Below are 55735 nucleotides of genomic sequence, written 5' to 3' on the forward strand. Positions count from 1 at the left end.
CGAGTATTTGGGGGATTACCTTTATCTCTAACCAGGTCTTCAACATTATCTTTGGCTGGATGGGCGATAAAATTGGTTTTCGCCGAACCATCCAGATTTTTGGCAGCATCCTGACCGGTGTCGCTACGCTGATTGTTTACTGGGTGCCGATGATATGGGGGCATAACTATGTCGCCTTTATGCTGGCGATGTGTTTGTGGGGAGCCGGGCTGGCTGGCTTTGTGCCAATGACGCCGCTGGTGCCGATGATGGCGCCGGATAAGAAGGGGGCGGCGAACTCGGCCGTGAACTTTGGCTCCGGCTTGGGAAATTTTGTTGGGCCAGCGCTGGTCTCTGTTCTGGCAGGGTTCGGCACCGGCGTGGTGATGTATACTATGGCGGGGCTCTATTTATTCAGCGGCATCCTGGTGCAGTTTCTTAAAGTGCCTGGCGAAAAATAGCTTCAAATATTCTTCAAAAATCCCTTATAGCCTGTGATGTTCATCACTAAATTAAACCGGTTTTTATCAAGATTGATAAAGCCGGTTTTTTCACCCTACGTTAAATTGTACTAACGGATTACGGTTATTTACCCACTCATATACGTTCAGGGAGAAAATAATGAATATCGAGAAAACACGGTTTTGTATTAACCGGAAAATTGCACCGGGTCTAAGCATAGAAGCATTCTTTCGACTGGTTAAACGTCTTGAGTTTAATAAAGTGGAATTGCGTAATGATATGCTAAGCGGCAGCGTTACTGATGACTTGAATTATAATCAGGTGCGTAACCTGGCAGAAAAGTATGGACTTGAAATTGTCACAATTAATGCGGTCTATCCCTTCAACCAACTGACCGAGGAGGTCGTAAAAAAAACGGAAGGATTATTACGAGACGCGCAGGGAGTCGGCGCGCGGGCATTAGTTCTTTGTCCGCTGAATGACGGAACGATTGTGCCGCCGGAGGTTACGGTTGAGGCAATAAAACGACTGAGCGATCTCTTTGCCCGGTATGATATTCAGGGGCTGGTTGAACCTTTGGGATTCCGCGTAAGTTCGCTGCGTTCTGCCGTCTGGGCTCAGCAACTGATCCGGGAAGCAGGTTCCCCCTTTAAGGTTTTGCTGGATACCTTCCATCATCATCTGTACGAAGAGGCCGAAAAGGAGTTTGCGTCGCGCATTGATATTTCTGCTATCGGGTTGGTGCATTTGTCCGGTGTGGAAGACACCCGACCAACGGAAGCATTGGCTGATGAGCAGCGTATTATGCTGAGTGAAAAGGATGTAATGCAGAATTACCAGCAGGTGCAGCGTCTGGAAAATATGGGATATCGCGGTATTTACGCTTTTGAACCTTTTTCTTCCCAGTTGGCTTCCTGGAGTGAGGCGGAAATAGAGGAACAAATTAATCGCAGCGTGTCATTGCTGTTGCAATGATACAGCTAATTTCCAGGTGACCGTTTTCAGTTTCCGCAGCGTGGTATTTACAATGAAAATTGCTTTTGATGTCGATGTTATTAAACATTTACCCATTACCCAAATGGTACGGCAGGTTTCCGAGTGGGGGTATAAATATATTGAGCAGTCGCCGCACCCGCGTATTAATCCGTTTTATAAACACCCTAAAGCTGGTCGCGATACCATGCAGGAGTATAAACGCGCCTTGCAGAACTACGGTGTGGAAATCTCGTCATTTATTGTGGTTTATCGTTGGTCCGGCCCCGATGAAGAGCGTCGGCGCGCCGCGGTAACCAACTGGAAGCGGATGATTGAGATTGCCGTTGATATGGGCGTACAGGTGATTAATACCGAGCTTTCCGGGACGCCGGATGAGCCGGAGATTTGTGAAGAGATGTGGTATCGCTCCATGGAGGAACTGCTGCCGATCGTGGAACGAGAGGGAATTCGAATCGAAATTCAGTCTCACCCCTGGGATTTCTGTGAACTGAACGATGAGACGGTCGACATGGTGCAGTCTTTGCGTAGTGATAACGTGACCTATCTATACAGCGCACCGCATGGCTTCTTTTACGATAAAGGGCAGGGCGACGTCGCAAGGATGCTGAACTATGCCGGGGCCGATCTTTCGCATGTTCTGCTGGCCGATACGCACAACCACACGCTTCCCTGCCGCTATATCATGAACCCGCCTGGCGTGAATGCGACGATTCATCAGCACATCGGGCTGGGAGAAGGTGAGGTCGATTTTGACGCGCTATTCCAGGCGCTGCGTGAAATGGATTTTGCAAACCGCACGTTTAAGGTGGGCGGTGAGGCAATTATCACCACGTCGCTGTTTGGTTATCCTGAAAAAATGAGTGTTCAGGCGGTGGAAACGCGCGAGCGGATCGAGCGGGAGCTACTCGGACGTTAAAAACGGGTGAATTTGCCTGTACCGCGCCACAGGCTGGCGCGGTCATTTGCGGCAATTACCCTTCGTTTTCCGCCAGCTCGCGCAGATACTGGAAAATCTGACGCGCTGATTTCGGCGGTTTGTTGCCTTCTTTCTCTTTCTTCGCATTGCGGATCAATGAACGAAGCTGTTGACGATCGGCGTGCGGCCACAGGGTCAGTACTTCGGCTACCGCGTCATCGCCTTCGACGATCAGACGATCGCGCAGATGCTCAAGCTTGTGAAACAGCACCACCTGCTGATTATGGCGGTTCTTCAGCTTGTCCAGCGCCTGGCGAATAGGTTCAACGTCGCGTTGGCGCAGCATTTTTCCGATAAGCTGCAACTGGCGGCGGCGTCCTTCCATTTTGATACGCTGGGCCAGTTCAATGGCGTCGCGCAGATCGGCGTCCAGCGGGATCTTATCCAGCGCGTTTTTCCCCAGATCCACCAGTTCCGCGCCCAGGCGTTTTAATTCCTCGGCATCGCGTTTAATTTCACTTTTACTGACCCAGATAATTTCATCGTCTTCGTCTTCGATGTCATCACCGGGAACGTCGTCGAGCCAGTCTTCGGGCTGCTTTGTCATGTCAGGCTCCTTAAAAAAAGAGGCTAATGTTACCAGTTAAGATGCGCACTGAAAAACGGTTCTCTGTTAGACTTCAGAGAAACTCTCTCTACATTATGGCATTTGCAATGAAAGTAATCTCACAAGTTGAAGCGCAGCGTAAGATTCTGGAAGAAGCAGTTTCGACAGCGCTGGAGTTAGCCTCAGGCAAATCGGATGGGGCGGAAGTCGCCGTCAGCAAGACCACCGGCATTAGCGTCAGCACCCGTTATGGTGAAGTAGAGAATGTCGAATTTAATAGCGACGGCGCGCTGGGCATTACGGTGTATCACCAGAACCGCAAAGGCAGCGCCTCTTCGACGGATTTAAGCCCGCAGGCGATTGCCCGTACCGTGCAGGCCGCGCTGGATATCGCGCGTTACACGTCGCCGGACCCGTGCGCAGGCGTGGCGGACAAAGAACTGCTGGCGTTTGACGCGCCGGATCTGGACTTGTTCCACCCGGCAGAGGTTACGCCAGACGAAGCCATTGAACTGGCCGCGCGTGCGGAACAGGCTTCTCTAAAGGCGGATAAACGCATCACCAATACCGAAGGCGGGAGCTTTAACAGCCATTACGGCATTAAAGTGTTCGGCAACAGTCACGGCATGTTGCAGGGATATTGCTCCACGCGCCATTCGCTCTCAAGCTGCGTCATCGCTGAAGAGAACGGCGACATGGAGCGTGATTACGCTTACACCATCGGTCGGGCAATGGCGGATCTGCAAGCGCCGGAATGGGTCGGGGCCGAGTGCGCGCGCCGCACCTTATCCCGCCTGTCGCCGCGCAAGCTCTCCACCATGAAAGCGCCGGTCATTTTCGCCAATGAAGTGGCGACAGGGCTATTTGGTCATCTGGTCGGGGCGATTGCCGGCGGCGCGGTATACCGTAAATCCACTTTTCTGCTCGACTCGCTGGGCAAACAAATTCTGCCGGAATGGTTAACCATCGAAGAACACCCGCATCTGCTAAAAGGGCTGGCGTCTTCGCCGTTCGACAGCGAAGGCGTGCGTACAGAGCGCCGGGACATTGTGAAGGATGGCGTACTGACGCAATGGTTGCTGACCAACTATTCCGCCCGCAAACTGGGGCTGAAAAGTACCGGTCATGCCGGCGGCATTCATAACTGGCGTATCGCCGGGCAGGGGCTGAACTTTGAGCAGTTGCTAAAAGAGATGGGCACCGGCCTGGTGGTGACGGAACTGATGGGCCAGGGCGTCAGCGGTATTACCGGCGACTACTCCCGCGGCGCTGCGGGATTCTGGGTTGAAAATGGTGAAATCCAGTACCCGGTAAGTGAAATTACCATTGCCGGTAATTTAAAAGAGATGTGGCGTAATATTGTCACCGTGGGTGATGATATTGAAACGCGCAGTAATATACAGTGTGGTTCGGTATTGTTACCGGAGATGAAAATCGCCGGACAATAATACCCGTCATACTTCAGGCTGCAGGCGCATTGGCTGCCTGCAACTCGAATTATTCAGGGTATTACACTTATCGTTAATAATAAAAAAGGAAGTGAGCAATGCGTAAAAGCCTGTTAGCTATTCTTGCTGTGTCATCGCTGGTATTCGGTTCGGCTGTTTTTGCTGCCGATCTTGAAGATAATATGGATATTCTCAATGATAACCTGAAAGTTGTTGAGAAAACGGATAGTGCCCCTGAACTGAAAGCGGCATTAACCAAAATGCGCGCGGCCGCGCTGGATGCTCAAAAAGCTACGCCGCCAAAGCTGGAAGATAAAGCGCCGGATAGCCCGGAAATGAAGGATTTTCGTCACGGTTTTGACATTCTGGTCGGCCAAATTGATGGCGCGCTGAAGCTGGCGAACGAAGGTAACGTTAAAGAAGCGAAAGCGGCGGCGGAAGCGCTAAAAACCACCCGCAATACGTATCATAAAAAGTATCGTTAATTTTTGTGGGATGGCGGCTTCGCTTTATCCGTAGGTCGCCATCCGGCAAAATGTAATACCCATCACACTTTCTCACTTTATACGACAACGTCATTGTTTCGCCATTTCCTCTTTATGCCGCGATAGATCTCACACTTTCCCGGCGATAATTCATTAATGCCGCCTTTTCTGTGGCGCAGATCACCTATCCCACTCGCGTTTCCACTTCGAGGTGGAAAATAACTCGCTACAAACTTTTAACCCTTGCCGCTAGTTTTATCTCATTGCCATTAACGGGGTGAGACGCGTGGATAACGGAGCAGTAAAACACGATGCCGGTGAGCGAATTAACGAACTGGCTGAACAGGTGTTAACGCAGGTGGATGGCCTGCTGGGGCGACATCACATTGTCCCCAATGCGGTACAGACGCAAATGCTGACCTCGCACGTTCGCGCGATGGCGCACCGGTCAATTACCGGCGAGCCTTTACCGGAAGTCGATGCCAGCTTGTTTGATGAAATCTCAGCCGAATCAATGGCGCTCGCCCGCGAAATCGTGGCGGCGTTTGGCAACCTTCCTGACGAAGAAGCCTGGCTATTATCGGTACATTTTGAAGTCGCGAAAGACAACCTCTAAGGAGCAAAAAATGGAACAGATTACCGTCGTGATTGGCGATCGCCTGGGTAAAGGCCAGAAAGTGGCGGCAGGCGTGGAAAAAGCGGGCGGTCGCGCGGTCGTCGTACCGGGCGTCGCGGCAGACATGAAGCTGGGCGATGTGATGAAAGCGGAAAACGCCACCTTCGGCATTTCATTTTGCGGCAGCGGCGGCGCGGGCGCTATCACCGCGCAAAACAAGCATGGCTACAAAGCCAAATATGGCATGCGGTCAGTGGATGAAGGCGTCACCGCTATTAATGAAGGCTGCAACGTGTTGGGTTTCGGCTTTATGGATAAAGAAGAGCTCGGCGAGCGCCTGGTGCAGGCGTGGCAAAAGAAATACGGCGCCTGATGATGAAAGAGCAATTCACCACCACGGTGAGAGTAAAAGGCAAGGGCGACGCCAAAGCACGCGCCTTTGCCGATGCGCTGAACCATGTTCAGTCGGCGGTGATGAGAGAGTCGCCGTATATCTTACTGCGTATTGAGCCACAGGATGTGCGGATTGTTCAGGCGCATGAGTCGGTGCGTAAAGAGGCCTTTCTGTTTTTCTTTTTGCGCCGGGAACGACGCACTTACAGCGTGGAGCTGGATGTGACCGTCAACGTGACCGCCATCAATCTCGACAGGGTGGATTTCGTCGCGAAACGCTGATTTTTATTAAAAAGGCATAGTTATGTTCCTGATAATACTAATTAAATCGCTCATTATCGGCGCGCTGGTCGGCGTAGGGGTGGGCGCTGGGGCTGCACGCATGTTTCACGCGCCAACCACGCAGGGGATGGGCGCGTTCCGTACGTTGGGCGAACTCAACTCTTGTGAAGGCGACCCGGCATCTCACTTCTCCTTTGGGCTGGGGTTCTTCTTTAACGCCTGGGCCTCGTCTGTGGCGGCCGGATCGTTCACCCAGGATGTCGATCACCGCATCATCCCTAACTGGGGCGCGGCGGCGCTAATGATCAAAAACCGTAACGTCGGCGAGACGCTGCACGACCCGAAAAAAATGGCGATCGCCTGCGCCGTCATCGGCATGATCGTCGTGACGTTCCTTAACCTGACTGCCTCATCCGTGCCAGAAGCGCTACAGGTGACGGCGGTTAAGGTGCTGGTACCGGCGGCAAACCTGCTGGTCAACATCGTCATGCCTGTGATCTTCTGGTTAGCGGCGATCGACGCTGGTAAAAAATCGGGCTTCTGGGCCACCGTTTTCGGCGGCGCGGCGCAGCTCATCATGGGGAACGCCGTACCGGGGCTGGTGCTGGGTATTTTGATCGGTAAAGGCGTAGAAGAGAGCGGCTGGAACCATGTCACCAAAGTGATGATGGTCGCCATCGTTTTGCTGTTTGTGTTGAGCGGCTTCTTCCGCGGCTTCGACATGAAAATGATCGAGTCTTTCAACATGACGGTACCGAACTGGCTTGAACTGATCCACAACTCGCTCAGCGGCAAATAACGGAGGCCACAATGGAAGAGAATAAAGGTTTTTGGTATGCCGACTGGTCGTTCCCGATCTTTGTTGGCCTGCTCTCCTCCGGCGTTTTCGCCGGGACGCATATGTACTATCTGTACGGTATCGGCGCATTTAACGAAGTCGCTTTTGTGGCGATGTTGAAAGCGGGGATGGATACCGGCGTCTACGGCGCGGTCGCCGCTTTCGGCGCCAGCTTTTTATTTGCCCGCATTATCGAAGGTTCGCTGGTCGGAATTCTGGATATCGGTGGGGCAATTCAGACCGGCGTGGGCTTAGGGGTTCCGGCGTTATTGCTGGGGGCTGGCTTTGTCTTCCCGGTGGCGAACTTTATCGCTTCGCTGATAACCGGTCTGGTGATTGGCCTGGCGATTGGCTACATCATTATTCTGGCGCGTAAGTTCACCATCAATCAGAGCGACTCTACGTACGGGGCGGACGTCATGATGGGGGCCGGTAACACTTCAGGCCGTTTTCTGGGGCCGTTGATTATCCTCAGCGCCATGACGGCATCGATTCCCATTGGTCTGGGCTCTCTGGTGGGCGCGCTGCTGTTTTATATCTGGCAGAAGCCGATTACCGGCGGCGCGATTTTAGGCGCGATGATCCTCGGTTCCATCTTCCCGATTGCGATTAGCTAACTGTTGATTTGTAGGCCGGATAAGGCGGTTGCGCCGCCATCCGGCAAAGGAGAGAGCGATGTTTGATTTACTCCTGCGCCATGCGCGTCTGGTCGATGACACGCTGACTAATATTGCCCTGCAAGATGGCAAAATCGCGGCGTTGGGTGACGTTGATGGTCCGGCGGTGAAAACCATTGACCTGCGCGGCGAGTGTTACGTTAGTGCGGGTTGGATTGATTCGCACGTTCACTGCTACCCGACATCGCCGATTTACCACGACGAACCGGACAGCGTGGGTATTGCCACTGGCGTTACCACAGTGGTGGATGCCGGTAGCACTGGCGCAGATGATATTGATGATTTCTATGCTCTGACGCGTCAGGCGACCACCGACGTTTATGCGCTGCTGAATGTTTCACGCGTCGGGCTTATTGCCCAAAACGAGCTGGCTAACATGGCCAATATTGACGCCGATGCGGTCCGGCAGGCGGTAAAACGCCATCCGGATTTTATCGTCGGCCTCAAGGCGCGGATGAGCAGCAGCGTGGTAGGCGTTAACGGCATCACGCCGCTGGAACGCGCTAAAGCCATGCAGCAAGAAAACGGCAACCTGCCGCTGATGGTGCATATTGGCAATAACCCGCCGGATCTGGACGAAATCGCGGAGCGTCTGACGGCGGGCGATATCATTACCCACTGTTACAACGGTAAGCCGAACCGTATTCTGACGCCGGAAGGCGAGCTGCGCGCCTCGGTGACACGAGCGCTGGCGCGCGGCGTGCGTCTGGACGTCGGACATGGTACCGCCAGCCTGAGCTTTGCAGTGGCGAAACGCGCTATTAGCCTGGGGATTTTACCGCATACCATCAGTTCCGATATCTACTGCCGTAACCGCATCAATGGCCCGGTGCATTCGCTGGCTAATGTGATGTCGAAATTCCTCGCCATCGGCATGTCGCTGCCGCAGGTCATTGCGTGCGTGACGGCCAATGCCGCCGATAGCCTGAATCTGAAAACCAAAGGTCGTCTTCAGCCAGGTCTGGATGCCGACCTGACCCTCTTTACGCTTAAACGCCAGCCCACCGTGTTGGTAGACGCGGAAAACGACAGTTTACAGGCTGAAGAATTGCTGACGCCGCTTGCCGCGATACGCGCAGGCAAGGGCTATATGACCGAACAAGGGAGCGCGGAACATGCCTTCGATTTTTGAGAAGTATCAATTAAAACAGGTGATTAACGCCTCCGGACGTATGACGGCGCTCGGCGTCTCTACGCCGCGCCCGGAAGTGATAGACGCAGCGATGGCCGGAATGAATCAGTATTTCGAGATGAAAGATCTGGTGAATAAAACCGGCGAGTACATTGCGAAATTGTTGGAGGTGGAAGGGGCGACGGTAGTCTCCTGCGCCAGTGCGGGTCTTGCCCAGTCGGTTGCCGCGGTACTGGTTCAGGACAGCGACTGGCTGCTGGAAAACCTGCACGTTACACCGATTGAAAATAACGAAATCGTCCTGCCAAAGGGCCACAACGTCAACTTTGGCGCGCCGGTGGGAACGATGGTGGCGCTGGGCGGCGGCAAACTGGTGGAAGCCGGTTACGCCAACGAATGTTCCGCCGCGCAGTTGGCGGCGGCCATTACGCCGCGCACGGCGGCTATTCTCTATATCAAATCTCACCACTGCGTGCAGAAAAGTATGCTCAGCGTGGAGCAGGCTGCGGTGGTGGCGCGCACGCATAATCTCCCGCTGATTGTGGACGCGGCGGCGGAAGAAGATTTGCAGTGCTACTACCGCGTGGGCGCAGATCTCGTTATCTATAGCGGCGCGAAAGCGATTGAAGGGCCGACCAGCGGGCTGGTGATTGGTAAAACGCAGTATGTTGAGTGGGTAAAACGTCAGTCAGCGGGCATTGGCCGGGCGATGAAGGTCGGCAAAGAAGGAATTATTGGCCTGACCTGCGCCATTGAATTGTACCTGCGGGCGCAAAAAGAGAGCGGCGCGGAGATGGTAGAAAAAATGGCGCCCTTTATCGACACGTTGAACACGTTTAACGGCGTCAGCGCCCGCGTGGTGTGGGACAGCGCCGGACGCGACATCGCGCGCACGGAAATTAAGTTTGATGAAGCCGTTACTGGCATCGCCACAGGCGAACTGGTCGACGCGCTGAAGCAAGGGGAATACGCGATTTACTTTCGCGGATACAAAGCCAACGAAGGGATTATTGAAGCGGATGTCCGCAGCGTCGATCGCGCGCAGTTAGCGATTGTGGCGCGTCGTATTGGCGAGGTGATTAATCAGGAGAAAAAAGCATGAAACTGACCCCTAACTTTTACCGCGATCGCGTTTGCCTGAACGTACTGGCCGGTTCGAAAGATAACGCCCGGGAAATCTACGCGGCGGCGGAAGGTCATGTGCTGGTTGGCGTGCTCTCCAAAAACTATCCGGATGTGGCAAGCGCAGTCGCGGATATGCGTGAATATGCGGCGCTTATCGACAATGCGCTCTCCGTCGGACTGGGGGCAGGCGATCCTAACCAGTCGGCGATGGTGAGCGAAATCTCGCGTCAGGTACAGCCGCAGCATGTCAACCAGGTGTTTACCGGCGTAGGGGCCAGCCGGGCGCTGCTGGGGCAAAACGAGACGGTGGTGAACGGTCTTGTCTCGCCGACCGGCACGCCGGGGCTGGTGAAAATTTCCACCGGCCCGCTAAGCAGCCGCGCGCCGGACGGCATCGTACCCATAGAAACGGCGATTGCGCTACTCAAAGACATGGGCGGCAGCTCCGTTAAATACTTTCCGATGGGAGGACTCACCTGTCGCGACGAGTATAAAGCGGTGGCTGACGCCTGCGCCCGCCATGATTTCTGGCTGGAACCGACGGGCGGTATCGATCTGGAAAACTTCGCCGAGATTCTGTACATCGCCCTTGATGCAGGTGTAAGCAAAATCATTCCTCACATTTATAGTTCGATTATTGATAAGGTGAGCGGCAACACCCGTGCGGACGATGTGCGTCAGTTACTCGCTATCGTCCGGTCGCGTGTCGGCTAATCATGAGGAGAGAGACGTGCGATTCCCCAACCAACGTTTAGCGCAGCTATTTGCGATGCTGCAAAACGAGACGCTGCCGCAGGACGAGCTGGCGCAGCGGTTGTCGGTCTCCACGCGTACTGTTCGGGCGGATATCGCCGCGCTGAACATGTTGCTGACGCCGCATGGCGCGCAATTTACTCTCAGCCGCGGCAACGGGTATCAGCTCAAAATTGATGATCCGGCACGTTATCAATCCCTGCAAACGCAGCAATCTCCCGCCCTGGCGCGCGGTCCGCGCACCAGCCAGGAGCGGATACACTATTTGCTGGCGCGTTTTTTAACCTCCGCCTTCTCGCTGAAGCTGGAGGATTTAGCAGATGAATGGTTTGTCAGCCGTGCGACGCTGCAGAACGACATGGCGGACGTGCGCGAGCATTTGCAGCGTTATCATCTGACGCTGGAAACGCGTCCGCGTCATGGCATGAAATTGTTTGGCGGAGAGATGGCGATTCGCGCCTGTCTGACCGATCTTTTATGGACGCTGGCGCAGCAGGAGCCCTCCCATCCGTTAATTGTTAGTACCACGCTGAACACCGAGGTGTCTCAACGGCTGCAGTCTCTTTTGCCGGATATTTTCTCTCATTGTCAAATCCGCCTGACCGATGAGAGCGAGCTGTTTCTGCGTTTGTACTGCGCGGTGGCGGTACGGCGTATTCGCGAGGGGTATCCGTTATCGGAATGCGTGGCAGAGGAGGTCGATGAAAAGGTGCGCCATGCGGCGCATGAGATTGCGGAGCTACTACAACAGCTGGCCGACAAGCCGCTGTCGGAGCCGGAAGTAAGCTGGCTGAAGGTGCATATTGCCGCCCGCCAGGTACAGGAAATTGCCCCCAGCGCCATTAATGCCGATGATGAAGAGGCGCTGGTGCGCTATATCCTCAATTTTATTAATACCCAGTACAACTATAACCTGTTGAATGATAAACAGCTTCACGCGGACTTGCTGACCCACATCAAAACGATGATCACCCGCGTGCGCTACCAGATCATGATCCCCAACCCACTACTGGAAAATATTAAGCAGCACTATCCGATGGCATGGGATATGACGTTGGCGGCGATATCGAGTTGGGGAAAATACACGCCGTATACCATTAGCGAAAACGAAATCGGTTTTCTGGTGCTGCATATTGGCGTTGGGCTGGAACGTAGTTACAACATTGGCTACCAGCGGCAGCCGCAGGTACTGCTGGTGTGCGATGCTGGTAATGCGATGGTGCGGATGATTGAAGCGGTACTGGCGCGGAAATATCCGCAGATTGAGATTGCCCGCACTCTGACGCTACGCGACTATGAGGCGCGGGACAGTATTGTGGAGGATTTTGTGATTTCCACAGCGCGGATCGGCGAAAAAGATAAGCCGGTCATCATGATCGCGCCCTTTCCTACCGACTATCAATTGGAGCAGATCGGTAAGCTGGTGCTGGTGGACAGAACCCGTCCGTGGATGCTGGATAAATATTTCGATGCCTCGCATTTTCGCATTGTGGAAGGGGAAATAGATCAACAGACTCTGTTTAAAACGCTGTGCGATCAGTTGCATGAGGAAGGCTTTGTTGATGCGGCGTTTCTCGATTCGGTTATTGAACGTGAAGCTATCGTCAGTACGTTATTAGGCGACGGGATTGCCTTGCCACACGCGCTGGGGCTGCTGGCGAAGAAAACGGTGGTTTATACGGTGCTCGCGCCACAGGGGATTGTCTGGGGTGACGAAACGGCGCACGTTATTTTTTTACTCGCCATCAGCAAAAGTGAATATGAAGAGGCGATGGCCATCTACGATATTTTCGTCACTTTCCTGCGCGAACGCGCCATGACGCGCCTCTGCGCATGTCAGAATTTTACGCAATTTAAAACGGTCGCGATGGAGTGCGTGAGTCGTTTTTGAGAGGCGTTATCCAGAATTCGATGTAATGCGAATGTAATGCTAAACTGCATTACACATTCGATTTTCCTGGAGGCATAATGGCCACGCTGAACGTCCGTCTGGATGACAAACTCAAAAATGAGGCTTATGCCGTGCTGGAAAAACTGAACATTACTCCAACGGAAGCCGTGCGATTACTGTTCCAGTACGTCGCGGAAACGGGGCGCATGCCAGTGAAAACCGTCACTCTTAGCGACAGTGAAGATGCATTGATTCAGACAGTTCGGGAGAGGCTGTCTAGTCCGCAAAAGGGAATCAAGGTTAGTCTGGATGACTTATGAACTGGAATTCGACCCGAGGGCCTTAAAAGAGTGGCATAAGCTGGGCGATACGGTGAAGGCTCAACTTAAGAAAAAGTTGGCTGATGTGCTATTGAACCCCAGAATCGACTCTGCCCGTTTAAACGGTCTTCCTGACTGCTATAAAATTAAGCTTAAATCGTCCGGTTATCGTCTGGTGTACCAGGTTCGGGATGACGTTGTGATTGTGTTTGTTGTTGCGGTCGGCAAGCGAGAACATTCAGCCGTCTATCACGATGCAAACAAACGGCTTTAGCGATCAACGCAAATGATGCACTACCTGGTTGCTGCTACCGCGCCAGATAAGCGCCGGGTCTTTCAGATCCTGCACAAATTTGCCATCGACCAGCACGTTGATGAGATCGACTACCTGCATTTGCGCGGCGTTGAGTTCATCGAGCTTGTAGCCGGTCCACACCCAGATATCTTTCCCCGGGCACTCCGCGTGGATGCGTTGTACCAGTGCCAGGATATCCGGTACGTTTTGCGGATGCAGCGGATCGCCGCCCGACAGCGAGATCCCCTGACGGTGAATGCGCGTGTCGTTCAGATCGGCAATGATCTTATCTTCCATTTCTTTGGTAAACGGCTGGCCGGAATTGAGCCGCCAGGTGCTTTTGTTGTAGCAGCCAGGGCATTCATGCACGCACCCTGACACAAACAGGGTGCAGCGGGTACCGGGGCCGTTAACGATGTCGACGGGATAGTATTGGTGAAAGTTCATGTTTCCTCGTTGCATTTGGCGCTGTAGCGGCGTTGGCCGCTCTCACTTACCCAGGTCACTTACTTATGTAAGCTCCCTGGGATTCGTTCGTTTGCCGCCTTGCTACAACACCAACTGCTTAGAGGAAACTCATGAAATTGGAACTATAGCCAGCGGTTGTAGGCCGGATAAGGTGTTTACACCGCCATCCGGCATTTACGCATTGCAAACGGAGGATTAACCGATCTGCCCATTGCCTAAATGCTTCACGCGGCGCTTCACTTCTTCTTGTTTGCCGGCGTTAAACGGACGTGCGTCCGGGCTGCCTAAATAACCGCACACGCGGCGGGTGACCGAGACGCGCGCGGCATCGTGGTTGCCGCATTTCGGGCAGGTGAAACCTTTACTGGTACATTCGAACTCGCCGGTAAAGCCGCACTCGTAGCATTCATCGATCGGCGTGTTGGTGCCGTAATAGGGTACATGCTGATAGCTGTAATCCCAGACATCTTCCAGCGCTTTCAGGTTGTGCTGAATGTTCGGGTATTCGCCGTAGCAAATGAAACCCCCGTTCGCCAGCGGCGGATACGGCGCTTCGAAATCGATTTTGTCGTACGGGTTGACCTTCTTCTCCACGTCGAGGTGGAAGCTGTTGGTGTAGTAACCTTTATCGGTTACGCCCGGCACCACGCCGAACTCGGCGGTATCCAGACGGCAGAAGCGGTCACAGAGGTTTTCACTTGGCGTGCTGTACAGGCTAAAGCCGTAGCCGGTCTCTTCTTTCCACTGATCCACGGCCTGGCGCAGACGCTCCACAATCGCGATGCCTTTAGCGCGAAGTTGCTCGCTGTCGTACAGGTGTTCGCCGCCGAACAGCGCGTTAATGGTTTCATGGATACCAATGTAGCCCAGAGAGATGGACGCACGACCATTTTTAAAGATTTCAGACACGTCGTCGTCCGCTTTCAGCCGCACGCCGCAGGCGCCTTCCATATACAGGATAGGCGCGACGCGGGCTTTCACGCCTTCAAGGCGGGCGATACGGGTCATCAGCGCCTTCCGCGCCAGCGCCAGACGTTCATCCAGCAGTTTCCAGAATGCGGTTTCGTCGCCTTTTGCTTCCAGCGCGATGCGCGGCAGGTTAAGGCTAATCACGCCCAGGTTGTTACGCCCGTCATGGATCTGCTCGCCGTTTTCGTTCTCCCACACGCCGAGGAAGCTGCGGCAGCCCATTGGCGTTTTGAACGAACCGGTGACTTTGACCACCTGATCGTAGTTGAGGATGTCCGGATACATGCGCTTGCTCGCGCACTCCAGCGCCAGTTGTTTAATGTCGTAGTTCGGATCGCCAAACTTGTGGTTCAAACCGTCGCGGATAGCGAAGACCAGTTTCGGGAACACGGCGGTTTTGCGATTTTTACCCAGACCGGCGATACGGTTACGCAAAATAGACGCCTGGATCAGACGCGACTCCCAACTGGTGCCGAGGCCAAAACCAAAGGTCACGAAAGGCGTCTGGCCGTTAGCGGTGTGCAGCGTGTTAACTTCGTACTCCAGCGACTGGAAGGCGTCGTAGCACTCTTTTTCGGTGCGAGAACGCGCATACCCTTCGGCATCCGGGATCTGCCACTCATCGGCGGTTTTGCGGTGCTTGTTGTAACTTTCGGTGACAAACGGCGCCAGCACTTCGTCGATACGGTTAATGGTGGTGCCGCCATAAATATGGCTGGCGACCTGAGCGATAATCTGCGCGGTAACGGCAGTGGCGGTAGAGATAGATTTTGGCGGTTCGATCTCGGCGTTACCCATCTTAAAGCCCTGGGTCAACATGCCTTTCAGGTCGATCAGCATACAGTTGAACATCGGGAAGAACGGCGAATAGTCGAGATCGTGATAGTGGATATCGCCGCGCTCATGCGCTTGTACTACGTCACGCGGCAACAGGTGCTGGCGGGCATAGTGTTTGGCGACAATCCCGGCCAGCAAATCGCGCTGGGTGGGAATGACTTTACTGTCTTTGTTGGCGTTTTCATTGAGCAACGCGGAGTTAGTTTGCTCTACCAGGCCGCGAATTTCCTGGTTCAGACGACCACGCTTTTCACGCTGAATGTCGCGATCGTGACGGTATTCGATGTAGGCGCGGGCAAGCTGTTTGTACGGGCCGGACATCAGTTGGTTTTCAACCGCAGTTTGGATCTCGTTAATATCCACCTGACTGCGTGCGTTCATTTGGCTGCTAACGACTTCTGCGACGGTGGCACAGTAATCTGCGTCATCGACTCCCGCTGCTTTAGCTGCACGTAGAATGGCTTCCTTAATGCGCTCTGATTTGAATGGCACTTTACAGCCATCTCGTTTCATCACATGCGGTGTCATGATCACTCCATATTTGTAAGAACAGGTTATCCACAGAGGCCGGGGAAGCCATAACAGGTTTATTCATCTCTTTTCCAACGACTTCCCGCAATCCTGACCCAGGTTATCCACAATTCACCTTGTGTCGAGTGAACAGGTGTTGTAGCAATTGTAGTCAATTAATACAACATATTGGGTCGGCGTGCATTTTAAAGTCTATATGTAGTGATTTGCATCAAGGATGTTTGCAATTTTATTGATGTAGAACAAGGTAAAAATCAGAGCGTACAGATGGCGGGCGCTGTAGCGTTTGTAAAAGATAGCAAGAAAAATCTGATTAATTATTCAACAAAAACAGACAGTAACCTGGAGCAACGCCACAGCCCGTGTCAATAGGTTTGTGGCGTTTATCCGTATAAGGACGTCGCGTTAGCGTTGTAACCACCAGATGGCTTCAAATGGGCGGAGCGTCATCGCGGCTGGCTGGCTGGCGACCTCGCCATAATTGTGCAGTAGCGCCTGCCACTGTCCTTTGATATGCGACGGATGCCACTCCTGGCACTGGTCGCTCAGATTGGCGACAACCAGCAGGGCTTGCCCCTGCCACTGGCGGCGATAACACCATACTGATGGGCTATCCGGGAGGAGATCCTGATAATCGCCCCAGATCAGTACAGGCTGGGTTTTACGTAGCGCAATCAGCTTTTGATAGGTGTAAAACACCGAGTTTTCATCGCGTAATGCCGCCGCGACATTAACCTCCGTATAGTTATCGCACAGGCTTATCCACGGCTCGCCCTGGGTGAAACCGGCGTTTTTACCGTGGTCCCACTGCATCGGCGTGCGGCTGTTGTCGCGGGATTTACTGGCCAGGATAGCCAGTAGTTCGTCGGGGTCGCGTCCGGCGGCGCGTAGCGCGGCAAACATGTTATGGCTTTCCACGTCGCGATAATCGGTGATGCGGGTAAAGTGTGGGTTGGTCATGCCGATTTCTTCGCCCTGATAGATATAAGGCGTCCCTTGCATACCGTGCAGCGCCATCGCCAACATTTTCGCGGCTGGAATCCGGTATTCACCCTCGTCGCCAAAGCGGGAAACGATGCGCGGCTGATCGTGATTACACCAGAATAAGGCGTTCCAGGCGACGTTATGCATCCCCTGTTGCCAGTGGCGGAACAACGCTTTCAGCGCCACATAATCAGGTTTTGCCAGCGTCCACTTTTCGCCATTGGGGTAATCCACCTTCAGATGATGAAAATTGAAGGTCATCGAGAGTTCGTCGCCGCTAAGCGCGGCATATTGCTGGCAGTTTTCCAGCGTGGTAGAGGACATTTCGCCTACCGTCATCAGATTACGCGGCGTAAAAACGTCACGGTTCATTTCGCGTAAAAACGTATGCGCGCGCGGTCCGTCGGTATAAAAGCGGCGTCCGTCGCCCGTCGGATCGTCAGGAAAATCCTGATCTTTGGCGATCAGGTTCACCACGTCCAGACGCAGGCCATCCACGCCGCGATCGGCCCAGAATTCGCAGACCTTTTTCAGCTCGGCGCGTACGGCGGGGTTTTCCCAGTTCAGGTCGGCCTGTTCAGGCGCGAAAAGGTGTAAATAATATTGTTCGCTCTGGCTATGCCAGCGCCAGGCGCTGCCGCCGAATTTGGATTGCCAGTTATTCGGGCAGACATCCGGCGTGCCATCGCGCCAGATATAAAACTGACGGTATGGGCTCTCTTTGTTCAGCGCTTCGCGAAACCAGGCGTGCTGGGTAGAAGTATGGTTAAACACCATATCCAGGATGATGCGAATACCGCGTGCTTTCGCCTGCGCGACCAGCTCGTCAAAATCATCCAGCGTGCCGTAGGTCGGGTCGATAGCCGTATAATTTGCGACGTCATAACCGTTATCCACCTGCGGCGAGATATAAAACGGCGTGAGCCAGATGGCATCTACGCCGAGTCGCTGTAGATAGTCAAGGCGCTGCGTGACGCCGCGTAAATCGCCGGTGCCGCTGCCGGTCGTGTCCTGAAAACTTTTCGGGTAGATCTGATAGATAACGCCGTTTTGCCACCAGAGGGGAATAGTCATTGTTGTTTCCTGCAAGTGCGTTGGGACGCAACTGCGCCCCGAAGAAGTATTAGACAATTTGTAATGTGCCCTGACGATGCTTACGCTGATAGATAAAGGTGGTCAGAATCACCGGGATAACGATCGCGATAACCATCGCCATGCCGTACACCTGCCAGTAGCGCGGCGGTATAGACAGGATGCCCGGCAGGCCGCCCACGCCGATACCGTTGGCGATGACGCCGTTCAGACCGCAGAGCAGTCCCGCCAGACCAGATCCGATCATCGCGCACAGCATCGGAAAACGATACTTCAGGTTGATACCGTACATCGCCGGTTCGGTTACCCCAAGGTAAGCGGAAATGGCGGCAGGAATGGAGATCTCGCGTTCATTGTGTTTACGGCTGGAGATGATGATGCCCACCACGGCGGAGGCCTGCGCGATATTCGACAGCGCAATCAGCGGCCAGACTGGCGTACCGCCCATGCTCTGGATCATCTGCATATCGATAGCGAGCGTTGTCTGGTGGACGCCGGTAATGACCAGCGGGGCATACAGGAAGCCGAACAGCGCCGCGCCTATCGGGGCGAAACTGCCGGTCATCAGATAACGTACCGCAAAGGCCACGCCGTCGCCGATCATACGACCAAAGGGGCCGATAAAGGTGTGGGCGAGAAAGACGGCCAGTATCAACGAACACACCGGGACGACGACCAGGTAGAGATAATCCGGCACGATGCGTTTCAACCGCGTTTCAATAAACCCAAGCGCCAGCCCTGCCAGTAGCGCCGGGATAACCTGCGCCTGGTAGCCCACTTTCTCAATGCTAAATAAGCCGAAGTTCCAGACGTCCGGCGTTTGCTGGCCCAGCAGATACGCATTCATCAACTGCGGCGACACCAGCGTCACGCCGAGCACGATACCAAGAATCGGCGTGCCGCCCATTTTTTTCACCGCCGACCAGCAGATCCCCACCGGCAGATAGAAAAAGATCGCTTCGCCGATCAACCATAAAAAATCATAAAGCGTTTTTAGCGCCGGATGCATCTGCGCCAGCGTTTGGCCGTTGCTCATCGGCACATCGCCGATCACGTTACGAAAGCCTAAGATCAAACCGCCGCTGATCAACGCCGGTAGTAGCGGAAAGAAGATCTCCGCGAAGTGGGAAATTAACTGCTCATGCCATTTCATGTTCTGGCGAGCGGCTTTTTTGGCCTGCTCTTTATCGGCATACGCTTTGCCGGTGGTCTCCAGCAGCGCGTTATAGTAATCGCCGACTTCGGTGCCGATCACCACCTGAAACTGCCCGGCGTTGGTGAAACAGCCTTTAACCATCGGTAATTGTTCGATCTCTTTTGGCCTGGCGTTCGCGGGCTGGTGGAGCACAAAGCGCAGGCGAGTAATGCAGTGGCTCACCGTGGCGATGTTGTCACGCCCGCCGACCAGGTCAATCAGCCGGTCGATATCGGCTTGTTTTACTTTGCTCATCGTAAAACCTCATGGCAGAGGAGGTATGTTATGGGTTGGCGCAAGAGTATCTCTTCAACGTTGATTTAAAAATGGGAACGTTCCCGAAACGCAGCGACGATCACAAATTACTCGTGGTATTCCGTTTAATCAGTCACTCAGGCGAGGGTAGAAGGAATGACGATCCGGCGCGGATCGCAGCGGCCATTGATCTGTTCGATCAGCTGCGAAGCCGCCTGCCGTCCGGCTTCAGCATAGCCAGGATCGACAGTGACGATCTCCGGGTGCAGGAATTTTATCAGCGGCGTGTTCCCGACGCTTGCCAGTTGCAGCGTCTCAATACGTTGCTCCTGTAAATACTTACTGGCGCCCAACGCCAGCGTATCGGTGGCGCAGACTAACGCGGTGGTATCCGGCATGATGACGCTTGCCGTATGCTCATAGCCCTGCTTCATGGCAAGACCGGGCAGGGCGGCGACGGGATGAAGTTTATGTTTTTTGCAAAACGCCAGGTATGCGTCATGCCGACGTTTGCCGGTGGTAATATCGCTATGGGGAACGCCCAGAAAGCTAATGTTGCGGTGTCCCTGCTCATACAGCCGCTGCATAAGGATATGAATCGCGCCCTCGTCGTCGTAACAGACGGAGGCAAAACCTTGCGCATCTCTTGCCAGCAGCACCAGCGAGGCTTTCCAGGGGGCGATCAACTCTTCTGTGATGCCGGTAAAGCCAAACAGCACCACGCCATCAATGTTACGTCGTCTGAGCATGCCCAGATGTTCCATTACCAGCGTCGGCGAGAACTGACTTTCCATCATAATAGGGTCGTAGCCCTGTTCATAAAACGCAGGCAGCATGGTCTGAACCGCGAGGTTTTCAGACAACGAATCAAGGCGAGTGACGATAATAGCGACCACTTTATCGCTTTGTCCCCGCATCGCGCGGGCGGAGCGGGACGGAGAGAAACCGTGTTGATTCATCACCGCTTCGACACGCTCGCGGGTACGTTCGCTTACGCCGCTTTCATTGTTAAGCACGCGGGAAACGGTTGATTTCCCTACGCCGCTCAGGCGGGCGATGTCTTTGATAGTGAGCCGGTTTTGCATCCTGTTTTCCCGTGGCGTGACGCTGATGGTGATAAAAAGAGTAACTTTACTCAAGCGAAGGGCAATGGGCAAAGTCTGGTTTATCGTTGGTTTAATTACGTAACGGTATGATACCGCCATAATTGCCACAAAACTTATGGATTTATGCGTATAATCCGCGGCGCAAATTATTTACTTACCGGAGGCGACATGGACCCTGAACCCACCCCTCTCCCGCGATGGAGAATTTTCCTTTTCCGGTAAGCCTGCCTCTGCTGTCTTACCGGTGTGTAAGACAGTGACACGATAACGTCCCTGTTTTTATTTAAAAATTGCTCATCGGGCAAGGCTTTGCCGCGCCTGAAGAATTTTCTGCGCCTGACTTCGGCGCGGAGGGATTACCTATGCTAAAAACCATTACCCGCCAGCTTTTTGCCCGGCTTAATCGTCATTTGCCTTATCGTCTGGTTCACCGCGATCCGCTGCCCGGCGCGCAGACCGCGGTAAATGCGACTATCCCGCCTTCGCTGAGCGAGCGCTGTCTGAAAGTCGCGGCAATGGAGCAGGAGACTCTCTGGCGCGTTTTTGATACGCACCCGGAGGGATTAAACGCCGCCGAAGTGACGCGCGCGCGTGAAAAGCATGGCGAAAACCGTCTTCCGGCACAGAAACCCTCGCCGTGGTGGGTGCATCTGTGGGTATGTTATCGCAATCCTTTCAACATCTTACTCACGATTCTTGGCGGCATTTCTTATGCCACGGAGGATCTGTTTGCCGCAGGCGTTATCGCCCTGATGGTCGGTATCTCAACGCTGCTGAATTTTGTGCAGGAAGCGCGCTCGACAAAAGCGGCGGACGCGCTAAAAGCGATGGTGAGCAATACCGCTACCGTACTGCGGGTTATTAATGAAAATGGCGAAAACGCCTGGCTGGAATTACCCATCGATCAACTGGTGCCCGGCGATATTATTAAGCTGGCGGCGGGGGATATGATCCCGGCGGATTTACGGATTATCCAGGCGCGCGATCTGTTTGTCGCCCAGGCGTCGCTGACCGGCGAATCTCTGCCAGTCGAGAAAGTCGCCGCGACGCGTGAGCCCCGGCAAAATAACCCGCTTGAGTGCGACACGCTGTGCTTTATGGGGACGAACGTCGTGAGCGGAACGGCGCAGGCCGTGGTGATGGCGACCGGCGCCGACACCTGGTTTGGTCAATTGGCGGGGCGCGTTTCGGAACAAGATAACGAGCAGAACGCTTTCCAGAAAGGAATTAGCCGCGTCAGTATGTTGCTGATCCGCTTTATGCTGGTCATGGCGCCGGTAGTACTGATTATTAATGGTTACACGAAAGGTGACTGGTGGGAAGCGGCGCTATTTGCGCTCTCGGTCGCGGTAGGGCTCACCCCGGAAATGTTGCCGATGATCGTCACCTCCACCCTCGCGCGCGGGGCGGTGAAGCTCTCGAAACAGAAAGTTATCGTGAAGCACCTTGATGCAATTCAGAACTTCGGCGCGATGGATATTTTGTGCACCGATAAAACCGGCACACTGACGCAGGACAAAATTGTGCTGGAGAATCATACAGATATTTCTGGTAAGCCCAGCGAGCATGTACTGCATTGCGCCTGGCTGAACAGCCATTATCAGACCGGTCTAAAAAATTTACTGGATACGGCGGTCCTGGAGGGAGTAGACGAAACCGCCGCGCGTCAGCTCTCCGGACGCTGGCAGAAAATCGATGAGATCCCGTTTGATTTTGAGCGTCGCCGGATGTCGGTAGTGGTCGCCGAAGATTCGAACGTGCATCAACTGGTCTGCAAAGGTGCGTTACAGGAGATCCTGAACGTGTGTACTCAGGTGCGCCACAACGGCGATATTGTGCCGCTGGACGACAATATGCTGCGCCGGGTGAAACGCGTTACCGACACGCTGAACCGTCAGGGGCTACGCGTGGTCGCCGTCGCGACCAAATACCTGCCTGCACGTGAGGGCGATTACCAGCGTATCGATGAGTCTGACCTGATCCTGGAAGGGTATATTGCTTTTCTCGATCCGCCGAAAGAGACCACCGCGCCGGCGCTGAAAGCGCTGAAGGCAAGCGGAATTACGGTGAAAATTCTCACCGGCGACAGCGAGCTGGTAGCGGCGAAAGTTTGCCATGAAGTTGGGCTGGATGCGGGCGATGTCATTATTGGCAGTGATATTGAAGGGTTAAGCGACGACGCGCTGGCGGCGCTGGCCGCTCGTACGACGTTGTTTGCGCGTCTGACGCCGATGCATAAAGAGCGCATCGTCACTTTGCTCAAACGCGAGGGGCATGTGGTCGGTTTTATGGGCGACGGGATTAACGATGCCCCGGCGCTGCGGGCGGCGGATATTGGTATCTCGGTAGATGGCGCGGTGGACATCGCCCGTGAAGCGGCCGATATTATCCTGCTGGAAAAGAGCCTGATGGTGCTGGAAGAAGGCGTCATTGAAGGTCGTCGTACTTTTTCTAATATGTTGAAATATATCAAGATGACGGCCAGCTCAAATTTCGGTAACGTGTTTAGCGTGTTGGTGGCGAGCGCCTTTTTGCCGTTCCTGCCAATGCTGCCGCTGCACTTGCTGATTCAAAACCTGCTGTACGATGTATCCCAGGTGGCGATTCCGTTTGATAATGTCGATGAAGAACAAATTCAAAAGCCGCAGCGCTGGAATCCGGCGGATTTGGGGCGCTTTATGGTATTTTTCGGTCCGATCAGCTCGATTTTCGACATTTTGACCTTTTGTCTGATGTGGTGGGTATTTCATGCGAATACGCCAGAAACGCAAACTTTGTTCCAGTCCGGCTGGTTTGTGGTGGGATTACTGTCGCAAACGCTGATTGTGCATATGATCCGTACCCGTCGTCTGCCGTTTATTCAAAGTCGCGCCGCCTGGCCGCTGATGGCGATGACATTGTTGGTGATGGTGGTGGGAGTCTCGTTGCCGTTTTCGCCGCTGGCGTCTTACCTGCAGTTGCAGGCGCTGCCGTTAAGCTATTTCCCGTGGCTGATTGCCATTCTGGCGGGCTATATGACGTTAACCCAGTTAGTGAAAGGGTTTTACAGCCGACGTTATGGCTGGCAGTAAACACTTTCGTCGGGGATTCGTCAGCGTGCTTAATCCCCGATATCGCTAACCAGGCCAGATGCCCGTAAAGCTCGACAAGTTTTACGCGATCGGCTTTATCTTTAAATTTCTGGGCTTATTCAAGCTGCTGTAGAATGCTATATGCAGGGATAAAAAAGAGGAATGTCCAGCTAAGTTTGTAAAATACATTCTCTGCCCCCAATCCGGAACGAGAGGAGGAGATGTCCCACCGCCGGATATGTTTTGCGGATATGCGACGAAAGCGGCGAATATAGCTAATGCAATAAACTAAGTAAGGAGGAATCGCTAAGGCGCCAGTGGGTTTAGGAAACATAAGGGTAAGCAATATGGCTGCGACAATGAAGCATAAAAAGACTATCTTCGCGGTAGATTCTATCTGTTTTAATTCCTGGCGTATGCTTTCAGCATGTTTCTCCTGCCAGCGACGGAGCGTGCTGTTGCTAAATCCATATTCTTCGCATAACGCCTTATCCGGTACGCCGTTTTTCGACTGTTGCAGAAAATCGGCGATTTGTTCCTCGGTAAAACGCGATCTTACCATTGCCGCCTCTCCATGGCTGTTGGTGCCCCGAACCGGGCAAACTTGCGCCGCCCGGCGGGGATAACGTCCGGCGCTTAGCGACGAACAGCGATCGCTTCAATCTCAATTTTCACGTCTTTCGGCAGACGGGCAACTTCCACGCAGGAACGCGCCGGGAAGGTGGCGTTGTGCTCGGTGAAGAAGGCTTCGTAAGTGGCGTTGACGGTCGCGAAATCGTTCAGGTCTTTCACGAAGACGGTCGTTTTCACAATGTCGCCTACTTTCAGGCCAGCGGCTTCCACGATAGCTTTAACGTTTTCCAGCGACTGACGTGCCTGAGCGGATACGTCTTCCGCTACGGCACCGGTTTTCGGATCGACCGGGATCTGACCGGAAGTGATTACCATGCTACCCAGGTCAACGCCCTGTACGTATGGGCCGATTGCTGCTGGTGCATTTTCCGTCGCAATAGTTTTGCTCATGATTTCTCCTGAATTACAGCGGTAATAGAATGTCCCCGCTCATTATAGGGAGCCGGGATCTCATAACCAACCCAAATTAGTTGGCCAGCACCACATTATGCGAAAACTCTTTTTCACAGTATTTGCATTTGAGGGCGATATCATTGGCGCGTTTTTTCACTGCAAAGCTGGAGGATACCGGTTCCGCGTGGCTGATGCAGTTGCTGTTCGGGCAAACCAGCACATTATTAATACGCTCTGGCAGGCTGGGGCGTGATTTCCCGACTACGTCGTAGTTGTCGATGCGGTTAACGGTGGCCTGCGGCGCGTACAGAGCAAGTTGGTTAACCTGCTCTTCGGTGAGAAAGGTGTTTTCTATTTTGATTAAGTCTTTACGCCCCATCTCGCCAGACGGGAGATTCAGACCGATAGTGATTCGCTGATCGGTCTCGGTCAATTTAAACAGACTCAGCAGTTTAAAGCCTACCTGCGCAGGGATATGGTCAATCACGGTGCCGCATTTAATGGCTTCAACCTGCAGTTTGTTATCGTGTGTCATCGCTTTTCTCCCTTACAGACTCAGTTCGCTATTCAGTACCAACGCCAGTAACGCCTGGCGAGCGAAAATACCGTTGCCCGCCTGTTGGAAGTACCAGGCGTGTGGCGTTTTATCCACATCCGTGGTGATTTCATCAATCCGCGGCAGCGGGTGCAGCACTTTCATATTTTCACGCGCGCCGTTCAGGTCGCTGGCGCGCAGAACAAACTGCGCCTTCACATTGGCGTACTCCGACGGGTCGAGACGCTCTTTCTGTACGCGAGTCATATAGAGGATGTCGACGTCGGCCATGACCTCTTCAATAGAACCATGCAGGCTCCAGGCCATCCCTTTTTCATCCAGCATATCCAGAATGTACTGCGGCATCGCCAGCGCGTCCGGCGCGATAAAATAAAAACGGTTGCCGCTAAATTTCGCCAGCGCCTGGGTTAGCGAATGCACGGTGCGGCCATATTTCAGATCGCCGACCATCGCGATATGCAGGTTATCCAGACGGCCCTGCGTTTCCTGGATGGTGAACAGATCCAACAGGGTCTGCGTCGGATGCTGGTTCGAACCGTCGCCCGCATTGAGCACCGGCACCTGACCGGAAAACTCCGTCGCCAGACGTGCCGCGCCTTCTTGCGGATGGCGCATCACAATCGCGTCCACGTAAGTGCTAATCACTGAGATCGTGTCGGCTAACGTTTCTCCTTTTTTCCCCAGCGACGTGTTGGCGCTGTCGGAGAAGCCCACTACGCTGGCGCCCAGGCGATGCATTGAGGTTTCAAACGACAGGCGGGTACGCGTGGAGGCTTCGAAAAAGCAGCTGGCGATCACTTTATGTTTCAATAGCTCCGGCTGCGGGTTGGCTTTTAATTTCGCCGCCGTCGCCAGTACCAGATTAAGATCGTCGCGGCTGAGGTCGTTTATGGAAATGATATGTTTTTGATATAGCGGGTTAGCCATGTTTATCTCCTGACGCCTGGGCAAAAAAAAGCCCCTCAATTGAGGGGCTTGGTATTGGTTTTCAACGGAAAGAAAAACGGCAGGCCTGCGTCCTTTTTCAGACGCGGTAAGACAGAATGTCGTACACACTGAACCATGCTTCCTCCCGGCAAATTGTCCGCGATTATACTCAGCTCTGTTTGGGGATCAAGCGATTAATGCATGATTTACTCATCGCAAACGGTTCTTATGAATTTAAATTCATTTTAAGCAAATAATTAATTTGTTTGTGTACCAGCGCCGTGCGCTGAACGACCCGTGGTGCGACCCAGACAATACTGCTACCGGCAACGACGCCGAGAATTTCCGGCAATGCGTGGTAATCCAGAATTCTTGCGACGGCGCGACCATAACCTGCTGCCGTATGGATAAGGATAAATTCGCTATTATGTTCAACGCTGACGACCATTTCGGCTATTGAACGTCCGGCATCCGGCGAAGGACGCCGCTGGGGATTTACGGAATAAATCTTTTGTCCCTTCGTATTTCTGATTTTTATTGCGCCCAGCAGCTTGAGCAGGCGCGAAACCGTAGACTGACTGATACCTTCAAATCCCTCATTTTGTAAATCGCGGCGAATCTCCTCCTGGGACAGGTAACTTTTTTCACTAATCAGGCGCTGACAAACCGCCAGTTGCTGTTGTTCTTTGGCGGAGTAATCATCGTATTCCTTCATAAATGCACCTTATCTTTATTATTAATATCAACGGACTGGCGAAATTCATCACATTTGTCACATTGATTGCGGATCAATCGGGCGGTTTTGCAGGAAAATGAGAAGCCGATCAAAAAAGGTGACGGCGTGCCTGATGGCGCTGTGCTTATCAGTCCTGTCGGATAAGACGCGTCGCCATCTGGCTCGTTACATCATCGCTCCGATGCTCAGTACCGCCATATTCAGCAATGTCAGGATCAGCAACAGCGGCGCGACCCATTTCAGATAGCGGACATAGGGAACCCGCGCGATTGCCAGACCGCCCATGACCACGGCGGAGGTGGGAGTAACCAGATTCACAATCCCGGAGGCCGACTGGTAGGCGGTTACGACCAAATCCCGCTGTACGTGGGCAAAATCCGCTAACGGCGCCATAATGGGCATTGTCAATACGGCAAGACCGGAAGAGGAGGGCACCAGGAAGGAGAGCAATACTTCCAGCCAGTAGGTTACGTTTATGAAAATGGTGGTAGAGAGGCCGGAAACCAGACTTTCCGCGCTGTGCAAAATGGTGTGGGTAATCATACCGTTATCCATGACCACCACAATGCCGCGCGCGATACCAATAATTAGCGCCACGCCGAGTAAATCCCGCGCGCCGTCAATAAAGGTACTGGTGAACGCTTCCTCACCCATCCGCGTTATCACGCCAACGATAATCGCCGCCGCCAGAAAGACGCCGGAGATTTCCGCCATCCACCAGCCGAGAACCGCCACGCCGTAAATCATCACCGCGAAAGAGGCGGCGAAGATCAGCAGCACCCATTTCCGGGTAGCCGTAAACTCCAGCAGAGTATTGGCGCGATTGCCGAGAAAATGGGCGCGGTTTTCCTCCATTTTATCCGCCACGATAGAAAGCTCCGGATGGGCGCGGACTTTGCGCGCATAGCGCATTACCCAAAACACGCACAGTACGTAGCCGACAATTAACAGCAGTACGCGCATCAGCATTCCCTGAGTAAAAGGGATGCCGGCGGCGTTGGCGGCAATGACCGTGGCGAAAGGGTTAATGGTCGAACCGAGCGTGCCTATCCCTGCGCCGAGCAGTACGGTTGCCGCCGCCACTAACGGATCGAAGCGGGCCGCCATCATAACCGGCACCAGCAGCGTGTAGAAGGGCAACGACTCCTCCGCCATGCCATAGATAGTGCCGCCTGCGGCGAACAGCGCCATCAGAATGGGGATCATCCACTCATCTTTGCCGTTGAGTTTGGCTGTTACCCGTTCAATACCGGCATCAATCGCCCCCGTTTTATTCACCACCCCCAGAAAGCCGCCGATAATCAAGACAAACAGCGCGACGTCAATGGCGCCGGCGGTGTAGGTTTCGTGGTTATAGAGGCCGTCAATCGGCGCCAGTAAAACAGCGGTAATCCCTTGCGGATGCGCGTCCACAGGGGCATACGTTCCCGCCACCGGCACTTCTTTTCCCAGCGTGGCGTTCATCGCCATTTGGTATTTTCCCGCCGGCACAATCCAGGTCATCACCGCGACCAGGGCAATAAGAATAAACAGGATGGTATAAGCGGTGGGAAATTTAAATTTACCCATGATGTTCTCTCCTGATATCACGGATATGCGCCGCGAGGGCGCATATCCTGTGGGATTAGTCGCCGAGCGTCGCCACCATGACCGCTTTGATGGTGTGCATCCGGTTTTCCGCTTCATCGAAGACTATCGAGCCTGCGGACTCGAACACCTCTTCCGTGACCTCCAGTCCTTTCAGGCCGTAAGCCATTTCGATTTCGCGTCCCACTTTGGTGTGCTCGTTATGGAAGGCGGGCAGGCAGTGCATAAACTTCACATCAGGATTACCGGTAGCGTTTACCACCTGCTGGTTGACCTGATATGGCGTCATCAGACTGACGCGCTCCGCCCAGGCTTCTTTGGGTTCTCCCATCGAGACCCAGACGTCGGTATAGAGGAAATCCACGCCGTGAACGCCGTCTTCAACGCTCTCCGTTAAGGTGATACGAGCGCCAGTAACGCTGGCGATTTCCCGGCACTGCGCGACCAGCGCGGCATCAGGCCAGAAGGACTTTGGCGCTATCAGGCGGATATCCATGCCCATCTTCGCCGCGCCCACCATCAGCGAGTTGCCCATGTTGTTGCGCGCGTCGCCCAGGTAGGCGAAGCTCAGTTCCGGCAGCGTTTTACCCGGCGCGTGTTCCAGCATGGTCATTAGATCGGCCAGGATCTGTGTGGGGTGAAATTCATCGGTCAGGCCGTTCCAGACGGGAACGCCCGCGTATTCCCCCAGCTCTTCCACAATGTGTTGACCAAAACCGCGATATTCGATGCCGTCATACATCCGCCCCAGGACGCGAGCAGTATCTTTCATGGACTCTTTATGGCCGATCTGCGAGCCGCTTGGGCCGAGATAAGTCACCTGCGCGCCCTGGTCGAAAGCGGCGACTTCAAACGCGCATCGTGTGCGGGTAGAGGTTTTTTCAAAAATCAGCGCGATGTTTTTGCCGATCAGTGTTTGCTTTTCGCATCCGGCTTTTTTTGCGGCTTTCAGCTCAATAGCCAGATCGATGAGGTGTTGGATTTCCGCCGGGGTGTAGTCAAGTAGCTTCAAAAAGTTACGATTTTTCAGTGAAATAACCATTACAATATCCTTGTTAAAATGAATTGCCTGATGGCGCTGCGCTTATCCGGCCCACGGTTATGCGCGCTCTGTAGGCCGAATAAGGCGGAAGCCGCCATCCGGTAAAAAGCCTTATGCGTCAACGTCGGCGGTTTCACACCGAATCAAAGTACCTTTCTCGCCCGCGAGAATGGCTTGCCCATCCGCCAGCGAGCCGATTCCGGCAATGCCGCGGCAATGGCTGACAAACTCAGCGCAGGCGGTCACTTTCGGGCCCATCGAACCGGCGTCGAACTGCATTTCACGAAGCAGCTCCGGCGTAACCTGCGCCAGCGGGCGTTGGGTGGGTTTGCCCCAGTCGAGATACACCGCGTCGGCATCGGTCAGAATGAGCAGCGCGTCGGCGTGAATTTGGCTGGCAAGCAGGGCGGCGGACAGATCTTTGTCGATCACCGCCTCGATACCGTGGTAGCCATCGGCTTTTTCCACGACCGGTACGCCGCCGCCGCCGTTACAGATAACCAGGTGATCGCGGCTAATCAGCGCGCGGATGGCATCGTTTTCCACAATGCGTTTCGGCTGCGGGGAGGGCACAACGCGGCGGAAGGCGTTACCGTCGGCTTTGAATACCCAGCCCTTTTCTGCCTGTAACGCACGGGCCTGCGCTTCGTCGTAAATCGGTCCGATATATTTGGTTGGATTGAGGAATGCCGGGTCGTTGGCATCGACTTCGACCTGGGTGAGCAGGACGCTGATTTCACGCTCCGGCAGATGATTCTTCAGCGCCTGTTGCAGCATGTAGCCAATCATGCCCTGGCTTTCCGCACCGAGAATATCGAGCGGGTAGGGCGTAACGTTAGCGTAGGCGCTATTTTGTAGCGCCAGCAGTCCTACCTGTGGGCCGTTGCCGTGCACTAACACCACGCGCCATTGCCGCGTAAGCTGGGCGATGGTTCTGGCCGCCAGTTCGATATTTTTACGCTGAATATCAGCCTCCAGCGGTTCGCCGCGTTTGAGCAGCGCATTGCCGCCCAGCGCGACGACCAGTGTGCGTTTGTTTTCCATAACGTCTCCTTTAAATACCATCGCGTTCCAGTGGACAGCTCATGCAGCGTGCGCCTCCGCGCCCGCGACCCAGTTCATCGCCGGGAATGGGAAGGACGGTAATGCCGGCTTTGTCGTATTTTTCGTTGGTCCAGATGTTGCGCTCATAGCCCACCACCACGCCGGGACGCAGGGTGAGCACGTTATTGGCGTCATTCCACTGTTCGCGCTCAGCTTCAAATGCGTCGCCGCCAGTGGTGATTAAGCGCACCTGATCGATGCCAAGCGCTGTTTCAAGAGCATGAACCAGCGTGCTCTCCTGGGTTCGTTTCAGACCGCCGCGTCCGTCTGGCGTCAGCGTCCAGCACTGCACGTCCGGGCGAACGACTTCCGGATAGACGGAGAAGGTGTCGATATCAATGTGGGTCATGACGGTATCAAGGTGCATACAGGAGCGATGTTTTGGCAGTTCAACGGCAATGACGCGTTCCGCCTGACGATGTTTAAACAATGCCTGCGCCAGGAACTCGACGCCCTGCGGCGTAGTACGTTCAGACATACCGATCAACACCGCGCCGCGGCCAATCACCAGCACATCGCCGCCCTCTAAAGTGGCGTGGTCGTAATTAATGTCCTCGTCGCCGAAATATTTAATGAAATCACCACCTGCGAATTGAGGATGCCAGCGATAAATAGCACGTAAATTATTCGTTTCACGTTGGCGTGCAGGTTTCGCCATGGGGTTAATTGAGACGCCGTTATATATCCAGCAGGACGTGTCACGGGTAAATAGGTGATTCGGTAATGGCTTCATAATAAAGTCATTAATATCGTGAGTATCGACCACCATATTTTTTATGGAGGCGGGGATTTCGCCGTAAGTTAAACCGCCGCTTAAATGGCGAGCCAGTTCACGGTGCGGCATATCCGCCAGCCAGGCGCGAATATCTGCGGCAAAGGTGGGCCCAAGGCGATAATCGGAAATTTGCGTGTCCAGTAGCCAGGCTTTAGCGTCAGCCACATCCAGCGTTTGGGTGAGCAGGTCGGTTAACAGCAACACTTCTATCCCTTGCTGGCGCAGCGTGTTGGCAAAAATGTCATGCTCTTCGCCAGCGCGCTCTACGGATAATACATCGTCAAAAAGTAATTCCTGACAATTTGAAGGGGTAAGTCTTTTTAGGCTGAGATTGGGCCGATGCAACATTACGCTGCGTAATTGACCGATTTCAGAACCGACAAAATGCTTTTCCATCATTATACCTTTTACATAATTTCAAGAATAAAGAAGGAGTGGCTGCAAATATTTAGCGTGCTTGCAGTCGCGGCGTTTCAGTTAAATTCGGGAGCAATGATTGAATTTTATTTGGGTTGTTAATGTGATGAGATTCACATCAATCAAGGAGTGCTATTTTTCTTACTTAATATATGAGCCGGGTCAGAGAAATTCAAAAAACAATAAGGCATTAAATGAATTACTACGCAGCTATATGGTTTGTTATTTTTTTATTGTTAATTATTTGTTTGCTGTATTGAATGATGTTTAAATTTTAACTAATTGAAAATAAAGTGATTATTTTTAATGGTTGCATAACTATGCGTGAGGGGGATTTTATTATCGGGGATATTTAAATAATTTAAAAATAACTATGGATAGAGAAGTCATTTATGCAGGGAGAGCGAATTGTGATCGCTAAAACGTTTTTATGTTAACGCCTTTAATATCAAAGCGTTGTTAGTGGTGGCAATTTGGCGCCGCTGGGGTTTATGCATAGGTACTGCATAAAGTTGGGCGAACTATTAACAATATAGAAACACCGCTGGCGATAAACATGCGCTGGCGCAAAATCGATGAGAGTAAGGGTAGTATGGCAGCCATTTTTCTCGTATAAAGAGAAAAATAAAACGCTGTTTTAACTAAGGGGATGCGATGATTGTTGGCAATATTGAATATCTGGAGGCCTGGCTGCCGACGGCGTTACGGCAGGCGATTGAGCACGTCAATGCGCATGTCACGGCAACGACCGCGCCAGGTAAGTATGACATTGACGGCGACAGGCTGTTTTATATGATTTCTGAAAATATGACGGAGCCGGGCGAATCGCGCAGCGCAGAGTATCACGCCCGTTATCTTGATATTCAGATTGTGCTACAAGGTCAGGAAGGGATGGCATTCAGTACCCGGCCTGCGGGAACGCCGCACACGGACTGGCTGGCGGATAAAGACATTGCATTTTTACCGACGAGCGTCGACGAGAAAACCGTCGTCCTGAACGAAGGCGACTTTGTGGTGTTTTATCCCGGCGAAGTGCATAAGCCCCTGTGCGCGGTGGGAGAACCGGCGCGGGTACGTAAAGCGGTTGTGAAAATGCTGATGGCGTAATATTTTGTGCCGGATGGCGGCGCCTGCACGTTGCGATCTTGTAGGCCAACCGCCATCCGGCATCATCACGACATTATTTAGACAGCGTCGCTACCATTACTGCTTTGATGGTATGCATTCGGTTTTCCGCTTCATCAAAGACAATGCTGGCCGCAGACTCAAAAACCTCGTCGGTCACCTCCATCCCGCCATGTAAACCGTACTCTTCGGCCATTTTTTTGCCGAGCGTGGTTTCGTCATCATGGAAAGCAGGCAGACAATGCAGGAACTTAACCTGCGGATTGTCGGTTAACGCCATCATCTGGCTGTTGACCTGATAATCACGCAGCAGGGCAATACGCTCCGCCCATTTCTCTTTGGGTTCGCCCATAGAGACCCAAACATCGGTATAGATAAAATCCGCGCCTTTTACGCCCGAGGCGATATCTTCGGTCAGGGTGATGGCGCCGCCGTTCTTTTTCGCCATGGCGCTGCACTCCGCCACTAACGCGGCTTGCGGCCAGCAGGCTTTTGGCGCGACCAGACGGAGATCCAATCCCGTTAACGCGGCGGCTTCCAGCATGGAGTTACCCATGTTATTACGCGCGTCTCCGGCATAGACCAACGTCATCTCGTTAAAGGCTTTATCCGGCAGATGTTCCTGCATGGTAAGCAGATCCGCCAGTAATTGCGTTGGGTGATACTCATCGGTTAAACCGTTCCATACCGGCACACCGGAATATTCAGCCAGCGTTTCGACGATCTCCTGGCCATATCCTCGATACTGAATACCGTCAAACATCCGGCCCAGGACGCGGGCAGTATCTTTGATGGACTCTTTATGGCCGATCTGGCTCCCGCTGGAACCCAGGTACGTCACGCGCGCCCCCTGATCGTATGCGGCAACTTCGAAAGAGCATCGTGTCCGGGTCGAGTCTTTTTCGAAGATGAGCGCAATATTCTTACCCACCAGCTTTTGTTCTTCTTTACCGTTTTTCTTATCGGCTTTCAGTTTGGCGGCAAGCTGCAACAGAGCAGTGAGCTCGCTGGCGGTGAAATCAAGTAACTTTAAAAAAGGTTTTTGGTAAAACGTAGACATACTTCCCTCACATGGCTTAGGCCTCTCATTGAATTAAAATTCACTTTATATGGATGATTATTCATTTGCAACCCTGTTTGATAAAACTTTTCTCGATAAGGTGGAGGCAACGTCGGCGGTATGTGACAATAAGAGTATCGGCAGGACATCTATGAGGAACGAGCTATGGCAAACCCGGAATTACTGGAAGAGCAGCGTGAAGAAACGCGGTTAATTATTGAAGAGTTACTTGAGGACGGCAGCGATCCGGATGCGCTGTACACTATCGAGCATCACCTTTCCGCTGACGATTTCGAAACGTTGGAAAAAGCCGCGGTAGAAGCCTTTAAACTCGGCTATGAAGTGACGGAGCCGGAAGAGCTGGAAGTGGAAGAGGGCGATACGGTTATTTGTTGCGACATCCTCAGCGAGTGCGCGTTGAACGCCGAGCTCATCGACGCTCAGGTTGAGCAACTGATGAACCTGGCGGAAAAATATGATGTCGAATACGACGGCTGGGGAACCTATTTTGAAGACCCTAATGGCGAAGAGGGTGATGACGACGATTATGTCGATGAAGATGACGACGGCGTGCGTCACTAAAGCTGCATAGTATGACGGTACGGCAGCGTCTGCTGTCGTATTTTTTTAACAGGTTACGTATGAATTACCCGCAAATACTCTCTCCGGTGCTTAATTTCCTGCATTGCCCGACGCCGCAGGCGTGGATTGTCCAGGCCCGCGATCCGCAAAATCTTCCTCTTCTGCTTACCGATCACTTGATCTGCGAACTGAAGGCTGCGCAAACCGCGTTGCTGTTGGTGCGTAAATATGTCGCCGATAAATCGGGCGCTGACGCGCTGCTCGCCTGGCTGCAACCTTACGAGGCGTTCGCGTTTCGTCAGGGGCCGGAGCCGGATTTTGTTGCCCTGCATAAACAGATTAGCAAAAGCGCCATGCCGCAAACTGATGACCCCTGGGGTCGTCAGCTTATCGACCGTATGGTGTTATTGATTAAAGAGGAGTTGCACCATTTTTGGCAGGTACGCGAGGTCATGCAGGCCAGAAACATTCCTTATGTGAAAATCACCGCCAGCCGCTACGCGAAAGGAATGTTGAAAGCGGTACGCACGCACGAACCGCTCACCTTAATTGATAAGCTGATTTGCGGGGCGTATATCGAAGCCCGCTCCTGCGAACGTTTTGCCGCTCTGGCGCCCTGGCTGGATGAGGATTTACAGACGTTTTATCTCTCGCTTCTGCGCTCCGAAGCGCGGCATTATCAGGATTACCTGGCGCTGGCGCAGCAGATTTCCGCCGAGGACATTTCTGCGCGCGTGCGCTATTTTGGCGAGGTGGAAGCTGACCTTATCTTGTCGCCAGACCGCGAGTTTCGTTTTCATAGCGGCGTGCCAGCCGCCGGATAAAGGGTAAAATTAAAGATTAGCGTTTTTATCTTTTACGCTGTCGCCACCTGCGTGGTCATCCGCCCGGCATCAAACTGCTGGCGAGCAGGAAAAGTCATTTTCATGATATTCTGTCCTGAGTAAAGCCTGCCCTGCGGCAGGCAAAAAGAACTCATTCAGTGTTATATTCCCGAAAGGTGACCTTGAACAATGCCATTTTTGCATCATCACTACGGGTTCTTGTGTTGAAATAGTTACTGTTTCACGCCTTTTGACGCTTCAGAGCAGGTCTTGCCAACAAAGGTTTGTTTAATTTTGTTGATGGAGGTTGTTTTATTACCTCCTGCATCGACATCCGATTTCATGGTCATCGCAAATTCTGTATCGCTTATTTTCGTCGTTTCTACAATAGAGTGCGATTTGACATCAGGATTATTACAGACAGTCTCATTGATCAGTTTGGTATCCGTACTTTCTACAAATGTTGTCGTGCAACCGCCTGCACTGGTAGAAAAACCCTTCACCATTTTCTTAGAATCTTCAGACATTTTAGGGGTATAACACATAAGCGTCGCTATGCCCGAATTTTTTTCATCCATTAATACTTCTTTTGTATCTGGATTGATGGTGCGCATTTCTATATTTTCCATTTTCCATTCGCCGGGCTGTATATCTAATGCATATACATTAGAGATACTAATAAACATAGCGGGGAAAACAATTGCTGATAATAGGCGTTTCATTTATAACTTCCTTGAATAATAAGTGATTCCCGGATAACAGGATGTTTCCGGGATTACTTATATCAGCAAAAATAATACCTGGCGAGGATAAATAAACGCCTGGTTTTCAGAGTTCCTTTAACATCCTCACTTCGCAATCGACATGTCCGGTGCAGCCGAGCGGTTCGCTAATATGTTCAAATCCTAAACGTTCGTATAGCGCAATCGCCTCGCGTAAAAAAGCCGTTGTTTCCAGATAGCAGCGTTTAAAACCCTGTTCACGGGCATGATCCAGCGCCATCAGCGCCAGCTTTTTCGCCAGCCCCTGACCACGAATCACCGGTAAAAAATACATTTTTTGCAGTTCACAAATGTCTGGTTCGCTACAGGATAACGGCGCCACGCCGCCGCCGCCCACCACACAACCGTTTTGCTCTACCACCCAGTAGGCCGCGCCCGGTTGGCTATAAACCTGATACAGTTCATCCAGATTGGGGTCGGCAACGGTATAACCTTTATCGGCGGTAAGTCCGTATTCCGCTGAAACCTGACGGATGACACGGGCAATAGCGGCATTGTCGGCGGTAGTGATTCGGCGCACCGTGAGCGTTGGCGAGGCGACATTATTCATAATATGGCTCAATTTTTAAAATTTATTTATAGATTACTTTAATACCACCGTCTTGAGTTACGCGCAAGGAGATCCTGAATCAGACAAAATAAAAGGCGGAAAAATTAAACAAAAATAGTATCGTAGTCAAATCAGTAACAATTTACTGGTTTTTATTATTAATTCTAATAGATTGTAATTCAGGGATATGATTCATGAATAACGTTATCAGTAGTAAAGATAACCATAATCACACGTTGGTGTTTACAGGCAAGGGCGGAAAGTATTTTGTTATTTGCCTTGTGAATTTCTTGTTGACGTGTATCACGTTGGGAATCTATGCGCCGTGGGCGATGGTGAAATGTCGACGTTATATTTATACTAATATGACGCTAAACAATCAGCCTTTTGCTTACAAAGCCACGGGCGGCGCATTATTTATTAGTGTGTTGTTAGTTTTTATTATTTATATTGTTAGCCTCTCTCTTATTGAACACGGTCATCCCGGTCTCGGTTTTACGCTATTCGGCTTATTAATTGCGATTATTCCTTTTATGGCGGTGAAAGGATTACAGTATCAGGCGATGATGACTTCGCTTAATGGCGTACATTTTGGATTCCAGTGTTCCATGCGGCGCGCCTGGTGGTACATGTTCGCTCTCCCGGTACTCCTGATGGTGGCGCTTTATATTGTTCTTTATATTATCTCACTGGTAACCATCGCCGTCGGCGGTTTAGTGTTCAATATCGTTTTTCTCGGTTTGCTGGCTATTATTGGGATAGGGGTCATTAACGGTATTACCTACAGCAAATGGATGACCTTGTTTGGCAATGGCGCAAACTTTGGCATTCATCGTTTCTCGATTCAGGTTAATGTTAAAACGTGCATCAGAGGGTGCGTGTTGGCAATGTTGACCCTTTTCCCTTTTGCTGTCGTGATTGGTTATCTAATCGCGCCGGTGTTCACCGACATGATTCTTTTGAGTATGATGGGGAATGCGCAGGCAGGAGGGGCGCTTATTCTGCAATATTATGGCCAGATAATGGCATGTTATTTCCTCTATTTTCTCGCGATTATTGTGGTAACCAGTTACTTATATGTGGCGTTACGCAACCTGTTTTTAAACAATTTGTCACTGGCGAACGATTCGATTCGTTTTCATTCCTCTGTCACTGCACACGGTATGCTGTGGCGGTTACTGGTGGTGTTTGTGATTTCCGGCGTGACCTTAGGGCTGGCTTATCCGTGGTTGAAAATTTGGCTGGTGAGCTGGCTGGCGCAGAATACACAGGTCCAGGGCGATCTGGATTCGCTTGAGTTAACCAATGATGAGAAGCCGCTGGAAAACAGCCCGCTAATGTGGATTTCTCGTGGCATCATGCCTTACTTCCCGTTTATCTGATGTAAAAAGGCCGACGTTTACGTCGGCCCATAATTCATGTTGTCGGATGGCGGCGTGAATGCCTTATCCGGCCTACCGATCGCGCCATGTCAATAAGCGAACGTGTAGGCCTGGTAAGCGAAGCGCCATCAGGCTTTCAGATTACAGCGCGCTAATAACCGCCTGCTGCTCAATCAGCTTCGCTTTGGCTTCTGCGTAACCGTCCAGCTTCTCACGCTCTTTGGCAATCACCGCTTCCGGCGCACGGGCGACGAAACCTTCGTTGGACAGTTTGCCTTCGATACGGGCAATCTCGCCTTCGATTTTCGCCACTTCTTTCGCCAGACGCGCCAGCTCATCGTCTTTGTTGATGAGGCCTGCCATCGGGATCAGCAGTTCGGCGCCGTCGATGATTTTGGTCACGGAAACCGGGCCTTTGTCATCGGCTGGCAGCACGGTGATGCTTTCCAGACGCGCCAGGGTTTGCAGGAAGCTACGGTTGTCGTTAACACGACGAACGGCTTCTTCACTACAGCCGCGCAGCAGCAGTTCCAGCGGTTTGCCCGGGGCGATGTTCATTTCCGCACGAATGTTACGTACCGCGACGATCGCCTGCTTCAGCCACTCGGTATCGGCCAGCGCGGCTTCATCCACCTGTGCGGCGTTATATTCCGGGAACGGCTGCAGCATAATGGTATCGGCGGTAATGCCGCAGATAACCTTCACGCGCTGCCAGATGGTTTCGGTGATAAATGGGATGATCGGATGCGCCAGGCGTAGCAAGCCTTCCAGCACAGTGACCAGCGTGTGGCGAGTGCCGCGCAGTTCGGCTTCCGTTCCGCCATTCATCACCGGTTTGGTCAGCTCCAGATACCAGTCGCAGAACTGGTTCCAGGTGAATTCGTACAGGATGCCCGCCGCGATATCAAAGCGGAAGTTGTCCAGCGCGTCGCGGTACGCTTTCACCGTCCGGTTAAACTCCGCCAGGATCCAGCGGTCGGCCAGCGACAGCGCTTTTTCGCCGCCGTTAAAGCCGCAGTCCTGATCTTCGGTGTTCATCAGCACGAAGCGGCTGGCGTTCCACAGCTTGTTACAGAAGTTACGGTAACCTTCCAGACGCTTCATGTCCCAGTTGATATCGCGGCCGGTCGAGGCCAGCGCCGCCAGGGTAAAGCGCAGGGCGTCGGTGCCGTGCGGCTCAATGCCGTTCGGGAACTGCTTCTCGGTACGCTTGCGAATTTTCTCCGCCATCTGCGGCTGCATCATATTGCCGGTGCGTTTTTCCAGCAGTTCCGGCAGGGAGATGCCGTCGACCATATCCAGCGGGTCGATAACGTTACCCTTGGATTTGGACATCTTCTGGCCTTCGTCGTCGCGAATCAGACCGGTCATGTAGACGGTATGGAACGGCACCTGCGGCTTGCCGTTTTCATCTTTGATGAAGTGCATGGTCATCATGATCATGCGGGCAATCCAGAAGAAGATGATGTCGAAGCCGGAAACCATCACGCTGGTCGGGTGGAACTGACGCAGGGCGTCGGTGTTTTCCGGCCAGCCGAGGGTAGAGAAAGTCCACAGCGCGGAGGAGAACCAGGTATCGAGAACGTCTTCGTCCTGACGAAGCTGAATGTCGGCGCCGAGGTTATTTTCCTGACGCACTTCGTCTTCGGTACGGCCAACGTAGACGTTGCCGTCGTTGTCATACCATGCCGGGATACGGTGACCCCACCACAACTGACGAGAGATACACCAGTCCTGGATATCACGCATCCAGGAGAAGTACATGTTTTCGTACTGCTTCGGCACGAACTGAATGTCGCCGTTTTCAACCGCTTCCACCGCCGGTTTCGCCAGCACGTCTGCACGGACGTACCACTGGTCGGTCAGCATCGGTTCGATAACCACGCCGCCACGGTCGCCGTAAGGAACGGTCAGATCGTGCGGTTTAATTTCTTCCAGCAGGCCCAGCGCGTCAACGGCAGCAACGATGGCCTTACGGGCAGCAAAGCGTTCCAGCTTCTGGAACTCAGCCGGAATCTCGCTGGAATAAACGTCAGACTCTTCACCTTTGGTATCGAACACTTCCGCGCTTTCGCGAATGTCGCCGTCAAAGGTCAGGATGTTGATCATCGGCAGGGCGTGACGTTTCCCGACTTCATAGTCGTTAAAGTCGTGCGCCGGGGTGATCTTCACGCAGCCGGTGCCTTTTTCCATATCGGCATGTTCGTCGCCAACGATTGGAATGCGGCGGTTAACCAGCGGCAGAATAACGAATTTGCCAATCAGATCTTTATAACGCGGATCTTCCGGGTTCACGGCCACGCCGGTATCGCCCAGTACGGTTTCCGGACGGGTGGTGGCGACGACCAGGTAATCTTTACCGTCTGCGGTTTTCGCGCCGTCGGCAAGCGGATAGCGGATGTGCCACATGGAGCCTTTGGACTCGCGGTTTTCCACTTCCAGGTCAGAGATGGCGGTGCGCAGCTTCGGATCCCAGTTCACCAGGCGTTTGCCACGGTAAATCAGGTCTTCTTTGTACAGGCGGACAAAGACTTCTTTCACGGCATTGGAAAGACCTTCGTCCATGGTGAAGCGCTCGCGCTCCCAGTCAACGGAGTTGCCGAGACGGCGCATCTGACGGGTAATGGTGCCGCCGGATTCCGCTTTCCATTGCCAGATTTTGTCGATAAACGCATCGCGGCCGTAGTCGTGACGGGTTTTACCTTCTTCAGCGGCAATCTTGCGCTCAACCACCATCTGGGTCGCGATCCCGGCGTGGTCGGTGCCGACCTGCCACAGGGTGTTTTTACCCTGCATACGCTGGTAACGGATCATGGTATCCATGATGGTTTGCTGGAAAGCATGTCCCATATGCAAACTGCCGGTGACGTTCGGCGGCGGGATCATGATGCAGAAGGACTCTTTGCTTTCGTCGCCGTTAGGCTTGAAATAGCCCTGCTTTTCCCAGTGCTCGTAAAGCGGCTGTTCGATATCTTGGGGGTTATATGTCTTTTCCATTATTTCCAGGTTGCCGTATTCAGGTTAAAACCAGCCACGCGGTAGGCTTTGTAGCGTTCGCGCGCCAGTTGTTTCAAAGTTTCTTCGTAAGGGACGAAGTCTACCACTTCTGTGAAAGCGGTGGCAAAATCTGCAAAGCTTGTACGCAGGCTGATTAAAATATCGCGTGGGCTGCTGTTGCGTTTTTCCGGCCAGGCGATTTCAACCGGCGCGCCGCCGCGTGGGCCTTCGCCTGCCAGATTGTGCGGGACAAAACTTTCCGCCGGTCTTGCCCACAGCGCTTCATCCAGCCGAATGGCCTGCTTCTCATCTTCGCAGGCGATCAGCACGCGCTTGCCGGCGCGCCAACGTTCTGCGGCAATTTCACACACCAGTTGTTCAACGGCGCTTAAACCGTTGACGGTAGTGTCATTATCCAGAAGATAGAACGTCGCATTCTTCATATATGGGGCTTCTTGTGGTGGATTTAAATGCGTTGCCATGATGCCTCCCGTAGGCCGGATAAGCGCAGCGCCATCCGGCAAAACGCCTGATGGCGGCGCTAATGCGTCTTATCAGGCCTACGGGGTAATCTCAAACTTACTCTTCGCCGTTAAAGCCCGCACGATTGAGCAGGAACTGCGACAGTAGCGCTACCGGACGACCCGTCGCGCCTTTCGCTTTGCCGGAGCGCCAGGCGGTACCGGCGATATCCAGGTGCGCCCAGTTATACTTACGGGTAAAGCGCGACAGGAAGCAGCCCGCGGTGATAGCGCCGCCAGGACGACCACCAATATTCGCCATATCCGCAAAGTTGGACTCCAGTTGTTCCTGGAACTCATCGCCCAGCGGCAGACGCCACGCGCGGTCGCCCGCTTGCTCGGACGCGCCGATCAGTTCATGCGCCAGCGGGTTATGGTTCGACATCAGACCGGTGATGTGATGACCCAGCGCAATCACGCAGGCTCCGGTTAGCGTCGCCACGTCAATGACGGCTTCCGGTTCGAAGCGTTCAACGTAGGTCAGCACGTCGCACAGTACCAGACGGCCTTCGGCGTCGGTGTTCAGCACTTCAACGGTTTGACCAGACATGGTGGTCAGCACGTCGCCCGGACGATACGCGCGTCCGCCCGGCATGTTTTCACAGCCCGCCAGTACGCCGATAACGTTAATCGGAAGCTGAAGCTCGGCGACCATACGCATCACGCCGTAAACCGCCGCCGCGCCGCACATGTCGTACTTCATCTCGTCCATCCCTTCAGATGGCTTGATGGAGATGCCGCCGGAGTCGAAGGTCAGGCCTTTACCCACCAGCACGATCGGGCGCGCGTCTTCGGATGGATTGCCCTTGTACTCAATCACCGACATCAGCGATTCATTCTGCGAACCGTGGCCGACCGCCAGATAAGCGTTCATACCCAGTTCGCGCATTTGCTGTTCGCCGATGACGCGGGTGATGACATTTTTGCTGTAGCTGTCAGCCAACTGGCGCGCCTGTGACGCCAGGTAGGCGGCGTTACAGATATTGGGCGGCATGTTGCCGAGATCTTTCGCTGCCTTAATCCCGGCGGCGATGGCCAGACCGTGCTGAATGGCGCGTTCGCCGCTGGTGAGCTCACGGCGGGTCGGCACATTAAAGACCATCTTACGTAGCGGGCGGCGCGGCTCGCTCTTGTTGGTCTTGAGTTGATCAAAACTATAAAGCGTCTCTTTGGCCGTTTCGACGGCCTGACGCACTTTCCAGTAGTTGTTGCGGCCTTTGACGTGCAGTTCGGTCAGGAAACAGACGGCTTCCATCGAACCGGTATCATTCAGAGTATTTATCGTTTTCTGAATAACCTGCTTATACTGACGTTCATCAAGCTCGCGCTCTTTGCCGCAACCAATGAGGAGGATTCGCTCGGAAAGAACGTTAGGAACATGGTGCAGCAACAGAGTCTGCCCCGGTTTTCCTTCCAGTTCGCCGCGACGCAGCAATGCGCTGATGTATCCGTCGCTAATTTTGTCGAGCTGTTCTGCAATCGGAGAAAGGCGACGCGGTTCAAAGACGCCCACGACAATGCAGGCACTCCGCTGTTTCTCCGGGCTACCGCTTTTTACACTGAACTCCATGCACTATGCTCCTGAATCTTAAAGACAACAGTGGTGGCTACAGCTATACTCGTCGTCTTTCAAGTTGCAGATGCGTTGGCTGCGCCTGCTCACCCCTGTCACTTACCTGATGTAAGCTCCGGGGCTTCACAGTCTTGCCGCCTGCCTGCAACTCGAAATCCATTAGAGTATAGAAATTGAAAGCTTTCGTAACTCATGTCCGCTGTTGCGGTGACTTCGTGTTAATCTTAACGTTATTACGGCATTGGCACGTCAGAACAAGTTCTGAGAGGTGAATCCGCTGAGTATAATGATCTTAGCGATGATTTCGACGACTCAAGAGAATAAATGACGTTTAAGCCATGAAACAAGCTAAATTCCAGCAAAAAAATGGGTTTTTACGGGCGTATTTAAAGTGATAATCATAAGATATCTGGTGCGGGAGACGCTCAAAAGCCAGCTGGCGATACTCTTCATCTTACTTTTGATCTTCTTTTGTCAAAAGTTAGTGAGGATTCTCGGCGCGGCGGTTGACGGCGATATTCCCGCAAATCTGGTGCTCTCGCTTCTGGGGCTGGGCGTACCGGAAATGGCGCAGCTCATCCTGCCTTTAAGCCTGTTCCTGGGGCTGCTGATGACGCTGGGCAAACTGTATACCGAAAGTGAAATTACGGTCATGCACGCCTGTGGGTTGAGCAAAGCCGTACTGGTAAAGGCCGCCATGGTACTGGCGTTATTTACCGGTATCCTTGCGGCGGTTAACGTGATGTGGGCCGGCCCCTGGTCGTCAAAACACCAGGATGAAGTGCTGGCGGAGGCGAAAGCGAACCCCGGTATGGCGGCGTTGGCGCAGGGGCAATTCCAGCAGGCGACCAACGGCAGCTCGGTGCTGTTTATCGAAAGCGTTGACGGCAGCGACTTCCACGATGTTTTCCTGGCGCAAATTCGCCCTAAGGGCAATGCTCGTCCTTCTGTGGTCGTGGCCGATTCCGGACACCTTACTCAGTTGCGCGATGGTTCTCAGGTTGTCACCTTAAACAAAGGGACGCGTTTTGAAGGGACGGCGTTGCTACGCGATTTTCGCATCACCGACTTCCAGAACTATCAGGCGATTATTGGCCATCAGGCCGTGGCGCTGGACCCGAACGATACCGACCAGATGGACATGCGCACGCTGTGGAATACCGACAACGATCGTGCTCGCGCCGAGCTGCACTGGCGTATCACGTTAGTCTTTACCGTATTTATGATGGCGCTGATGGTCGTGCCGCTCAGCGTGGTGAATCCACGTCAGGGGCGCGTCTTGTCTATGTTGCCCGCCATGCTGCTTTATCTGCTGTTCTTCCTGATCCAGACCTCCATTAAATCGAATGGCGGTAAAGGCAAACTGGACCCGGTTATCTGGATGTGGGCGGTCAACCTGATCTATCTGGCGTTGGCGATTGGTTTAAACCTGTGGGATACGGTGCCGGTCCGCCGCCTGCGTGCCCGTTTTCTGCGTAAAGGAGCGGTATAATGCAGCCATTTGGTGTACTTGACCGCTATATCGGTAAAACCATTTTTACCACCATCATGATGACGTTGTTCATGCTGGTGTCGCTCTCCGGGATCATCAAGTTTGTCGATCAGCTGAAAAAAGCGGGGCAGGGTAACTACGACGCGCTGGGCGCGGGTATGTACACCCTGCTCAGCGTACCTAAGGATATCCAGATCTTCTTTCCTATGGCGGCGCTGCTTGGCGCGCTGCTGGGACTGGGGATGCTGGCGCAGCGTAGCGAACTGGTGGTGATGCAGGCATCGGGTTTCACCCGTATGCAGGTGGCGCTGTCGGTGATGAAAACGGCTATCCCCCTGGTGCTGTTAACCATGGCGATCGGCGAATGGGTCGCCCCGCAGGGCGAGCAGATGGCGCGTAACTATCGTGCGCAGGCGATGTATGGCGGTTCGCTGCTTTCCACCCAGCAAGGTCTGTGGGCGAAAGACGGGAATAACTTTGTCTATATTGAACGGGTGAAGGGCGACGAGGAACTGGCCGGCATTAGTATTTACGCTTTCAACGATCAGCGTCGTTTGCAGTCGGTGCGTTACGCCGCTTCGGCAAAATTCGATCCGGAGCATAAGGTCTGGCGTTTGTCGCAGGTGGATGAGTCCGATCTGCAAAACCCGAAACAGATCACCGGTTCGCAGACGGTGAGCGGCACCTGGAAAACGAATCTGACGCCGGATAAGTTAGGCGTGGTGGCGCTGGACCCGGATGCGCTTTCCATCAGCGGTCTGCATAACTACGTTAAATATCTGAAGTCGAGCGGACAGGACGCCGGACGTTATCAGCTCAATATGTGGAGTAAAATCTTCCAGCCGCTCTCCGTGGCGGTGATGATGCTGATGGCGCTGTCGTTTATCTTTGGACCGCTGCGTAGTGTGCCGATGGGCGTGCGCGTGGTAACGGGGATTAGCTTCGGCTTCGTCTTTTACGTTCTCGACCAGATTTTTGGCCCGCTGACGCTGGTATACGGCATTCCGCCGATTGTCGGCGCGCTGCTGCCGAGCGCGTCTTTCTTCCTGATTAGCCTGTGGCTAATGCTGCGTAAGTCGTAATCACAGGCCGCCATCCGGCAATGCAGTAAAGCGCAGTGCCTGATGGCGCTGCGCTTATCCGGCCTACCAGAACCCGTAGGCCTGATAAGTCCTTTCCGCCGCCATCCGGCAGACCGCCTGGTATTACTCGAATGATGTAGTGCGTAACCTGACGCGTGGCGCTTTTGGCTACGCGTTAAGCTCAGGCAAGCTGCGGGAAAAAGTAGATCAAAAAATTTATAACGTGCTGCCGTGATAAATCTGATAACCCAAATCAATCGTATTATGGTTGAGATCGTTATTTTTAATTTTGTTGAGCAACATCTGCGCGGCTCTGCGCCCGATCTCAAAACGAGGGGTAATTACGCTGGCGAGGCTCGGTATCATTTGCCTGCCCATCTCCAGACCGTGGAAGCCGGCGATGGAGATCTGCTCCGGTACGGCCAGTTGACGCTCGCGGCACCACAGTAGAGCGCCCATTGCGATATCGTCATTTGTACAAAAGACGCCATCCACGTCCGGGTGCGCAGCAAGCGCATCACGCATTAGCTGTATCCCCAGATGGATAGAGGAGATAGCGCGGGGATTGATGCGCAACGGCGCCAGCCCCCGGCGCGTCATCGCATCGCAGTAGCCGTGATAACGCTGCTCATCACGGATATCGTCTTTTGAACCCAGATAGAGGATTTTCCGCCGCTGGCGTTTATCCAGCATGGTGCTGACCATATCAAAGGCGGCCTGACGGTTATCAAACCCCACCTCCATATCTAAGCGATCACCCTGGATATCCATGAGTTCTACAATCGGAAGGGTAGCTGAGCGCAGGAATTTGACGGTTCTGAGGGTATGATATTTTTCTGAAAGAATAATGCCGTCAATATTGTAAGACAGTAAATTGATAACGGACTCTTCTTCCGAATCGCGATTGTAATTGTAATTCGCAATGAGAGTTTGGTAGTTATGACCCGACGTTACGGATTCAATCCCGGCAAGAATGTCGGCAAACAACTGGTTCTGAAAAGAGGGGATCAGCACGCCCAGAGTGTAACTTTGCGCGTTTAACAGCATAGCTGGCGCGCGATTTGGTATGTAGTTAATTTCCTCCATGATCTGCGCAATACGCTCGCCGGTTTCCCTGGCGACTTTTTTCGGCGAGCGGATGTAACGGCTCACCGTCATTTTTGTCACGCCTGCAAGCGTAGCGATATCCTGCAAAGAAATTCTGTGATTCCTCATGTTTTCTCCAGTACCGGGGGCGGGAACGTCGCCCCCATGGTTAATTGGGCTGCGGATGATGAATTAATGCAGAACCGCATTCAGCGCCAGTACGCCCAGCAACCCCATGACAGAAATCAATGTTTCCATAACGGTCCAGGTGCGTAGGGTTTCCCCGACGCTAAGATTAAAATACCCTTTAAACAGCCAAAAACCGGGATCGTTAACATGTGATGCAATAACGCTTCCCGCGCCTGTCGCCAGTACCATTAACGCCGGATCGGCGTGGGTTACGTTAATAATCGGCAATACGACGCCCGCTGTGGTTATCGCGGCCACGGTCGCGGAACCTAACGCAATACGCAGCACGGCGGCTACCGTCCAGCACATTAATAACGGAGATAGCGAGGTGCCGGTCATTAATTGCGAGATATATTGGCCCACGCCGCTATCCACCAGCACTTGCTTAAACGCGCCGCCGCCCGCGATGATAAAAACAATCATCGCAATAGCGCCAATGGACTCGCCGACGATATCCATCACCTGCTCAACCGTACGTCCGTTGCGTCGGCCCAGCGTAAAAATGGCGATGATAATGGCAATAAACAACGCCACTGCTGGGTTACCGATAAATTCGAAGAAAACCCGCACGGCATTCGTTTTTGGCAGCGTGATTTCACATACCGCTGCGATGGCCATCAGAATGACCGGGATCACGGCGGCAAAAATACTGTTCCAGAATGACGGCATCTCTTCTTCACTGAATAGGTGAGGATTAAATAATCCTTCAGGCGGCGCTTTCTCAAAGCGCGCCAGCAATTTTGAAAACAGAGGGCCGGCAACAATCACGGTCGGTATGGTAATGATTAACCCATACAGCAGGGTCGTACCGAGATTTGCCTCAAAAATTGTCGCAATAGCGGTAGGGCCGGGATGCGGCGGCAGGAAGCAGTGCGTAACGGATAAGGCGGCGACCATTGGACCCCCGACATACAGCAAGGGCAGTCCCGATGAGGCCACAATCGTAAAAACGAGCGGCAACAGCAGTACGAATCCGACTTCAAAAAACATTGCCAGGCCGACGATAAGCCCGGTGATCACCAGCGCCCATTGCACGCGTTTTTTGCCGAACGTATTAATGAGCGTCGTCGCAATGCGCTGCGCTGCGCCGGTATCGGAAATTAATCTTCCCAGCATCGCGCCAAAACCGAGGATCATGGCGAGTCCGCCCAGAGTACCGCCAATTCCGTTTTGTATGGAGTGCAGGACGTCTTGCGCGCCCATCCCTTCGGCAAATCCCACCACGGCGGCAACCAGAACAAGGGCGATAAAGCCGTTAACTTTAAAGCCAATCATTAAGACCAACAGCAGCGCAACGCCTGCCGCAATAATTATTAATGGCATATTCGTCTCTCTTATTAGCGCCAAAATAGCAGCGCTTACGCGCTGCGTCGCATTTCCCTGGTCAGACGGCAACCAGCATACCGCCATCGACAAACAGCAGATGTCCGTTAACAAAGTCGGAGGCTTTTGACGAGAGAAACACCGCTGCGCCAATAAGCTCCTGTGGATCGCCCCAGCGTGCGGCAGGCGTACGTTTGCATAGCCAGGAGGTGAAGGCTTCATCTTCAACCAGCGCTTTGGTCATCTCCGTTTTGAAGTATCCCGGCGCAATACCGTTGACCTGGATATTATGACGCGCCAGCTCCACGCACATGCCGCGAGTCAGCATCTTCACGGCACCTTTCGACGCGGCGTATGGCGTAATCGTGTCGCGGCCCAGCTCGCTTTGCATCGAACAGATGTTGATCACTTTTCCTGCCTGACGCGCCACCATACGGCGCGTAACGGCCTGAGAGACGAGAAAAACCGCGGTCTGATTTACGGCGATGACGTCATTCCACTCCTGCTCGGGAAACTCAGTAAACGGATGACGGCGCTGGATACCGGCGTTATTTATCAGGACGTCAATGACGCCGATATCTTTTTCGATATGTTCAACCGCAGCTTCAATATCCTGTTTATGGGTGACATTAAAGGGAGCGGCAATAGCCTTTATTCCTTCCTGCTGAAGTTTCGTCACGGCTGTTTCGGCGCGCTCCGGGGTGATATCGTTAACAATAATGCGCGCGCCATAGCGACCAAGACCGGTCGCCAGCAAATAACCAATTCCCTGAGCGGCTCCGGTGATAAGGATATTTTTACCTGCCAGTGAAAAAAGATCGTTCATGATAGTGTCCCTTATTTTACTTTCTCAGAAAACGAGCTGAACTTTTGCCGCCTGTGTTTTGTCTCCGGCAAAGATCAGCGCCGCTTCCAGGTCGGTAAATGGATATTCCGCGCTCAGTAACGGCAGCGGATTGATAACGCGGTTGGCAAGCCAGGAAACCGCAGTATTAAATTCGGTAGTAAAACGGAAAGAGCCTTTCAGCGAGATCTCTTTGCTTATTAGCATCATCATCGGGAAGTTGGGGACTGCGCCGCCCATGCCAACCTGCACCATCACGCCTTTGGCCCGTGTGACTTCCAGACACGTTGAGATAGAGGAAGGATGCCCAGAGACTTCAAAACTGATATCGAAATACCCTTTTTCTGCTTTCCAGCCATCAAGAGAGTCATGCTGTGGGTTCACCAGCGTATCCGCGCCCATCTGCCGGGCCAGCGAGAGAGAACGGGTACTGATATCGGCACATACCACTTCCGCCGCGCCCAGCGTTTTTACCGCGCTAACAATCAGGCAGCCGATAGGGCCAACGCCGGAGATAAAGACGCGTTTGCCCTGCAGATCGCCCGCCTCATGAGCCGCATGAATGGCAACCGCCAGCGGTTCGGCAAAGGCCATGGCTTTTTCGTCCGCCTGTTCCGGCCAGGGAATGCACTGAGCGGTATCGACAGCTTTAAATCGGGTAAAACCGCCATCGACATGCGGAAAATACATGGCGCTGCCAAAGAAACGCATTTCAGTACAGTGGTTTTCTTCATGCTGCAGACAGTATTTGCAATGACCGCAAGGCTTCGATGGATTAATCGCTACCGGTTGTCCTTCACGTAATAAATCTGAGTCGCTATGAACGATTTTGCCAATCACTTCATGCCCTAAAATCATTGGCGCTTTTACTGTAAAATTGCCGACTTTGCCTTCCTGATAATAATGTAAGTCAGACCCACAAATGCCGCCACGGGTAATTTGTATGAGTGTTCCTTTATTATTCCATTCAATATTTTGTTCCGTAACGGCAACAGCACGCTTACCCGCAACAACGCAGGATTGAGTTTTTACTTCCATAAATTCCTCACTGGTCAGGTAGTTACCCTGAACGCATTTAAGCGGTTTTATTTGTCACTATTTGTGACTTATGTCACGCTGGAAAATTGTTACACTACAATGTTACGCATAACGTGATGTGCCTTAGAGTTCTTCTCTATGGAAATTAAAAAACGTGAAATTGTCGAACGTAGAGGCGTAATATTGTGGAGTGGAATATGACTCAGAGGTATTTAAATGGCCGGGGAAAGCTATATTTTAATGGGTGTTTCAGGTAGTGGTAAGTCTTTAATAGGCAGCAAAATTGCAACATTATTTTCTGCGAAGTTTATTGACGGCGATGATCTCCATCCGGCGAAAAACATTGATAAAATGTCTCAGGGAATACCGTTAACTGATGAAGACCGCTTACCCTGGCTGGAACGATTAAATGACGCTTCATACAGTCTTTATAAAAAAAATGAGACGGGATTTATTGTCTGCTCGTCATTAAAAAAACAGTACCGCGATATTTTACGTAAGAGCAGCCCTAACGTACATTTCCTGTGGCTGGATGGCGATTACGCTACCATTCTGCAGCGAATGCAGCGTCGTGCCGGGCATTTTATGCCGCCAGACCTGCTGCAAAGTCAGTTTGACGCGCTGGAGCGACCCTGTGCCGATGAACATGATATTGCGCGTATCGATGTTAATCATGACATCGAGCACGTGACGGAGCAGTGCCGACTGGCTGTACAGGCTTTTCGTCAGGCACTCAGCGCTTCCTGATCATTATCAAAGCGCTGAGTCAGGCGGTCAGAAGTCAGCTTTTAGCACTACACGATAGCGGGCTTTGCCGTCGCGAACGTGCTGGATAGCCTCGTTGATTTGTGACATTGCGAACAGTTCCGTGGTGGGCGCGACTTTGCTGCGTCCGGCGAATTTCATCAGTTTGCGAAGTTCATATGGCGTTCCGGTTGCCGAGCCTGAGATACTGCGATCGCCGGCAATCAATGTAAACGCCGGTACGGGCAGCGGCTTCAATACCGCCCCAACGGTATGGAAGTTGCCGCCATACGTCAGCGCTTCGAAGTAGGGCTGCCAGTCGAGATCGACGTTGACCGTGTTAATAATGAGATCGAACTGGCCCGCCAGTGCTTTTAACGCTTCCGGATCGCGGCTGTTCACCACGTTATTGGCCCCCATCGCCAGCACTTCCTGCTCTTTCGATGGATTGGAGCTGAACGCGGTGACTTCGCAGCCCATTGCATGTAACAGCTTTATGGCGATATGCCCCAGCCCGCCGATACCGATGACGCCAACGCGGCTGGTAGCAGTAATATGGTGCATCAATAGCGGTTTAAAGACCGTAATGCCGCCACATAACAGCGGGCCTGCGGACGCCATATCTATATTCTCCGGAAGAGGAATTACCCACTGCCAGCCCGCGCGAAGCTTCTCGGCAAAACCGCCACGATTGAGGATAGTGGGCACTGCGCCTTCCTGGCAGTTAATTTGATTGCCGCTGATACAGGCATCGCAGTGTCCGCAGCTGCGCGCCGTCCAGCCGATTCCAACGCGCTGGCCGACTTTTAGCCCCTTATCCTGTGCCGCGCTGCCGAGTGCGGCCACCCGACCAATGACCTCATGTCCGGCAACCAGAGGGTATTGAGAGAACCCCCATTCATTGTCGATCATCGACAGATCGGAATGGCAGATCCCGCAGTAGTCGACCCGTACCTCGACATCTTCCGGTTGGAGTTCTCCCGCATCATATTCATAGAGTTCGAGCTCGCCGCCCGCCTCTTTGGCGGCGTAGCTTTTTATTATCGTCATTGTGTTTCCCTTAATGTGGTGTTGAACTGAAAAGTGTAGAGCATGGAGGCAAGGGACGCCCGGCGTTAATCTGCTGGAGAAGGCGGGAAGTAGCCTGATTATTCTATTTAATACTCAACGCTGCTGAAATTTTCAGCACTTAGCGAAACAGGTGTACGCTCGTGCTTGCATGGCGGCGTATGACAGGTATAATCCACAACGTTTTCCGCATACCTCTTCAGTGCCGAAGTGGCGAAATCGGTAGACGCAGTTGATTCAAAATCAACCGTAGAAATACGTGCCGGTTCGAGTCCGGCCTTCGGCACCAAAAGCATGTAAATGGACCTCAACTGAGGTCTTTTTTTATGCCTGAAATCCGCGCCACACAAGGCTTTTCACGATTTTCCCCTTAATTGAAGTCAACTCGGGTCAACCCACATCAAGTCGCTTGTGAGTATATAACTGAGTATATATGCTGATTCGATAATGTTTGTATACTCACGGCGGTACATGGAAGGAGAACCATCATGGCTCTGACTGATACTAAAGTCCGTTCGGCAAAACCTGAAGATAATGCAAACCCGCTATCTGATGGTGACGGCCTGTTTTTACTGGTACATGCTAATGGCTCCAAATATTGGCGATTTCGTTTTCGCTTTGGTGGCAAGCAGCATGTGATGGCGTTTGGCGTTTATCCCGAAGTTTCACTGGCGGATGCCAGGAAGAAAAGGGAGGAGGCCAGGAAGCTGGTTGCTGCTGGTATCGATCCTCGAGCACATAAACGTGCTGTGAAAGAAGAACAGGCGAAAGAGATTATTACTTTCGAGAAGGTCGCCCGAGATTGGCTCGCGACCAACCAGAAATGGTCGGAAGATCACGCTGAGCGAGTGAAAAAGAGTCTGGAGGATAATGTTTTTCCGGCGATTGGGACGCGCAATATTGCTGAATTGAGCACCCGCGATTTGTTACTTCCCATTAAGGCCGTAGAGAAGTCTGGACGTCTTGAGGTGGCTTCCCGTCTCCAACAACGTACTACGGCCATCATGCGTTATGCAGTACAAAGCGGTTTAATTGATTACAATCCGGCTCAGGAGATGGCAGGAGCGGTTGCTTCTGGCAATCGAAAGCATCGTCCTGCGCTGGCCTTAAAGCGTATTCCAGAACTGCTTCAGAAAATAGATGGCTATACCGGAAGACCATTAACCCGCTGGGCAACCGAACTTACCCTACTGATTTTTATTCGATCCAGTGAACTACGTTTTGCTCGTTGGTCGGAGATTGATTTTGAAACGTCAATGTGGACGATTCCACCAGAGAGAGAACCTATCCCTGACGTTAAGCATTCTCACCGGGGATCAAAGATGCATACACCGCATTTGGTGCCGCTTTCTAAGCAAGCACTGGCGATCCTGAAACAGATAAAGCAGTTCTGTGGCAAGCATGAACTGATTTTTATTGGCGATCACGATCCGCGTAAGCCGATGAGTGAAAACACGGTGAACAGTGCGCTACGGGTGATGGGGTTCGACACTAAGGTTGAAGTTTGCGGCCACGGTTTCCGCACGATGGCCTGTAGCTCATTGATTGAGTCAGGGTTATGGTCAAAGGATGCGGTAGAACGGCAGATGAGTCATATGGAACGTAACTCAGTGAGGGCAGCGTATATCCATAAGGCGGAGTTTATCGACGAACGTAAACTGATGCTGCAATGGTGGGCTGATTTCCTGGATGCGAATCGGGAGAAAGGGATTACGCCGTTTGACTATGCGAAGATCAACCAGGGGCATGGTGAGTGATTTCTCGATTAATGTTTAAATTGAAATGACCAACCAGCCTGAGTGGAGCTGTCGTTTTGTTCGGCTCTATTTAGCGCAAACTATGGTGTTTATCGGGTAGCAGTCAGCAGTAGGGATTTTTACAGAAGGTAGAACGGATGCCGCGCCGCAGGTTGTCAATTGCGTTGTTGAGGGCTGAACAGAGCGGCGCGTGGTGGCAGGTATGATCAGGCTGTTTCTGTTGCAGGCTGTGAATGGCAGCGCAACAGAGATTCGCGGTCAATCCGCCTGCCATTGCTGTCGTAATAGCGCCCCGGCCAGATATCAGCGGCATCCACACCGATGGCGTGGGCGATCAACAACTCGCCTTTCGGCCACGGTCTTGTCAGCGCGTTCGCCAGCGTGGAAGAGGACAACCCCGCTTCCCGTGAGACAGCCGCCAGGCTGGTGCCACGTTTGTGCAGCGCGGCAATAATGTCAGCGGGATGCCAGTCGGTTTTTGTCATTTCTTTTACTCCGGTATGTTATTGGTTAGTTGATTATCCTGTTTTGGGATATTTTTGTAAATCACTGATATTCGATTTTGGGATTAAAATCGGATATCACGAATGTCATCAATTTATTCTGAAGAGTATCAGTTGGTTATAAAATCGCTGCGAGCTGCAAGGCTTGATAAAGGGATGACGCAGGCTCAACTGGCGAAAGCATTGGGGAAACCTCAGTCATTCATCGCGAAGGTTGAAAGCGGTGAAAGACGCCTGGATGTTGTCGAGTTTGTTCGTTTCTGCCGTCTGATGAATATTGAGCCTGTAAGTATTCTGGATAAGCTGCAATAGCGCCTTGATCGCACAAAATTTTGCGAGCATGATCGCGAATATATATACATGGGCGATCCAATATCATGGTTTCCGATAAAACTCTCCGGCAGGCGATAGCCAATATCACCATCTGGCGCAAAGGCGAACAGCGTGCGCCACATAAGCCATTATTGCTGCTGCACGTCCTCTCACACTATCGGCAGGGTCATGATCGCCTGTTTAACTATGGCTCTGAAATCTACGAGTCCCTGTTGGATCTCCTGGAACGTTATGGACCGCAGCGCCGTGACCAGCGCCCGGACATGCCGTTCTGGCGTCTGAAGGGCGATGGTTTCTGGGAACTACAAAACGCGGAACTGTGCTCAACCAAGGGTAGCCGCCAGCCGCCCCGACGTGAACTCATCGAATATAATGTCGCGGGTGGATTTGATGCCGATAATTTTGCGTTGGTGGCAAAAAATCACAGGTTAATTGATACACTGGCGCAGCAGCTCCTGGAGGCGCATTTCCCGGTCAGTATTCAGGAAGACATCGCTGACGAGATGGGTTTTGATATTCGCACCTCTCTCCGTCAACGCGATCCGAAGTTCCGCCAGATGGTGCTACGTGCTTACAATTATCAGTGCGCGATCTGCGGCTTCAACATGCGCCACGACAATGCGCCAATTGCTCTGGAAGCTGCCCATATCAGATGGAAGCAGAACCATGGCCCTTGTGAAGTACCTAATGGCCTGGCATTGTGCGCAATCCATCATAAAGCGTTTGATCGTGGTTCGATTGGTTTGGATGAAAATATGCGTGTGATAGTTTCCGACGCGGTAAATGGTGGTGGGGTGGTACAGCGGCTGTTCTGGGATTTTGCGGGAAAGGCGATTGCGTTGCCCCCGGTTAAAGAAAATTATCCGGGCGAGCGGTTTGTGGAATGGCATAGGAAAGAGGTGTTTAGAGGGGAACATTGAGCTGGGGTAGGGCAGTTATTTTGCGTGTGGCATACAAACCATTCAGCCTTGATGACGAAATGGTTTG

The 55735-nt window shown here is 52.8% G+C and carries 60 protein-coding genes and 1 tRNA gene (1 of these 61 running past the window's edge); 31 read left to right on the plus strand and 30 right to left on the minus strand.

What is annotated here, in order from left to right; all coding sequences use genetic code 11:
- The 3 genes from ABVM99_RS08855 to iolH all read left to right on the plus strand — a co-directional run.
- Window positions 1–440 carry the final stretch of an MFS transporter gene (locus ABVM99_RS08855; protein ID WP_000661780.1) on the plus strand. 787 nt of this gene lie to the left of the window's left edge, so only the last 440 of its 1227 coding nucleotides appear in the window; its start codon lies off the left edge, out of view; its stop codon occupies window positions 438–440.
- Window positions 441–600: 160 nt separating this feature from the next.
- Complete coding sequence (gene iolI2, locus ABVM99_RS08860; RefSeq protein WP_023194697.1) at window positions 601–1416, plus strand: 2-keto-myo-inositol isomerase IolI2; 816 nt, start codon at window positions 601–603, stop codon at window positions 1414–1416.
- Window positions 1417–1468: 52 nt separating this feature from the next.
- Complete coding sequence (gene iolH / locus ABVM99_RS08865) at window positions 1469–2353, plus strand: sugar phosphate isomerase/epimerase IolH (protein ID WP_000683955.1); 885 nt, start codon at window positions 1469–1471, stop codon at window positions 2351–2353.
- A gap of 55 nt (window positions 2354–2408) precedes the next feature.
- Here the strand turns inward: iolH and yjgA are convergent, their stop codons facing one another.
- Window positions 2409–2960 carry a ribosome biogenesis factor YjgA gene (gene yjgA, locus ABVM99_RS08870; RefSeq protein ID WP_000166287.1) on the minus strand — a complete coding sequence of 184 codons (552 nt, stop codon included), beginning with the start codon at window positions 2958–2960 and terminating at the stop codon, window positions 2409–2411.
- Between the two features lie 95 nt (window positions 2961–3055).
- On the opposite strand from yjgA, the gene pmbA reads away from it, so the two are divergent.
- The 13 genes from pmbA (at window position 3056) to ABVM99_RS08935 (ending at window position 13194) form a co-directional block, all read left to right on the plus strand.
- Window positions 3056–4408, plus strand: coding sequence for a metalloprotease PmbA (pmbA, locus tag ABVM99_RS08875; protein ID WP_000852994.1), 1353 nt, complete (start codon window positions 3056–3058; stop codon window positions 4406–4408).
- 98 nt (window positions 4409–4506) lie between these two features.
- Window positions 4507–4893 (plus strand): cytochrome b562, encoded by a 387-nt coding sequence (cybC, locus tag ABVM99_RS08880; RefSeq protein WP_001232231.1) that lies wholly within the window; start codon window positions 4507–4509, stop codon window positions 4891–4893.
- Between the two features lie 277 nt (window positions 4894–5170).
- The gene (locus tag ABVM99_RS08885) at window positions 5171–5509 is read left to right on the plus strand and encodes a glycine dehydrogenase (RefSeq protein ID WP_001255103.1); all 339 of its coding nucleotides are present in this window, start codon (window positions 5171–5173) and stop codon (window positions 5507–5509) included.
- 10 nt (window positions 5510–5519) lie between these two features.
- Window positions 5520–5882, plus strand: coding sequence for an SFCGS family glycine-rich protein (locus ABVM99_RS08890; RefSeq protein WP_000435389.1), 363 nt, complete (start codon window positions 5520–5522; stop codon window positions 5880–5882).
- Complete coding sequence (locus ABVM99_RS08895) at window positions 5882–6184, plus strand: DUF4312 family protein (protein WP_000975187.1); 303 nt, start codon at window positions 5882–5884, stop codon at window positions 6182–6184. The genes ABVM99_RS08890 and ABVM99_RS08895 overlap by 1 nt, the downstream gene beginning before the upstream one ends.
- Window positions 6185–6206: 22 nt before the next feature.
- A complete protein-coding gene (locus tag ABVM99_RS08900) occupies window positions 6207–6983 on the plus strand; it encodes a DUF4311 domain-containing protein (protein ID WP_000478578.1) in 777 nt (258 codons plus the stop codon).
- Between the two features lie 11 nt (window positions 6984–6994).
- Window positions 6995–7639, plus strand: a complete 645-nt coding sequence (locus ABVM99_RS08905) for a DUF4310 family protein (RefSeq protein WP_000392127.1) — start codon at window positions 6995–6997, stop codon at window positions 7637–7639.
- A 58-nt stretch (window positions 7640–7697) separates the two neighbouring features.
- Window positions 7698–8831, plus strand: a complete 1134-nt coding sequence (locus ABVM99_RS08910) for an amidohydrolase/deacetylase family metallohydrolase (protein ID WP_023194698.1) — start codon at window positions 7698–7700, stop codon at window positions 8829–8831.
- The gene (locus ABVM99_RS08915; RefSeq protein ID WP_001139174.1) at window positions 8815–9933 is read left to right on the plus strand and encodes a DgaE family pyridoxal phosphate-dependent ammonia lyase; all 1119 of its coding nucleotides are present in this window, start codon (window positions 8815–8817) and stop codon (window positions 9931–9933) included. The genes ABVM99_RS08910 and ABVM99_RS08915 overlap by 17 nt, the downstream gene beginning before the upstream one ends.
- Window positions 9930–10670, plus strand: a complete 741-nt coding sequence (locus tag ABVM99_RS08920; RefSeq protein ID WP_023194699.1) for a KDGP aldolase family protein — start codon at window positions 9930–9932, stop codon at window positions 10668–10670. Before ABVM99_RS08915 ends, ABVM99_RS08920 begins: the two co-directional genes overlap by 4 nt.
- Window positions 10671–10686: 16 nt before the next feature.
- The gene (locus ABVM99_RS08925) at window positions 10687–12600 is read left to right on the plus strand and encodes a BglG family transcription antiterminator (RefSeq protein WP_023194700.1); all 1914 of its coding nucleotides are present in this window, start codon (window positions 10687–10689) and stop codon (window positions 12598–12600) included.
- Between the two features lie 77 nt (window positions 12601–12677).
- On the plus strand, window positions 12678–12920 hold the full coding sequence (locus ABVM99_RS08930) for a type II toxin-antitoxin system RelB/DinJ family antitoxin (RefSeq protein ID WP_000212724.1): 243 nt from the start codon (window positions 12678–12680) through the stop codon (window positions 12918–12920).
- A complete protein-coding gene (locus ABVM99_RS08935) occupies window positions 12910–13194 on the plus strand; it encodes a type II toxin-antitoxin system RelE/ParE family toxin (RefSeq protein WP_000220578.1) in 285 nt (94 codons plus the stop codon). Before ABVM99_RS08930 ends, ABVM99_RS08935 begins: the two co-directional genes overlap by 11 nt.
- 3 nt (window positions 13195–13197) lie before the next feature.
- Here ABVM99_RS08935 and nrdG read toward each other — a convergent pair whose 3' ends face one another.
- The 5 genes from nrdG to treR all read right to left on the minus strand — a co-directional run bounded on the left by nrdG (window position 13198) and on the right by treR (window position 20631).
- The gene (gene nrdG, locus ABVM99_RS08940; protein WP_001009173.1) at window positions 13198–13662 is read right to left on the minus strand and encodes an anaerobic ribonucleoside-triphosphate reductase-activating protein; all 465 of its coding nucleotides are present in this window, start codon (window positions 13660–13662) and stop codon (window positions 13198–13200) included.
- A 216-nt stretch (window positions 13663–13878) separates the two neighbouring features.
- Complete coding sequence (nrdD, locus tag ABVM99_RS08945; RefSeq protein ID WP_000187821.1) at window positions 13879–16017, minus strand: anaerobic ribonucleoside-triphosphate reductase; 2139 nt, start codon at window positions 16015–16017, stop codon at window positions 13879–13881.
- A gap of 408 nt (window positions 16018–16425) precedes the next feature.
- Window positions 16426–18078, minus strand: a complete 1653-nt coding sequence (gene treC, locus ABVM99_RS08950; RefSeq protein ID WP_023194701.1) for an alpha,alpha-phosphotrehalase — start codon at window positions 18076–18078, stop codon at window positions 16426–16428.
- Between the two features lie 49 nt (window positions 18079–18127).
- Window positions 18128–19546, minus strand: a complete 1419-nt coding sequence (gene treB, locus ABVM99_RS08955; protein WP_023194702.1) for a PTS trehalose transporter subunit IIBC — start codon at window positions 19544–19546, stop codon at window positions 18128–18130.
- A gap of 137 nt (window positions 19547–19683) precedes the next feature.
- A complete protein-coding gene (treR, locus tag ABVM99_RS08960; protein WP_001181297.1) occupies window positions 19684–20631 on the minus strand; it encodes a trehalose operon repressor TreR in 948 nt (315 codons plus the stop codon).
- A 189-nt stretch (window positions 20632–20820) separates the two neighbouring features.
- Here treR and mgtL point away from each other — a divergent pair, with 189 nt between their 5' ends.
- Window positions 20821–20874: a mgtA regulatory leader peptide MgtL gene (mgtL, locus tag ABVM99_RS08965; RefSeq protein WP_099374030.1), complete on the plus strand. Its 54-nt coding sequence runs from the start codon at window positions 20821–20823 to the stop codon at window positions 20872–20874.
- A gap of 140 nt (window positions 20875–21014) precedes the next feature.
- Entirely contained in the window at window positions 21015–23723 is a 2709-nt protein-coding gene (gene mgtA / locus ABVM99_RS08970; protein WP_023197691.1) for a magnesium-translocating P-type ATPase, read from the plus strand.
- A 115-nt stretch (window positions 23724–23838) separates the two neighbouring features.
- Here mgtA and ABVM99_RS08975 read toward each other — a convergent pair whose 3' ends face one another.
- From ABVM99_RS08975 to pyrL, 5 genes are all read right to left on the minus strand, one after another.
- The gene (locus tag ABVM99_RS08975; protein WP_023194704.1) at window positions 23839–24285 is read right to left on the minus strand and encodes a transposase; all 447 of its coding nucleotides are present in this window, start codon (window positions 24283–24285) and stop codon (window positions 23839–23841) included.
- Window positions 24286–24359: 74 nt separating this feature from the next.
- Entirely contained in the window at window positions 24360–24746 is a 387-nt protein-coding gene (ridA, locus tag ABVM99_RS08980) for a 2-iminobutanoate/2-iminopropanoate deaminase (protein ID WP_000047544.1), read from the minus strand.
- Window positions 24747–24822: 76 nt separating this feature from the next.
- Entirely contained in the window at window positions 24823–25284 is a 462-nt protein-coding gene (gene pyrI, locus ABVM99_RS08985; protein ID WP_017465841.1) for an aspartate carbamoyltransferase regulatory subunit, read from the minus strand.
- Window positions 25285–25296: 12 nt separating this feature from the next.
- Window positions 25297–26232 carry an aspartate carbamoyltransferase gene (pyrB, locus tag ABVM99_RS08990; RefSeq protein ID WP_000013055.1) on the minus strand — a complete coding sequence of 312 codons (936 nt, stop codon included), beginning with the start codon at window positions 26230–26232 and terminating at the stop codon, window positions 25297–25299.
- Between the two features lie 35 nt (window positions 26233–26267).
- Window positions 26268–26369, minus strand: a complete 102-nt coding sequence (gene pyrL / locus ABVM99_RS08995) for a pyr operon leader peptide (protein WP_000249504.1) — start codon at window positions 26367–26369, stop codon at window positions 26268–26270.
- Between pyrL and ABVM99_RS09000 the strand changes: the two genes are divergently transcribed.
- Complete coding sequence (locus ABVM99_RS09000) at window positions 26349–26489, plus strand: hypothetical protein (RefSeq protein ID WP_001518160.1); 141 nt, start codon at window positions 26349–26351, stop codon at window positions 26487–26489. The two genes, pyrL and ABVM99_RS09000, sit on opposite strands and share 21 nt — an antisense overlap.
- Here the strand turns inward: ABVM99_RS09000 and ABVM99_RS09005 are convergent.
- The 5 genes from ABVM99_RS09005 to arcA form a co-directional block, all read right to left on the minus strand.
- A complete protein-coding gene (locus ABVM99_RS09005) occupies window positions 26459–26947 on the minus strand; it encodes an arginine repressor (protein WP_000666051.1) in 489 nt (162 codons plus the stop codon). The two genes, ABVM99_RS09000 and ABVM99_RS09005, sit on opposite strands and share 31 nt — an antisense overlap.
- 186 nt (window positions 26948–27133) lie before the next feature.
- Window positions 27134–28537 (minus strand): YfcC family protein, encoded by a 1404-nt coding sequence (locus ABVM99_RS09010; protein WP_000514420.1) that lies wholly within the window; start codon window positions 28535–28537, stop codon window positions 27134–27136.
- Between the two features lie 55 nt (window positions 28538–28592).
- Complete coding sequence (argF, locus tag ABVM99_RS09015) at window positions 28593–29597, minus strand: ornithine carbamoyltransferase (RefSeq protein ID WP_000237031.1); 1005 nt, start codon at window positions 29595–29597, stop codon at window positions 28593–28595.
- A gap of 111 nt (window positions 29598–29708) precedes the next feature.
- The gene (gene arcC / locus ABVM99_RS09020; RefSeq protein WP_000428751.1) at window positions 29709–30641 is read right to left on the minus strand and encodes a carbamate kinase; all 933 of its coding nucleotides are present in this window, start codon (window positions 30639–30641) and stop codon (window positions 29709–29711) included.
- A 10-nt stretch (window positions 30642–30651) separates the two neighbouring features.
- The gene (gene arcA / locus ABVM99_RS09025) at window positions 30652–31872 is read right to left on the minus strand and encodes an arginine deiminase (protein WP_000410846.1); all 1221 of its coding nucleotides are present in this window, start codon (window positions 31870–31872) and stop codon (window positions 30652–30654) included.
- Window positions 31873–32547: 675 nt separating this feature from the next.
- Between arcA and ABVM99_RS09030 the strand changes: the two genes are divergently transcribed.
- On the plus strand, window positions 32548–33000 hold the full coding sequence (locus tag ABVM99_RS09030) for a YhcH/YjgK/YiaL family protein (protein ID WP_023194706.1): 453 nt from the start codon (window positions 32548–32550) through the stop codon (window positions 32998–33000).
- Between the two features lie 73 nt (window positions 33001–33073).
- On the opposite strand, the gene argF (ABVM99_RS09035) is transcribed toward ABVM99_RS09030, so the two are convergent.
- Together argF (ABVM99_RS09035) and ABVM99_RS09040 are read right to left on the minus strand one after the other, a co-directional pair.
- On the minus strand, window positions 33074–34078 hold the full coding sequence (gene argF, locus ABVM99_RS09035) for an ornithine carbamoyltransferase (protein WP_023194707.1): 1005 nt from the start codon (window positions 34076–34078) through the stop codon (window positions 33074–33076).
- On the minus strand, window positions 34048–34227 hold the full coding sequence (locus tag ABVM99_RS09040; protein ID WP_371045364.1) for a hypothetical protein: 180 nt from the start codon (window positions 34225–34227) through the stop codon (window positions 34048–34050). Before ABVM99_RS09040 ends, argF (ABVM99_RS09035) begins: the two co-directional genes overlap by 31 nt.
- Before the next feature lie 16 nt (window positions 34228–34243).
- Here ABVM99_RS09040 and rraB point away from each other — a divergent pair, with 16 nt between their 5' ends.
- Window positions 34244–34660 (plus strand): ribonuclease E inhibitor RraB, encoded by a 417-nt coding sequence (gene rraB / locus ABVM99_RS09045; RefSeq protein WP_000002940.1) that lies wholly within the window; start codon window positions 34244–34246, stop codon window positions 34658–34660.
- A gap of 11 nt (window positions 34661–34671) precedes the next feature.
- The gene (gene miaE, locus ABVM99_RS09050) at window positions 34672–35484 is read left to right on the plus strand and encodes a tRNA isopentenyl-2-thiomethyl-A-37 hydroxylase MiaE (RefSeq protein ID WP_000218446.1); all 813 of its coding nucleotides are present in this window, start codon (window positions 34672–34674) and stop codon (window positions 35482–35484) included.
- Between the two features lie 32 nt (window positions 35485–35516).
- Here the strand turns inward: miaE and ABVM99_RS09055 are convergent, their stop codons facing one another.
- From ABVM99_RS09055 to ABVM99_RS09065, 3 genes are all read right to left on the minus strand, one after another.
- Window positions 35517–35639 carry a hypothetical protein gene (locus ABVM99_RS09055; protein ID WP_001575365.1) on the minus strand — a complete coding sequence of 41 codons (123 nt, stop codon included), beginning with the start codon at window positions 35637–35639 and terminating at the stop codon, window positions 35517–35519.
- A 78-nt stretch (window positions 35640–35717) separates the two neighbouring features.
- Complete coding sequence (locus ABVM99_RS09060) at window positions 35718–36206, minus strand: DUF3617 domain-containing protein (RefSeq protein ID WP_000826193.1); 489 nt, start codon at window positions 36204–36206, stop codon at window positions 35718–35720.
- A 106-nt stretch (window positions 36207–36312) separates the two neighbouring features.
- Entirely contained in the window at window positions 36313–36816 is a 504-nt protein-coding gene (locus ABVM99_RS09065) for a GNAT family N-acetyltransferase (RefSeq protein ID WP_023194708.1), read from the minus strand.
- A gap of 194 nt (window positions 36817–37010) precedes the next feature.
- Between ABVM99_RS09065 and ABVM99_RS09070 the strand changes: the two genes are divergently transcribed.
- Window positions 37011–38198, plus strand: a complete 1188-nt coding sequence (locus ABVM99_RS09070) for a YjgN family protein (protein WP_001066975.1) — start codon at window positions 37011–37013, stop codon at window positions 38196–38198.
- 141 nt (window positions 38199–38339) lie between these two features.
- Here ABVM99_RS09070 and ABVM99_RS09075 read toward each other — a convergent pair whose 3' ends face one another.
- The 3 genes from ABVM99_RS09075 to pepA all read right to left on the minus strand — a co-directional run bounded on the left by ABVM99_RS09075 (window position 38340) and on the right by pepA (window position 43286).
- Complete coding sequence (locus ABVM99_RS09075) at window positions 38340–41195, minus strand: valine--tRNA ligase (protein ID WP_023194709.1); 2856 nt, start codon at window positions 41193–41195, stop codon at window positions 38340–38342.
- Window positions 41195–41638: a DNA polymerase III subunit chi gene (gene holC, locus ABVM99_RS09080; RefSeq protein WP_023194710.1), complete on the minus strand. Its 444-nt coding sequence runs from the start codon at window positions 41636–41638 to the stop codon at window positions 41195–41197. Before holC ends, ABVM99_RS09075 begins: the two co-directional genes overlap by 1 nt.
- Before the next feature lie 136 nt (window positions 41639–41774).
- Entirely contained in the window at window positions 41775–43286 is a 1512-nt protein-coding gene (gene pepA / locus ABVM99_RS09085) for a leucyl aminopeptidase (protein ID WP_000397158.1), read from the minus strand.
- A 280-nt stretch (window positions 43287–43566) separates the two neighbouring features.
- Between pepA and ABVM99_RS09090 the strand changes: the two genes are divergently transcribed.
- From ABVM99_RS09090 to lptG, 3 genes are all read left to right on the plus strand, one after another.
- Complete coding sequence (locus ABVM99_RS09090) at window positions 43567–43617, plus strand: hypothetical protein (protein ID WP_212724070.1); 51 nt, start codon at window positions 43567–43569, stop codon at window positions 43615–43617.
- A 63-nt stretch (window positions 43618–43680) separates the two neighbouring features.
- Window positions 43681–44781, plus strand: a complete 1101-nt coding sequence (lptF, locus tag ABVM99_RS09095; protein ID WP_000584132.1) for an LPS export ABC transporter permease LptF — start codon at window positions 43681–43683, stop codon at window positions 44779–44781.
- Window positions 44781–45863: an LPS export ABC transporter permease LptG gene (gene lptG / locus ABVM99_RS09100; protein WP_001182242.1), complete on the plus strand. Its 1083-nt coding sequence runs from the start codon at window positions 44781–44783 to the stop codon at window positions 45861–45863. Before lptF ends, lptG begins: the two co-directional genes overlap by 1 nt.
- 216 nt (window positions 45864–46079) lie before the next feature.
- Here the strand turns inward: lptG and ABVM99_RS09105 are convergent, their stop codons facing one another.
- The 4 genes from ABVM99_RS09105 to idnD form a co-directional block, all read right to left on the minus strand.
- Window positions 46080–47078, minus strand: a complete 999-nt coding sequence (locus tag ABVM99_RS09105) for a LacI family DNA-binding transcriptional regulator (protein WP_001244061.1) — start codon at window positions 47076–47078, stop codon at window positions 46080–46082.
- Between the two features lie 63 nt (window positions 47079–47141).
- Window positions 47142–48461, minus strand: coding sequence for a gnt-II system L-idonate transporter (gene idnT / locus ABVM99_RS09110; protein WP_023194711.1), 1320 nt, complete (start codon window positions 48459–48461; stop codon window positions 47142–47144).
- Between the two features lie 61 nt (window positions 48462–48522).
- Window positions 48523–49287 carry a gluconate 5-dehydrogenase gene (gene idnO, locus ABVM99_RS09115; protein ID WP_000998688.1) on the minus strand — a complete coding sequence of 255 codons (765 nt, stop codon included), beginning with the start codon at window positions 49285–49287 and terminating at the stop codon, window positions 48523–48525.
- Window positions 49288–49311: 24 nt separating this feature from the next.
- Window positions 49312–50343: an L-idonate 5-dehydrogenase gene (idnD, locus tag ABVM99_RS09120; RefSeq protein ID WP_023194712.1), complete on the minus strand. Its 1032-nt coding sequence runs from the start codon at window positions 50341–50343 to the stop codon at window positions 49312–49314.
- A 216-nt stretch (window positions 50344–50559) separates the two neighbouring features.
- Between idnD and idnK the strand changes: the two genes are divergently transcribed.
- The gene (gene idnK, locus ABVM99_RS09125; protein ID WP_000896756.1) at window positions 50560–51090 is read left to right on the plus strand and encodes a gluconokinase; all 531 of its coding nucleotides are present in this window, start codon (window positions 50560–50562) and stop codon (window positions 51088–51090) included.
- A gap of 27 nt (window positions 51091–51117) precedes the next feature.
- Here idnK and ABVM99_RS09130 read toward each other — a convergent pair whose 3' ends face one another.
- A complete protein-coding gene (locus tag ABVM99_RS09130) occupies window positions 51118–52137 on the minus strand; it encodes an NAD(P)-dependent alcohol dehydrogenase (protein ID WP_000152563.1) in 1020 nt (339 codons plus the stop codon).
- A gap of 222 nt (window positions 52138–52359) precedes the next feature.
- On the opposite strand from ABVM99_RS09130, the gene ABVM99_RS09135 reads away from it, so the two are divergent.
- Both ABVM99_RS09135 and ABVM99_RS09140 read left to right on the plus strand, forming a co-directional pair.
- Window positions 52360–52444 (plus strand) — tRNA-Leu (locus tag ABVM99_RS09135).
- A gap of 199 nt (window positions 52445–52643) precedes the next feature.
- Window positions 52644–53912, plus strand: a complete 1269-nt coding sequence (locus ABVM99_RS09140; RefSeq protein WP_023194713.1) for an integrase arm-type DNA-binding domain-containing protein — start codon at window positions 52644–52646, stop codon at window positions 53910–53912.
- A gap of 206 nt (window positions 53913–54118) precedes the next feature.
- On the opposite strand, the gene ABVM99_RS09145 is transcribed toward ABVM99_RS09140, so the two are convergent.
- The gene (locus ABVM99_RS09145) at window positions 54119–54397 is read right to left on the minus strand and encodes a helix-turn-helix transcriptional regulator (protein WP_023194714.1); all 279 of its coding nucleotides are present in this window, start codon (window positions 54395–54397) and stop codon (window positions 54119–54121) included.
- Window positions 54398–54499: 102 nt separating this feature from the next.
- Between ABVM99_RS09145 and ABVM99_RS09150 the strand changes: the two genes are divergently transcribed.
- Window positions 54500–54727, plus strand: a complete 228-nt coding sequence (locus tag ABVM99_RS09150) for a helix-turn-helix domain-containing protein (protein WP_024145427.1) — start codon at window positions 54500–54502, stop codon at window positions 54725–54727.
- A gap of 65 nt (window positions 54728–54792) precedes the next feature.
- A complete protein-coding gene (locus tag ABVM99_RS09155; RefSeq protein ID WP_023194716.1) occupies window positions 54793–55668 on the plus strand; it encodes a phosphorothioated DNA-binding restriction endonuclease in 876 nt (291 codons plus the stop codon).
- Window positions 55669–55735: the final 67 nt, after the last annotated feature.

This window comes from Salmonella sp. SJTUF15591 (assembly GCF_043356435.1).
Lineage (GTDB): Bacteria > Pseudomonadota > Gammaproteobacteria > Enterobacterales > Enterobacteriaceae > Salmonella > Salmonella enterica.

What these genes read in the sequence shown, in the direction of transcription:
- iolI2 (WP_023194697.1), top strand. Translation starts at nt 601, where the DNA reads ATGAATATCGAGAAAACACGGTTTTGTATTAACCGGAAAATTGCACCG.
- iolH (WP_000683955.1), top strand. Translation starts at nt 1,469, where the DNA reads ATGAAAATTGCTTTTGATGTCGATGTTATTAAACATTTACCCATTACC.
- yjgA (WP_000166287.1), bottom strand. Translation starts at nt 2,960, where the DNA reads ATGACAAAGCAGCCCGAAGACTGGCTCGACGACGTTCCCGGTGATGAC.
- pmbA (WP_000852994.1), top strand. Translation starts at nt 3,056, where the DNA reads ATGGCATTTGCAATGAAAGTAATCTCACAAGTTGAAGCGCAGCGTAAG.
- cybC (WP_001232231.1), top strand. Translation starts at nt 4,507, where the DNA reads ATGCGTAAAAGCCTGTTAGCTATTCTTGCTGTGTCATCGCTGGTATTC.
- ABVM99_RS08890 (WP_000435389.1), top strand. Translation starts at nt 5,520, where the DNA reads ATGGAACAGATTACCGTCGTGATTGGCGATCGCCTGGGTAAAGGCCAG.
- ABVM99_RS08895 (WP_000975187.1), top strand. Translation starts at nt 5,882, where the DNA reads ATGATGAAAGAGCAATTCACCACCACGGTGAGAGTAAAAGGCAAGGGC.
- ABVM99_RS08900 (WP_000478578.1), top strand. Translation starts at nt 6,207, where the DNA reads ATGTTCCTGATAATACTAATTAAATCGCTCATTATCGGCGCGCTGGTC.
- ABVM99_RS08905 (WP_000392127.1), top strand. Translation starts at nt 6,995, where the DNA reads ATGGAAGAGAATAAAGGTTTTTGGTATGCCGACTGGTCGTTCCCGATC.
- ABVM99_RS08910 (WP_023194698.1), top strand. Translation starts at nt 7,698, where the DNA reads ATGTTTGATTTACTCCTGCGCCATGCGCGTCTGGTCGATGACACGCTG.
- ABVM99_RS08915 (WP_001139174.1), top strand. Translation starts at nt 8,815, where the DNA reads ATGCCTTCGATTTTTGAGAAGTATCAATTAAAACAGGTGATTAACGCC.
- ABVM99_RS08920 (WP_023194699.1), top strand. Translation starts at nt 9,930, where the DNA reads ATGAAACTGACCCCTAACTTTTACCGCGATCGCGTTTGCCTGAACGTA.
- ABVM99_RS08930 (WP_000212724.1), top strand. Translation starts at nt 12,678, where the DNA reads ATGGCCACGCTGAACGTCCGTCTGGATGACAAACTCAAAAATGAGGCT.
- ABVM99_RS08935 (WP_000220578.1), top strand. Translation starts at nt 12,910, where the DNA reads ATGACTTATGAACTGGAATTCGACCCGAGGGCCTTAAAAGAGTGGCAT.
- nrdG (WP_001009173.1), bottom strand. Translation starts at nt 13,662, where the DNA reads ATGAACTTTCACCAATACTATCCCGTCGACATCGTTAACGGCCCCGGT.
- nrdD (WP_000187821.1), bottom strand. Translation starts at nt 16,017, where the DNA reads ATGACACCGCATGTGATGAAACGAGATGGCTGTAAAGTGCCATTCAAA.
- treC (WP_023194701.1), bottom strand. Translation starts at nt 18,078, where the DNA reads ATGACTATTCCCCTCTGGTGGCAAAACGGCGTTATCTATCAGATCTAC.
- treB (WP_023194702.1), bottom strand. Translation starts at nt 19,546, where the DNA reads ATGAGCAAAGTAAAACAAGCCGATATCGACCGGCTGATTGACCTGGTC.
- treR (WP_001181297.1), bottom strand. Translation starts at nt 20,631, where the DNA reads ATGCAAAACCGGCTCACTATCAAAGACATCGCCCGCCTGAGCGGCGTA.
- mgtA (WP_023197691.1), top strand. Translation starts at nt 21,015, where the DNA reads ATGCTAAAAACCATTACCCGCCAGCTTTTTGCCCGGCTTAATCGTCAT.
- ABVM99_RS08975 (WP_023194704.1), bottom strand. Translation starts at nt 24,285, where the DNA reads ATGGTAAGATCGCGTTTTACCGAGGAACAAATCGCCGATTTTCTGCAA.
- ridA (WP_000047544.1), bottom strand. Translation starts at nt 24,746, where the DNA reads ATGAGCAAAACTATTGCGACGGAAAATGCACCAGCAGCAATCGGCCCA.
- pyrI (WP_017465841.1), bottom strand. Translation starts at nt 25,284, where the DNA reads ATGACACACGATAACAAACTGCAGGTTGAAGCCATTAAATGCGGCACC.
- pyrB (WP_000013055.1), bottom strand. Translation starts at nt 26,232, where the DNA reads ATGGCTAACCCGCTATATCAAAAACATATCATTTCCATAAACGACCTC.
- ABVM99_RS09000 (WP_001518160.1), top strand. Translation starts at nt 26,349, where the DNA reads ATGTCGTACACACTGAACCATGCTTCCTCCCGGCAAATTGTCCGCGAT.
- pyrL (WP_000249504.1), bottom strand. Translation starts at nt 26,369, where the DNA reads ATGGTTCAGTGTGTACGACATTCTGTCTTACCGCGTCTGAAAAAGGAC.
- ABVM99_RS09005 (WP_000666051.1), bottom strand. Translation starts at nt 26,947, where the DNA reads ATGAAGGAATACGATGATTACTCCGCCAAAGAACAACAGCAACTGGCG.
- ABVM99_RS09010 (WP_000514420.1), bottom strand. Translation starts at nt 28,537, where the DNA reads ATGGGTAAATTTAAATTTCCCACCGCTTATACCATCCTGTTTATTCTT.
- argF (WP_000237031.1), bottom strand. Translation starts at nt 29,597, where the DNA reads ATGGTTATTTCACTGAAAAATCGTAACTTTTTGAAGCTACTTGACTAC.
- arcC (WP_000428751.1), bottom strand. Translation starts at nt 30,641, where the DNA reads ATGGAAAACAAACGCACACTGGTCGTCGCGCTGGGCGGCAATGCGCTG.
- arcA (WP_000410846.1), bottom strand. Translation starts at nt 31,872, where the DNA reads ATGGAAAAGCATTTTGTCGGTTCTGAAATCGGTCAATTACGCAGCGTA.
- ABVM99_RS09030 (WP_023194706.1), top strand. Translation starts at nt 32,548, where the DNA reads ATGATTGTTGGCAATATTGAATATCTGGAGGCCTGGCTGCCGACGGCG.
- argF (WP_023194707.1), bottom strand. Translation starts at nt 34,078, where the DNA reads ATGTCTACGTTTTACCAAAAACCTTTTTTAAAGTTACTTGATTTCACC.
- ABVM99_RS09040 (WP_371045364.1), bottom strand. Translation starts at nt 34,227, where the DNA reads ATGTCCTGCCGATACTCTTATTGTCACATACCGCCGACGTTGCCTCCA.
- rraB (WP_000002940.1), top strand. Translation starts at nt 34,244, where the DNA reads ATGGCAAACCCGGAATTACTGGAAGAGCAGCGTGAAGAAACGCGGTTA.
- miaE (WP_000218446.1), top strand. Translation starts at nt 34,672, where the DNA reads ATGACGGTACGGCAGCGTCTGCTGTCGTATTTTTTTAACAGGTTACGT.
- ABVM99_RS09055 (WP_001575365.1), bottom strand. Translation starts at nt 35,639, where the DNA reads ATGAGTTCTTTTTGCCTGCCGCAGGGCAGGCTTTACTCAGGACAGAAT.
- ABVM99_RS09060 (WP_000826193.1), bottom strand. Translation starts at nt 36,206, where the DNA reads ATGAAACGCCTATTATCAGCAATTGTTTTCCCCGCTATGTTTATTAGT.
- ABVM99_RS09065 (WP_023194708.1), bottom strand. Translation starts at nt 36,816, where the DNA reads ATGAATAATGTCGCCTCGCCAACGCTCACGGTGCGCCGAATCACTACC.
- ABVM99_RS09070 (WP_001066975.1), top strand. Translation starts at nt 37,011, where the DNA reads ATGAATAACGTTATCAGTAGTAAAGATAACCATAATCACACGTTGGTG.
- ABVM99_RS09075 (WP_023194709.1), bottom strand. Translation starts at nt 41,195, where the DNA reads ATGGAAAAGACATATAACCCCCAAGATATCGAACAGCCGCTTTACGAG.
- holC (WP_023194710.1), bottom strand. Translation starts at nt 41,638, where the DNA reads ATGAAGAATGCGACGTTCTATCTTCTGGATAATGACACTACCGTCAAC.
- pepA (WP_000397158.1), bottom strand. Translation starts at nt 43,286, where the DNA reads ATGGAGTTCAGTGTAAAAAGCGGTAGCCCGGAGAAACAGCGGAGTGCC.
- lptG (WP_001182242.1), top strand. Translation starts at nt 44,781, where the DNA reads ATGCAGCCATTTGGTGTACTTGACCGCTATATCGGTAAAACCATTTTT.
- ABVM99_RS09105 (WP_001244061.1), bottom strand. Translation starts at nt 47,078, where the DNA reads ATGAGGAATCACAGAATTTCTTTGCAGGATATCGCTACGCTTGCAGGC.
- idnT (WP_023194711.1), bottom strand. Translation starts at nt 48,461, where the DNA reads ATGCCATTAATAATTATTGCGGCAGGCGTTGCGCTGCTGTTGGTCTTA.
- idnO (WP_000998688.1), bottom strand. Translation starts at nt 49,287, where the DNA reads ATGAACGATCTTTTTTCACTGGCAGGTAAAAATATCCTTATCACCGGA.
- idnD (WP_023194712.1), bottom strand. Translation starts at nt 50,343, where the DNA reads ATGGAAGTAAAAACTCAATCCTGCGTTGTTGCGGGTAAGCGTGCTGTT.
- idnK (WP_000896756.1), top strand. Translation starts at nt 50,560, where the DNA reads ATGGCCGGGGAAAGCTATATTTTAATGGGTGTTTCAGGTAGTGGTAAG.
- ABVM99_RS09130 (WP_000152563.1), bottom strand. Translation starts at nt 52,137, where the DNA reads ATGACGATAATAAAAAGCTACGCCGCCAAAGAGGCGGGCGGCGAGCTC.
- ABVM99_RS09140 (WP_023194713.1), top strand. Translation starts at nt 52,644, where the DNA reads ATGGCTCTGACTGATACTAAAGTCCGTTCGGCAAAACCTGAAGATAAT.
- ABVM99_RS09145 (WP_023194714.1), bottom strand. Translation starts at nt 54,397, where the DNA reads ATGACAAAAACCGACTGGCATCCCGCTGACATTATTGCCGCGCTGCAC.
- ABVM99_RS09150 (WP_024145427.1), top strand. Translation starts at nt 54,500, where the DNA reads ATGTCATCAATTTATTCTGAAGAGTATCAGTTGGTTATAAAATCGCTG.
- ABVM99_RS09155 (WP_023194716.1), top strand. Translation starts at nt 54,793, where the DNA reads ATGGTTTCCGATAAAACTCTCCGGCAGGCGATAGCCAATATCACCATC.